Genomic DNA, 57,671 nt, shown 5'->3' with positions numbered 1-57,671 from the left:
AGGAGGATCGGCCTTAATTCACCTATTGAGTTTGGTGCTCGCTTGAGTGGAAAAATCAACAAGGACTGGAGAATCGGAGCGATGAATATGCAGACAGGAGGAGTAGATTCCGAAGGTTTGCCATCCCAGAATTTCACCGTGATGGCTTTGCAACGCCAAGTAGGCGCCCGCTCCAATATTACAGGAATTGTAATCAATAAACAGTCACTCAATTACAATCCAAATCCTGAATCTGAGCATCCCATTTACAGTCAGTATAATCGAAACCTTGGTCTTGAATATAATCTCGCCTCTTCCAATAACCTGTGGACGGGAAAGGCCATGCTGCTAAAAAGTTTTGGGCCGGATGGAAGTCAGGATGGATTTGTTCATGCAGCAAACTTGAGGTATGCTTCCGGAAATCTTACCTGGAATTGGCAGCATGAGTATGTATCGGAAAACTATACGGCTGAAGTAGGTTTTGTCCCCAGAAACGGATTTTACAAAATCTCACCCACACTGGGCTATCGCTGGTTTCCCAAAAGCGAAAAAATCCTAAGTCATGGACCGGATGTAGGGACGACTTTTTTCTTTAACACCAAAGGGGAACAAACGGATAATACCACTTTTGCTGCCTACAATGTCAAATGGCGAAGTCAAAGTACGTTTATGCTGTGGGCGGGCTATGATTTTGTAAAACTGCAGCGGCCCTTTGACCCTACCAATTTTTCTGGGCAAACACTCCCGGCAGGAACCAATCATACTTGGCGAGCTTGGGGGACAGAGTATGCGTCCAAGCCACAGAGTTTATTTACCTATAGTTTTTCCACCCGAATGGGAGGCTATTATGCCGATGGCAATCGCTACAATGTCAGCACGGAGATGGGGTATCGCTTTCAGCCCTTTGTGAGCATCGCGATGAATACCAATTACAATCGGATCATTTTGCCTGAGCCCTGGGGAACCACCAACTTTTGGCTGATCGGTCCACGAGTGGATGTGACCATGACCAATACGTTATTTTTCACGGCATTTGTCCAGTACAATGAACAGATCGAAAATATCAATTTGAATACCCGGTTTCAGTGGCGATTCCAGCCGGCTTCGGATCTCTTTATTGTGTACACGGATAATTACCTTCCTGCTCCTTTTTACACCAAAAACCGATCAATCGTGCTGAAATTCACCTATTGGTGGAATGTCTGATAGCCATAAAAAAAAGCTCCCAGCGTAATTCTGAGAGCCTTTGTCAATTTTAAAAGGATTATTCATTCACAGGGAGTAGCTTTACCAAAAGTCCAGTCCCTTCGGTGATCGCATAGAGGTATCCATCAGGGCTTTCGGAAACTGTTCTTACCCGTCCGATGTCTTGAAACATTACTTCCTGAGAAAGCGCCTCTGTTCCTTCCATATCCACCCGGTTGATGTGCATTTTGGCCAATGCTCCGATCAAAATATCACCTTTCCAAGCGGGATATTTATCCGAAGTCACCAAGGTCATTCCGCAAGTTGCAATTGAGGGGACATAGTAAGTCACAGGTTGCTCCATTCCTTCTTTTTCAGTAATTTCAGTAATCGGCGTGCCATCGTAATTAATGCCGTAAGTGATCACCGGCCAACCGTAGTTTTTCCCTTTTTGGATCAGGTTGAGCTCATCACCTCCTTGTGGTCCGTGCTCTACTTCCCAAATTCGATCATTGGCTTTGTCGTAAACCAGTCCTTGTGGATTTCTGTTTCCATAAGTCCAAATGGAGCCAACAGCGCCTTCTTCATCTACAAATGGATTATCCGCAGGAATACTTCCGTCGTCATGGATTCGGTGGATTTTACCGTGTGCATTGGTCAGATCTTGTGCGTTTTCAGGCTTATTTCCTTTGTCTCCGTTGGAGAAATAAAGGTATCCCTCATTGTCAAATACGATTCTGCTCCCGAAGTGTCGTCCACCTTCCCATTCGGGCATGGCAGTGATCAGTTCTTCCTGTTCTATGGCATTGATTCCGTCAAGCTTAAATCGCATAATCGTCAAGGCTCCTTTATTATCTGGAAAAGGCTTGGCGTAAGCGAGGTAAATCCAGCCATTTTCATCGTATTTTGGATGAATAGCGACATCGAGCAGTCCAGCTTGATTGACTTCATGAACCTCCGGAAGTCCTTGGATTTTTTGTCCGGTAAAGGCATCATCTTCGAAAATTAAGATTTCTCCTTTTCGTTCAGTGATCAGCATTTTTCCGTCAGGGAGCCAAGTCATACCCCATGGACTTTCAAAATCCGAATACAGGGTATCAAGCTTGATCAGCATTTCATCTGTTTGTGTCGCAAATGTTGCATCCACGGTTTCCTCTTGCTCTTCCAAGACCGCTTGATCGACCTCTTTGGACTCACAAGAGAAAAGCAAAGCTGCTCCAACTACTCCCGAGAGTAATGGATAATAGGGGGATAGTTTCATAGATTCAGTATTTAAGCTCACAAGATAATACATCCTCATGGAAAGCTCAATGGGAATCCTTTCAGAGGTTCCAAGCGGAGATGGATTGATTGGATTTTGCGATCAACCTGAGTACCTCATCGACCATGGTATCAGAGCCGATGAAAAGTGGAGTCCGCTGATGAAGGGAAGTGGGTTGAATCTCTAAAATCCGCTGAAAACCATCCGAAGCTTTGGCCCCAGCCTGCTCAGCAATAAATGCCAAAGCATTGGCTTCATACAAAAGCCTGAGTTTGCCACTCGGGTTTTTTTGGGTTCCCGGATAAAGGTAAATCCCTCCTTTAAGTAGATTTCGATGAAAATCAGCGACCAAGGATCCAATATATCGGGCAGAGTAGTAGCGTTCTTTGCAGGTTTGAATGTATTTCTTAATCTCAGAGAACCACTGTTTTTCCAGGCCCTCATTAATGGAATAGATTTTTCCATCTTTCGGAGCCTGGATATCTGGGTGTGAAAGGAAAAATTCTCCCAAAGACGCCTCATAAGTGAAGCCGTTTACGCCAAATCCGGTGGTATACACGAGCATGGTAGAGGAGCCATACAGCACATATCCCGCGGCTACCTGTTCACTGCCCGGCTGCATGATATCCTCTTCTTGGATAGGAGAACCAATGGGTGTTTTTCTGCGGTAAATTGAAAAAATCGTCCCGATACTGATATTGACGTCAATATTTGAACTACCATCCAACGGATCGATGGCTACGACATATTTCCCGGAATTGTTTTGAAGATCAATCACCGCGTCTTCTTCTTCCGAAACAATGGCGCAAACTTCGCCACCCTTGCTCAAAGCGCGCATAAATCGGATGTTTGCAATAACATCAAGTTTTTGCTGCTCTTCGCCTTGTACATTGATTTGGCCAAAAGCTCCGCCGATATTAGCCAATCCGGCCCGATTCGTTTCGCGATTGACTATCTTGGCGGCCAAAGCGATATCCCGCAAAAGCTGGGAGAGTTCGCCGGAGGCAAAAGGGAAATCGCTTTGTTTGAGTTTGATAAATCGATCCAGGGTGACCCCGACCGAGTAAGCCATTCCGCTTTGATCCGGCTGATAAGGTAGAATTTTCATAAATTAGAAAAGTGCAATTATTGGGTTTATATCTTCCGAAAATTAGGAAATATTTCTTATGGCAAAAATAGCGGTTTACAAATTTGGCGGGGCTTCGGTCAAAGATTCTGATTCTATCAAAAACTTAGCTGATATTTTTCGTAATCGATTGCGGAAAAATCTTGTAATTGTGGTTTCAGCCATGGGTAAAACCACAAATTCACTGGAGGAAATTATTGATCTCCGATTAAAATCTGAAGATTGGTATTCGAAAAGTGCAATTTTAGAAACCTTTCACTTGAAAGTCTGTGAAGAATTGTTTGAGCAGGATCATCCGGTTTTTTCTAGAATTAAAAATTGGTTTATCCAATTGAAATTAGCCGTCGAACGGCCTTTAACCAAAGAAAATTACGATGAGTTTTATGATCAAGTCGTGTCTTTTGGAGAGTTGGTTGCCACAACCATTGTAATGGAGTACTTATGCGCTCAGGGATTGATTGTGCTTTGGCAGGATGCTCGGGAACTGATTCGGACCAATTCAGATTTCCGCTTTGCCCAGGTGGATTGGGGGTGGACCAGAGTTGCTTGTCAATCGCAGCTTTTGCCCAAATTGGACCAATTTCCAGTCTTGACACAGGGGTTTATCGGTGCTGATGCTAAAGGACGGACGACAACATTGGGGAGGGAGGGATCAGATTTTACTGCGGCGATTTTAGCAGCTTGTTTGGATGCTGAAAGCGTGACGATATGGAAGGATGTACCCGGGGTTTTGAATGCGGACCCCAAGCGATTTCCGGCTGCTCGCCTTTTTGATGAACTCGACTACAAGCAAGCCGCCCAAATGACTTTTTATGGAGCCTCTGTCATTCATCCCAAAACGATCAAACCATTGGCAAATAAGTCGATTCCGCTTTTTGTGAAGTCTTTTTTGAACCCGGAAGCAAAAGGAACGAAGATCTACGGCTCCGGAAAGCCAAATCCCACTCCTACCTTGATTGTCAAAGACAGGCAGATTTTGGTGACTTTTCAGGTAACTGATTTTTCATTTGTGGAAGAACAGCATATTCATCAAGTTTATCGGGAACTGGATTTGCTCAAATTGCGAGTAAATTTGCTTCAAACGTCCGCGATTGGGATTTCGATCGTGATCGATTATCAGCTTTTCAAGCTGGAAAAATTAGTTGAAAAGTTGGCGTCCATTTTTAAAGTCAGGTATAACGAAAATTTGCAGCTGTTGACTATTTTAAATCCCGAGGAGGAAATGATTCGGGGTTTTTCGGCAAGCTATACGATCCTATTGGAGCAGCGCACCCGGACAACTTTTCAATTGGTGGGAAAGCCGATTTAGGCTGATTTTTTTTATAAAAATGAGTACATTTCATTTTTAACCCGATAAACCTATGAAAACCAGAAGATCATTTCTCCAAAAAGCCGGCGTTTCTGCCTTGGCGCTCAGTTTACCCACTATTCCTAGGGTTAGCTTTTCCAAAACACAGTCAAACCCCATTTTTTATCAAAATGAAAAACCGCTCCGCGTAGCGATTATGGGATTAGGTAGCTACGGAACCCGTGTGGCCAAAGCGATGAAAGATTGCAAGCGGGCAAAATTGGTCGGTTTGGTCAGTGGGACTCCATCAAAAATTGAGTCTTGGAAAAGGGAATATAATATCGAGGATAAAAACTGCTACAACTACGAGAATTTTGACCAAATTAAAGATAATCCAGATATCGATGCAGTTTATGTGATTACGCCGAATGGATTGCACAAGGAACATAGTATTCGAGCTGCAAGGGCAGGGAAACATGTCATCTGTGAAAAACCCATGGCAACCACTGCTGCCGATGCTGCAGAGATGATCCGCGTTTGTGATGAAATGGGTGTGAAGCTATTGATTGGGTACCGGATGCACTTCGAAGCCAATACGCTAGACGTGGTGCGAAAGCGGAAAGCTGGCGATTTTGGACAGATCAAATTTTTTCAAGGATTGAGCGGATTTATCATCGGTGATCCTACACAGTGGAGGCTAGATCCGGTGCTTTCTGGAGGTGGGGCGATGATGGATATTGGAATTTATTCCATCAATGGGGCACGGTACATGATCGGTTCGGAACCGCTTTGGGTGACTGCTCAGGAAGTTAAAACCGACCCGGTCAAGTTCAAGGAAGGGATTGATGAGACGATCACCTTTCAGATGGGATTTCCGGATGAAGTGGTCGCATCTTGCCTTTCGACTTATAGTATGAATTACTTGGATAAATTTTATCTCAACGGGATCAAGGGGTTTGCTGAAATGCAACCTTCGACCGGCTATGGCCCGATTGAGGGGCGTACGCATGAAGGACCATTGAACCATCCCCACGTCACCCATCAAACCACTCAAATGGATGAGATGGCAGCGATGATTCTGGATGGAAAAGAAGCCGAAATTCCGGTGGATGGATGGGAAGGTCTCAAGGATATGCGGATCATCGAAGCGATATTTGAAGCTGTTAAGACTGGAGAAAAAGTGGTCTTAGTTTGATTCATCCAAAAGCAACTGCACAAAAATCAAATCCAGCCATTTATCAAACTTTTGACCGATTTCTTGGAACCTACCTACTTCGCGGAAGCCAAGTTTTCGGTGGAATTCCAAGCTGCCCATGTTGGAGGAGTCGATTCCTCCAACCATCGAATGATAACCTGCCGCTCTGGCAATGCCGATGAGTTGATTCATAAGCTTTCTGCCTAGACCTTTTCCTCGGGAATCTGGTCCGATATATACCGAGTGCTCGACCGTAAACCGATATCCGTATTTGGGCCGGAAAGTTCCATAAAAGGCAAACCCTTCGACTTTGCCGTTGATTTCTGCCACTAAAATGGGAAAACCTGCATTCGCTTTTTGGTGAAACCAGTTTTGCTGTTCTTCCAAAGTCTTGGGAACGATGTCATAATTGACCGTAGTCTGAAGGATCTCATAATTGTTGATTTCCAAAATCACGGGAACATCTTCCACTTTTGCAGCTCTGATTACAATAGACATCGTTAGTTTTCAAATCGTTTGACAATCCGCTCGATTCCGTGCAAATAAGCACTCCCAAAGAGATTGAGGTGGACTAAAAGCGGGTATAAATTGTAAATGCCCATCCGAGATTCAAATTCAGGCTCCAAAGGTAATACCGATTCATACGCATCGTAAAATTCCTGATCAAAGCCACCAAATAAACGACTAAAGGCCAAATCCATTTCCCGATGGCCAAAATAAACTGCTGGATCAATCAGAGCCGGCTGGCCTTCCGGATTGCAAATGACATTTCCAGACCAGAGATCTCCATGAAGTAAGGCAGGTTGCTCTTTTGGGAAAATCCCCTGCAATTTGGGATAGATTTCCTGAAATCGCTTCAGAAAATCCAAGGGGATTAGTCGATCAAAATAGGCTTTCCCGATTAAGGGTTCCAACCGAAACTCAATAAAAAAATCAAGCCAATTGTCGGTGGATAAATTTCGCTGATGAAGGGAGGCAATAAAGTTGTCTTCTTCCAAGCCAAAGTTTTGTGCTTGAGTCAGGTGAAGGTGGGCCAGACCGATTCCCAGATTTTCCCAGTAATTGGGATTCTGGCGGCGAGATTGGATGAATTCCATCAAAAGATAATTGTAATCACCGACCCGGCCAAATCCGAAAACCTGTGGAACTTGAAGGAAGGTATTTGCCCGAAGTAAATCCAAGCCTTCCGCTTCCTTTTTCAGGATGTCTCGCTCATGTTCAAAATTAATTTTAAGAAAAAATGAATCTGATGGGGTGTCTAGTCTGATTCCTTGGTTGTGATTGCCAGAGGCGATAAGGCTTGCGTTTTTTAGGAAAGAGTCCGCTCCGAGATTTTCAAAAAGTATTTGCTCATAAAGGTCATTTTGATCATGCATACAGCTGATGTCTCTCTTGGATGGTTGTCAGAAAGTGGTCCACTGCCTCATTTAGTATGTGGTAAATTTCTTCAAATGCGTCCTCGCCTCCATAATAAGGATCGGGAACCGAAAGCCCCTTTCCGTTAGGTGCAAAATTCCGGATTAAATGAATTTCCTTTTCCTCAAATCCATACTTGGATTTCATTGCATTCAGATTTCGCAGATTATTTTCATCCATGGCCAGGATGTAATCAAAATCGCGGAAATCCGTACGGTTGACTTGTCTGCCGCGGTGGTTGACCGGGATATTATACTTTTTTGCACAATTGATCGTGCGTTCGTCGGGCAATTCCCCGATGTGAAAATCAGAAGTCCCTGCGCTGTCGGATTTAAAGCGATCCTCGATGCCGGCAACTTTAATTTTATGGTCAAAAATTGCCTCTGCCAAAGGGGAACGACAAATATTGCCAAGACAAACGAATAATACTTTAATCATGCGAAAATACTAATTTGAGACCATGCTTTGATTTCGGCAACTTTGAATGTAGGAATTTTTGAGTGGAAAAGCACAAAGGTATCTTGAATTTTCTCAAAAAATGGAGTCAATATTCAATTCTTTCCTTTGCCCGAAATTTGGGTTGATTATGAAAAGTAAAGCTTAATTTTGGGCATGAATTGGATGTACAACTTTTCGATGAAACTGGCCGCGCTATTTTTGCCATTGGCCGCGCTTTTTTCTTCGAAAATCCGGATTTTTTGGCAGGGGAGAAAAGACGTAATCCAAGCTGTGAGGAATTTTCGAACTTTTAATCCGGGAAATCTCATTTGGTTTCATGTAGCCTCTTTGGGGGAATTTGAGCAAGCAAAACCACTGATCAAAGCTCTTAAAAAGCGAAATCCAACTCATAAAATTGCAGTTAGTTTTTTCAGCCCTTCAGGTTTTGAACCGACTAAAAACAAACCTCAAAAAGAAGTTGATTTTATTTGCTACTTACCTCTTGATACTCCTCAAAATGCCCGGGATTTTGTTGGTCACTTAAATCCAAGCTATGTTTTTTTCGTCAAATATGACCTTTGGAATAATTTTTTGAAGGAGATAAAAAATCACAATATCCCTCTGTTTCTAATTTCGGCAGCCTTTCGGCAAGATCAGGTTTATTTTAGCAGACAGGGTTTTTTTAGAAACCAAATTTTCTTTTTTGACCATATTTTTACCCAAAATCAGAAAAGCCAAAAATTGCTAGACGGGATTGGTTTTCATGCTCATACCCTAGCTGGCGATACCCGATTTGATCGGGTGTTGCAAACTGCTCAATCGGCTCAGGAATTTCCCGAAATATATGCTTGGACTGGAGGAAAGCCTATTTTTGTTTTGGGGTCTGTTTGGCAGGAGGATATGGATATTTTAATCCCGCTGATTAATAAAGATAAAAAGTACAAATGGATCATTGCGCCGCATAGTATGGATCTAAAACCCATGAAGCTTTGGCAAAGTCAGATAGAACGAACTTGTACTTTTTACTCCAACAGAAAGGGGAATCAGCCCAGTGAAATTTTGTTTATAGATAATGTGGGAATGTTGTCTTCGCTTTATCAATTTGCCAGACTTGCTTATGTGGGTGGGGGATTTGGAAAAGGACTTCACAATATATTGGAGCCTTTGGGATTTGGAGTTCCGGTTTTGTTTGGGAAGCTTCAAAACGATAGAAAGTTTCCGGAGGCAAAAATCAGTCAGAAAAAAGGATGTGGTTTTTGCGTAAAAACTATGGAGGAGTTGATTGATACGGTGGAATTGCTTGAAGATAGAGGAAGGTATGAACTTGCGGTCAAAGCAGCCCAAACTTGGGTAGCCGAAAATGTGGGTGCAACCGACCGGATTTTGAATGTTCTCAAAAAATCGATGAGAAAAGCATGAAAGGAAGAGTAATCAAATCTACCGGGAGTTGGTATACCGTAAAAACCGATAATGTCGAGGTAAAAGCTCGATTAAAAGGGAAATTTAAGCAAGATGAGCTCAAGCTGACCAACCCGATTGCCGTAGGGGACTGGGTGGAGCTAGTCATGGAAGAAGGTCAGGAGACAGCGGTGATTCAGCAGATTCATCCGCGGGAGAATTATGTAATCCGAAAATCCACGCGGAAGCAACACTTTTCTCACATCATTGCGAGCAATCTGGATCAGGCGATTTTGGTCATCACGATGAAAAGTCCACGAACTTCCTTGGGTTTTATTGATCGCTTTTTGGTAAGCACGGAAAGTTTTCGAATTCCGGCGATTTTGGTCGTCAATAAGGTGGATCTGATCAGTAAAGACAGGGATCAGGAATGGCTTCAGGATGTCCATGAGATTTATGAGCCTTTGGGCTATCCGGTTTTGGAAATTTCAGCGATACATGACCAAGATCTCAGGGAAAAATTTCTCCCTTTGATTCAGGGTAAATCCAGTTTGATAGCTGGACACTCAGGCGTGGGAAAGTCCACCCTACTCAACAAACTTGCACTGGGTGCTAGTCAGCAAACTAAGGAAGTTTCTAATTTTAGTAGCAAGGGCGTGCATACGACTACTTTTGCCGAATTATTTGAACTCCCGGGAGGAGGGGATTTGATTGATACGCCGGGAATCAAGGAATTTGGGATTTTGGATGTGGAGGAGTATGAACTTTCGCATTATTTTCCCGAAATGCGCAAATACCTCGGTCAGTGCAAATACAACAATTGCCGCCATATCAATGAGCCGGGATGTGTGATTTTGGAAAAGCTGGAAGAAGGCTACATTCACCCCTATCGCTATGAGAGCTATTTGAATATCCTTTCTGAGGAAGATTCCCATCGTTGATAAAAATTTTGAAAGCAGGGTAATTTGGCCTATTTTTCATTTTTCAAACCAATCTTATGAGCGAAGTACTCCATCACGAGCAAATCCAGAAAAAGATCACCCGAATGGCTTTCGAAATCTATGAGCGGAATCTCTATTCCTCAGGATTGATTTTTGCCGGCATATCAGGAATGGGGCAGCAACTTTCCCAACTACTTGCTGAAGAGCTAAGGAAAATTTCTGACTTGAAAATCGAAGAAATCGAAGTTAAACTGGATAAAAGTAATGTGGCAAATTCTGCTATTGAATTGTCTAAAGAGCTGGATTTGAAAGGGAAAAACCTCATTTTGGTCGATGATGTGTTGAATACCGGGAAAACGATCGTCTATGCGATGAAACCTTTTCTGGAAGAAGAGCTCAGTAAAATGGAATTGGCCGTCTTGGTCAACCGTGCTCATGGACTTTTTCCGATTCGGCCGGATTACACGGGATATGAGCTCTCAACCACACTTAATGAGCATATCAAAGTTGACCTTTCGGGATATCGCTATTCAGTTCACCTTCATTAAAAATCATGTCAGTTCACTCCTCAGCTTCTATTAAACGGATCACCACGCACATTCTCCAGGAAATGAAAGACCGTGGGGAAAAAATATCCATGCTCACTGCCTATGACTTTTCCATGGCTAAAATCGTTGATGCCGCAGGTATTGATATCATTTTGGTGGGAGATTCCGCTTCCAACGTCATGGCAGGACACGAAACTACCTTGCCCATTACCTTGGATCAGATGATTTATCATGCCTCTGCGGTGGTCCGAGCAGTAAAGCGTGCCTTTGTGGTGGTGGATATCCCTTTTGGAAATTATCAAGGGAATAGCTCCGAGGCTTTGCGATCGGCGATTCGAATCATGAAGGAATCCGGAGCCCATGCCGTCAAAGTAGAAGGAGGATCAGAGATTAAAGAATCCGTCAGCCGGATTTTAACTGCAGGCGTGCCAGTCATGGGACATTTGGGATTGACTCCACAGTCCATTTACAAGTTTGGAACCTATACTGTCCGCGCAAAAGAAGAAGCTGAAGCACAGAAACTTCTGGAAGATGCCCAAATGCTTGAAGCCTGTGGTTGCTTTGCGATCGTGTTGGAGAAAATTCCAGCGTCTCTCGCCAAAAAAGTGGCCCAACAGGTCAAAATTCCGGTGATCGGGATTGGTGCAGGCGCAGAGGTGGATGGTCAGGTTTTAGTGATGCATGATATGCTGGGGATTACCCAGGAATTCAAGCCTCGATTTCTCAGACAGTATGCCGATCTGCAGCAGACGATGACAGATGCCTTTAAAAACTACATTAAAGATGTTAAAAGTCGGGATTTTCCGAATGAATCAGAGAGTTATTGATTATGAAAATATTCCAAAAAAGAGGCTGATTCAATTTGAATTAGCCTCTTTTTACTTTAGACTTTCTCGACTTCTTTCACTTTTTCTTTCACCCGCAAGACAAAATCGCTCAGGACGTTCATGTAATTGATAAAGGCGTCGTATGGGGTGTCGTAGGGGCTGAAGTATTCGTGCACTGAACCATCGGAAAAGAACTTGGTACACATGTAATAAAAGTGATCCGAGGTCTGCAAATATTTCCAGTCGCGCTGGATATCCGGATCCTTGATTTTTTTGACTTGATCTTCCAATTCATAAAGTCGGTCAAATGCTTCATCCTGCAAATCATTTCCCAGCCAAGCCGTCAAATCCCGTTCTTCGTCCGCCCAGGAAATTGGGGTTGGTACATGGATAGCTCCTACTGGGGAAACTAGGGAAATCACCTCAGATGGAGTAGAGAAGCTAAAGTCTGAATGCTTAAATACCGATTCGGGTAACGCTCGCATAAACTCAAAGATTCCGGTTTCGGCCCACTGATGCTCACCAAAGGTTTCATAATCCATGAATAGATTCAAACTTTGTTCTTCCCTTGGAATAGCATTGATCCAATTGATGAATTTTTCTGTGGTAAGGGGGTAGTCTTCCCAAGTTTTGTTGCTGAATCGAAAAGCGATGTCATCGGAAAGTCTGAAGTTTTTAAGCAGGACTTTCAATTTCGGATTAATGGAATTGTGATAGACATAATTGGGGCTTTTCCAACCCAAAATATGTTTAGCTCCCTCGGTTAAAATCGCCTCATAGCCCATATCCGCGACCATTTCTCCGATTTTATCCGAATAGATCAACTCTGTGTTTCGAAAGACTTTTGGCCTATAGCCATTAAACAGTCTGCTGATTTTTTCCTGATGCTTTTGGACCATATCGCTAAACTCTGCCTTGCTTTTCAGCGAGGCAAGGGCATGGCCGTAGGTTTCATTGAGCAATTCTACCTTTCCGGTCGCAACCAGTCGCTGAAAACTTTCCAATACATCCGGAGCATAGGCTTCCAGTTGATCCATAAAAGTCCCCGAAAGCGAAAAGGTGACTTTGAACTTTCCTTGATACCGTTGGATCAATTCCAGCAAAAGGGCATTCATGGGAAGATAGCATTTCTGGGCTACTTTTCTGATGATCGTTCGGTTACTGAAATCATCCCAGTAATAATGATCTTCCCCAATGTCAAAAAAGCGATAAGGTTTGATTCGGTAGGGTTGATGAACCTGAAAGTAAAAGCAGATCGTTCTCATGGTCTAGTGGATAAAGTTTTTTCATAAACAGTGATTAGTTTGGCAGCCACATGCTCCCATTTTAATCGTTTTAATTCTTGGCTTCCCAGTTCTTTAAACATCTGGGAGATTCCCTTGTAATGAAGCAGAGCAAAAATGGCATCTGCCATCGCGTCAATGTCCCAAAAGTCCACCTTGATGGCGTTGATCAAAACTTCGGCAACCCCTGACTGCTTGGAAATGATGACCGGGGTATTGTGTCTTACCGCTTCCAGAGGTGAAATCCCAAATGGCTCGGAAACTGAAGGCATCACATACACATCGGAAATCGCATACATGTGGTCTACATCGTCCCCTTTTAAGAATCCGGTAAAATGAAAGCGCGAAGCCATTCTGAGTTCAGCCACTCGGTCAATCATTCGATTGAGCAAATCTCCTGAGCCTGCCATGACAAAGCGGACATTGGGATCTCGGTCTAAAACTTTCTTAGCCGCTTCGACAAAATATTCTGGACCTTTTTGGAAGGTAATTCTACCCAAGAAAGTCACAATTTTTTCAGGGACCTTTTTTTCGTATTTGGACTTGATGATGCTGGCATCCAAAACAGCATTGTGAAGCACACTGACTTTTTCTGCTGGAACACCATATTTTCTGACGATGGTATTTTTGGTCAATTGGCTGACGGCCAACACATGATCTGCGGCGTGCATTCCTGCCCGTTCAATGTCGTAAACAGGCTTGTTGACCGATTCTCCGGATCGATCGTATTCGGTAGCATGGACATGGGCGATGAGGGGCTTTCCACTGATTTCTTTTGCAGCTATACCTGCAGGAAATGAGAGCCAGTCATGCGCATGAATGATGTCAAAATCACTTCGATCACGAGCGATTTGGGCTCCAGTTAAGGCATACCTACTCACCTCTTCGAGGAGGTTTTTTCCATATTTGCCACTGAATTCATATTTGGTCGAGAAGATGGATTCATCTACATCCGTCCGATCGTGAATCGCATAGTCCGTAAATTTTTGATATTCCTCCGGTCCCAGATAGGGCACCAAAAAGCTGCTTACTTCCAGGTAGGTGAGGTTTTTCCAGATTTTTTTGAATTTCCGCTCGCGGTAATCGATGCTGATATCACTGGCATTGACAAAATCTGCCAAGGGCTCTTCATCTCCCCATAATTTGGGGACTACAAAAATGACGTCCTGATTATGATGGGCCATTCCCTTGACCAAACCATAGCAGGCCGTGCCTAAACCACCTGAAATATGTGGGGGAAATTCCCACCCAAACATTAATACTTTCATAAAAAACTATTTAATTCTGTTGACCAACTCCATCATGCGCAATAGTTCTGCAATACTCCAAGCTTGAGAAACCGCACCTTTGGGTCGGTGAGGAGGATCTCCATCGTAAATTTCAGCGACGGTTCCTACGCCATACTGAGTCATCACCCCATCAAAACCCTGAATGATTTTATGGATAAAATTCAGCGAAGATTTTCCGTGCAATTTTATGTATGCCTCCACAAAATGACCCATGGGCCAGACCCAAACGGTACCATTGTGATAGGCTTGATCCCGGCTGATCTGATCTCCGAAATAATAGCCTTTGTAGGCCGGATCATCCGGTGCTAAAGTCCGCAATCCACGTGTGGTCAGGAGATTGGATTTGGCTAATTCCAAAATTTGATCACATTGAGATTCGGTGAGCATGATGTAGGGGAGCGAAGTAGCAAAAACCATATTGGGCCGGATCATCCAGTCCTGCTCTCCATCATTGACTACGTCGGCCAAATATCCTTTTTCCTCATCCCAGAAGGTCTCTAAAAAACTCGTCTTGACTTTTTCGGCTAGATTTTGAGTTTCCTGATCCCCAGTTAATTCATGATAAAAGCAAAGGGCATTATACCAAAGCGCTTGAATTTCAACTGGACATCCGATTCGGGGAGTGACCGGCCCGTCAGGTGTGACCGCATCCATCCAAGTCAACGCCAAATCCTCCTGTCCACCATAAATCAGCCCATTTTCCATCATATGGATGTTGAAATCCGTGCCGGCTTTATAGCCCTCAATTATTCCTTTAAGCTTGTCTAGATAGCGTTTTTTGACTGTCTTAACATCTCCCGTGTAGGTGATGTATTTTTGCAGGGACCAGAAAAACCAAAGTGGGGCATCCATGGAGTTCATATTGGCATAGTCTCCGCTTCCCACATTGGGAAAAAGTGGCCCTTGCAAATCCCGGGACATGGTGTCCATAATCTCCAAAAAGGTCTCATTGTCCCCTCTGGCTAAGGTTAAACCGGGAGCAGCAATAAATGTGTCTCTCCCCCACCAGCCAAACCAAGGATATCCGGCAATAATTCGAGTATCTCCGTCTCGTTTGCGGATAAATTGGGTGGCCGAATTTCTTAGGCAATTTTCAAAATTACTTCGGGGAATTCTTCGGGCAATTTCTTTTTCAAAGGCGCGCTGTCGAGTACTGGGATCGGCTTCAGTCAGCCCCGCAGAGAAAATAACCGACTCTCCTTTTTCGATATCAAATTCAAAATAGCCGGGCACATACAAATCCTCCTGATAATCATACCCCCGTTCTCGTTCGAGAATATACTCTACATTGTTGTACCAATTTGGTTCGAATTTGAATTTGTTTTTCTTTGAAAGTTGTAAAAATAACGGATCATAAACCGGGTAAAGTCTAAACTGGACTCCGTTGGGTACTTTTTCAAAATCTTTATTGATGTCTGAGTTTTCTTTGCAAAGGGTATGGTATCCGCGAAATGCCAAGAAGGGCTGAATTCGAATCTTGGTAGGAGAGTGTGCTTCCAAAAGTGTATATCGGATCATTACCCGATCGCGATTGGTGTCCAGAATGATTTCCTTCTGAAGGACCACCCCTCCGACTCGATAGGTAAGCTTAGGAATGGGTTCGGAGTCAAAATCTTCCAAATATTTATGCCCCCGTGGAGAATAGTTGCCTGGATATTTGCTGATGCCTAAGTTAAAGCTAGCCCCATGCTGAATGACTGTCTCATGGACCGTCGATAAAAAGACATGGTTTTGAGAATCGATTTGTGGCTGAGGAGCCACGAGCAAACCATGGTATTTTCGGGTATTGCAACCGATGATGGTGGTACTGGTGTAGGCACCGGATCGGTTGGTACGGATAATTTCCCGATCTAACGAATAGTTCAGGTTGACAAGCTGCGTTTTGTCAAAATGGATGTAACTCATAGGGTAAAAATTGTATTCCGTTAAAATAGAATATTGAACTGATAGAAAAAATCAAAAGGCAAAAAATAAAGGTTATGTTTCCATAACCTTTCGAATTTGTACAGATTTTAAGAATGAATGGCTTCTTTTTGGATTTCTTCAAAAATCCGAAGAGACTCTTCAAACTTAACCATGTAGCTTTTCACCTGATGGATATTCACCGGCTTGACCACAGGGAATTTTGGTGAGGATTTGAACAAAGTAAACATCACAAGTTGGTTTAGTTTGGTCTGAATTTGTCAAATGTTGTGCCAAGCACATCGTTATTTAAAGCAAAAACCCCTCAATTGGAGGGGTTTGGGGTGAAAGACCGGGTTCGAACCGGCGACCTCTGGTGCCACAAACCAGCGCTCTAACCAGCTGAGCTACAATCACCATTTATTCTTCATGAGAACGCATTTCTCATTCGGTTGGCAAAGGTAAGTAGAATGAAATTTAACTCCAAGATTGCTCCTTAAATATTTGTAAGAAATGTGAGCCGTTCTCCTTTTTTGGTTTCGTCAAACTGTCCGTTTTCATACGCTAAGTGTCCAGACACGATCGTATGGGTGATTTTGGATTGAAATTGATGTCCTTCGAAGGGAGACCAACCACACTTGGTCAAAATATTTTCCTTACTTACCGTCCATGGATCATTCAAATCCACGAGTACCAGATCCGCAAAGTAGCCTTCTCGGATAAATCCTCGATCTTCCATTCGGAATAATTTGGCCACGTTGTGCGACATTTTGTCAGCAATGCGTTCCAGACTGATTTTGCCTTGGTGATAAAAATCCAGCATTGCCACTAAGCTGTGCTGAATCAATGGTCCTCCCGATGGAGCTTTGGTGTAAACTTGATCTTTTTCTTCTAAGGTATGTGGGGCATGATCGGTGGCAATCACATCGATCCGGTCATCAAGCATGGCTTGGAATATCTGATCCCGATCCTGTGCAGTTTTGACCGCCGGATTCCATTTGATTAGCGTACCTTTCGTTTGGTAATCTTCCTCTGAAAACCACATGTGGTGAATACAGGCTTCGGCAGTGATTTTCTTTTCCTCCAAAGGAATGCTGTTGTCAAAAAGACTTAATTCTTTGGCTGTACTGATATGGAGAATGTGTAGCCGGGTACCGTATTTTTTGGCCATGGCCACCGCTCGACTTGAGGCATCATAACAAGCTTCTTCAGATCGGATTTTAGGATGAAATTTTACCGGAATATCCTCCCCGTATTTGGTTAGGTATTCTTCTAAATTCGCAGCGATGATGTGATCGTTTTCCGAGTGGATGGCCAAAAGTCCTTTGTAATGCTTAAAGATTCCTTCCAGCGATTCGATATTGTCCACGACCATATTTCCTGTGGAGGAACCTTGGAATACTTTCAATCCGCAAATGTTTCTCAAATCCAGTTTGAGGATTTCTTCTAAGTTGTCATTGGTGCCTCCGAAGAAAAAGGAATAGTTAGCCAGAGAAACTTCTTTTGCGCGAGCATATTTTTCTTCCAAAAGCGGAATCGTCACCGCCTGGGGAACCGTATTGGGCATTTCCATGTAGGAAGTCACTCCTCCCGCAACCCCGGCTTTGGCCTCGGTGTAGATTTCTCCTTTGTGCGTGAGCCCGGGTTCTCTGAAATGTACCTGATCATCGATTACGCCTGGAAAAAGGTAGTTTCCTTCGGCTTTGATGTGTTTATCGGCAGATTCTTCCGCTAAGTTTTCTCCGATTTTGGTGATCCTTCCGTTTTGCACCAAAACATCCCCCCGAAAGATCCGGCCTTCATTGACTATATTTGCATCGGTGATCAGTATACTTTTCATCTTTTCTCAGTAATATTTCCTCAAAAATACGGAATCATGGCCAATCAGGCAGAAGGTTTTGACGCTTTTAAATTAAATAAGCAACTGCTCAATGCGATTGCAGAGGCAGGCTATCAGCATCCGACTGGAGTGCAGGAAAAGGCCATCCCCCTGGCTTTGGCAGGCCATGACGTATTGGGAATCGCTCAGACGGGCACTGGGAAAACCGCTGCTTATGTGTTACCGATTTTGATGAAGGTGAAATACGCGCAAGGAACTTGGCCACGGGCTTTGGTGCTGGCGCCTACCCGCGAACTGGTGATGCAGATTGAGGAGGTTTTTCATCAGTTGGGAAAATATACCGACTTGAGGATCGTATCACTCTATGGCGGGATAGGCCCCAAAACTCAGATCGAACAGGTGACAGCCGGGGTGGACATTATCATTTCTACACCTGGGCGTTTTCTGGATTTGTATAAAAAAGGGGTGATTTTAACCAAGGAACTGAAAACCATGGTGCTCGACGAAGCGGACAAAATGATGGATATGGGGTTTATGCCTCAAATCCGATCTGTATTGGAAGTGATTCCGGTCAAGCGCCAAAACTTGCTTTTTTCTGCCACATTTGCCCCTCGGGTGGATGGTTTGGCGGCTGAGTTTTTGGAGTTTCCCGAGCGGGTGGAAGTGACACCTTCTGCGACTACCGCGGAAACCATTGCCCAAGTCAAGTATTTTGTGCCCAACATGCGGACAAAAATCAACTTGCTGGAACATCTACTCGAAAATGAAGAGATTAACCGGGCGATTATTTTTACCCGAAGCCGGAAAAATGCCGAGGAGGTTTCCAATTTTCTTATGAGAAAAAAAGTAGGGGAAGTGCGGGTGATTCACGCCAACAAAGGTCAAAATACCCGGATCAATTCCATGGAGGATTTTAAGGCAGGGGAAGTACGGATTTTGGTGGCCACCGATGTGGCTTCCCGTGGATTGGATGTGACGATGGTTTCCCATGTGATCAATTTTGACGTGCCGCTTATTTATGAGGATTATGTTCACCGGATCGGCCGAACGGGTCGGGCAGAGCATGAGGGAAAGGCGATTACCTTTATCAATCCTGCTGAAGTATGGCATTTTGAAAAAATCGAAGCCTTGATTCGAATGGATGTTCCTGAGTTGGGGATTCCCCAGCCGGTGACGATTACCGAGACGCCTTTCGGCGAAAAGCAGATTTATGCCCGTGAATTGGATAAATTGAAACAAAAGGAGAATCCGGACTACAAAGGAGCTTTTCATGAGAAGAAAGCGAAACCCAAGCGAAATATCGGGAAAGGTGAAAAAGTCAAAGCCAAGAAATCAGGCACCAAGAAAAACCGGAATCAGTTGAAGACGAAGAATCGAAAGAATTAATTAAAAAATATTTATAGCTGATAATCAGAAGGTTGAAATAACTAATATTTTTTTTCTTCTTTGAAATCATTTCCAAGTTTAGGAATTATATTTTAGTTTAAGTGATTAAAGATCAAGGGATTGGCCAATCATCGATTTTTCCCGGATTCAAAGCGGGTTCGGAAATCAATGTTTAACCTTAATAAAAAAATGAAAAAGACAATTTCAAAACTTGGAATTTTAGGATTGAGCCTTTTCGGTGCATTTTTTATGAATGTGTCAGAGATTGAAGCCCAAGTCATTGGAGGTGAAGAAGATGGCTGTCCAATGGTAATGATGGGAATGGAATTTCCTTGTAAAAGGATTTGGTGTTCTACCACTATGTCTATGTCTGGATGTGGGGGTGGTTATTCGACAAGCCAAGATTGCGATTCATGGGCGAATTGTTGATTATCCAGAAGCTAGAATCAAATAAATTAAATAATTAATTTAACAAGAAGCCGTCAGATTTGAATGACGGCTTCTTAATTAATGAAAATTATGAAAATTAACATTGGATTTTTTTTCTTTATAATTTTGGTTTCATGTTCAAAATCAAAAAACCATGGTAAGATTACTTTTGATAAAGATGAAATTAAGATTTCAATTACCTCAGAATACTTAAATTCCTATCAAGTACAATCGTCCTTTTCAAATGAAAAGAGTCTAATTCTAATAGGCTATAACGACAAAAGGCATAGCTTGGATTTTTTTAATCTGGGTCACGGAGAAGTTATGAAATCAAAAAAATTAGATTATGAGGGCCCAAATGGAATTGGAAAAATTGAGTCCCTCTATGCCCATTCTTCAGATTCCATTTTCGTCTATGAATTAGGTAAACTTCATCTATTGAATAGTGATTTGAGTATAAGTCAATCCTGGGATTTATTTCAGATTTATGGGGATTTGAATTTAGGGATTCCACAGTGTAATTTTTACTTCAAGTTATACTATGAAAGCAATCATAAATCCGTTTACTTTTTCATGAATCAAATGGGAGTGAGCCCTTTGGAAATAGCTAAGCTTCCGTTGATGACTTCTCTGAATTTGGAGACTAATGAAGTAAATGTACTACCCATTTATCATTCAGAATATTTTAAATCTGTTTCGGGCCAGGTAGGGTTTATGACCTATTTGGGCTTTTACGGGAAGCTTGACAATCAATTGATTTACAATTATCAGTATGAGTCTACGATGAATGGATTTCATTTGGATGAGGAAAAATTGCATGAAACTTTAAAGTCCAAGCTGCAGGTCGTGCCCAGTATTCCTCAAACCAACGATCCTCAAGCCTATGATCAGCATGCCATTGAAAACCCACATTATTTATCCCCAATCCCAGATCCTTGGAGAAACTTGATTTACAGTATTGTTTGGGATGGTCCAAGCGATGCTAATTCTTACAAAACCTATTTGGATAAAAGCCAAGTTCTGAGAGTCTTTAATAAAGATTTGGAGTTAATTCAAACTGTTCCTCTTCCTGATCGTACTTATCAAATTAACAATTGGTTTGTCAATGAAAATGGACTTTATCTCAATAAAGCTCACCCAGGTGATACTTTGTTGAAGGAGGATAATCTAGTTTTTGATGTCTATAAGTTCCAAGTTGATTCATAATGAACGTTTTAGGATTTTTATTGGGGGCACTATTTTTTCAATCTCAATGGATTAAGGTTCCATTAGATCATCAAAATCCTGAGTCCAGAAAGATTTCAATTGAATACATGTTAACTCGGCCTTTTGACCCTGATAAGAAGACCATCATTACTCATGATGATCCCTTTGATTACTATTTCGGGTTAGGAGACTTATTGCACTTACCATCTGAGGATTTTAATGTCATAAGAATTCATGGAAGATACTTTTCCTCGGATTTACAAGATTTTTTTGATGAGAATCCAGCAATCACTCTTGAAAATAATTACCGTTGGTTGAGTCGTTACCAGGTCATTCAGGATTTAGAATGGATACGAAAAGAGATTTTAGGAGAAAATCCTGCAATTCTATTGGGATTTGGAAGCAGTGCTGGACTTATTCATTATTATCTACATGAATACCCTAGCCATGTAGAAAAGGTGGTGAGTTTGAATCCTTTTTTGTTAGATATCCCAAAGAATTTAAGGTTTTGGAATTTGTTAGGAGGCTTTGAAGAATTAATAGATAACCAATCTTCTGAACTGGTTTTAAAATTCTCAACTAAATCTTCTGAGCCTTATTTTTTTCTTGATAAATCTATAAGAGATAGTTTGTTCTTAAAAAAATTCAATGAATTTAATCAAGATCAGAATTTGAATGAGCCAATTTTCAACTCTTTAGGATTTACTGTGAGGGCATTTGAGCATTTCATAGATATGGATAAAAAAAATCTTGGCCCATTAGGTGAATTTTTAAGTCAGACTTCATTAGAGTTGATGGAAGCCAGTTCCTTTGAAAAATCTAAAATTGAAGGAACAAACTATGATATGGGTAAAATGTATTCTTCAAAAATTATCATTATTGGAGGTGTTTATAATCTACTTCTCGATCCGAAATCTTTTGATATCATTGGAGAGTTTTATCCTAATTCCAATGTTTTTTTACTGAAGGACGGGTTTGGTTTTACGGAAACGCAAGGCGCTGGTATTTGGAAAGAATTGCTAATAACATTTTGTTCTGAAAATGTCCAGGATCAAGTTCAATTGTATCGTAGACTTCAACAATTGGATCTACTTTTTCAAGAGAAAAATTATAATTCGATTCGAGTAGGAAAATAAAAAAAAGGCCCTGAATGTTCAGAGCCTTTATTCTTTCATGTCTTATCGTTCTCCTCGGGTATTGGTTCCATTCACCCGGGTTCTGTTTTCTCGGTTGGCCAGATCCCATGCCGTATGGAAAATCAAATGTGCCCGCTTGGTCATCAGCGGAAACTCGATCTTGTCCACGGTATCGGTCACTTGATGGTAATCGTCATGCACCCCATTAAAGAAGAAAATGACAGGAATATTAAATTTTGCAAAATTGTAATGATCTGAACGGTAATAAAATCGATTCGGATCATCTTCTGCATCGTAGCGATAGTCCAAAATCAAATCCGTGTAGGTGATGTTGTTGTACTCATTGATTTTTTTCAAATCTGTCGATAGCATCTCCGAACCGATCACGTAAACATAGTCTTTGTTTTCTGCCTCTTGGTATTCGTAGTCAATCCGTCCTACCATGTCGATGTTGATGTTGTTCACCGTATTGGCAATGGGGAATATGGGATTTTCGGAATAGTGCTGAGAGCCCAAAAGTCCTTTTTCTTCACCGGTTACGTTTAGGAACAAAATAGATCGTCGAGGTCGATTTCCCTCCTTAGCCGCAGTGGCAAACGCTTCAGCAATTTCCATCACAGAGACTGTCCCAGAGCCATCATCATCGGCGCCGTTGAACACCTCACCGGTAGAGCTCACACCGACGTGATCGTAGTGCGAAGAAATGACCAAAACTTCGTCTTTTTTATCTGTTCCTTCCAGATAGCCCAGCACATTGTAAGCTTCAAGTTCAGTTTTTGATTTCACTACCTGATAGGTTGCTTTTTGAGGTTGGATGGACTCAGGGTTAGATTTAGCTGCTTCTTTTAGCTCTTCCACTGAGGTACCGAAAAGTTCGCCCATTTTATCAGAACTCACCATAAAAATGGGTCTTTGGCTAGTTGGGCTATCGAAACCTACACGACCACGACCCGAAAGGGTTTTGTATCGATTGGCAATCCGGTCAAAATTAGCCTGTCCTTCCATGCTGACAATCACTACCCCAGCTGCTCCGGCATCCATGACCGCATTCAGGAGATTATTGCTGCGTTCGCCCACCGCCCAAATACCGACGAGTTTGTCAGTCACATCTACTTTGGCTAGGTTTTCGTCGTTGACTAGTCCTAAAAACACCAAGTCGGTTTTGGCTTTCTTTTTCATGTCTCCGTCCCCGGTAAAGACAAAGTCTTCATTCTGCACCAGTTTGTTTCTGCCGATTTGCAGACTCACTTCCTCAAATTTAGAGCTAACCAAAGGGACCTGCTGAAAGTAGCTCCCATCTACCGGGCCAGTAAGTCCCAGTTCTTTGTAAAAATCTGCTAAATAATTCGCAGCAATCAATCCCTCTGGGGAACCGGTATCCCGGCCTTTCATTTCATCAGAGGCCAAGAACGTAAGATGCTCTTCCAAGTCCTCTGCTGTGATCGTGTTGGCGTATTTTACCTGCACTGGATTCTGTGCAAGCGTACCGAAGGAAAGCCCCAACGCCATCGCTCCAGTCAATACAAATCGTTTTTTCATAGGTTAAATTTTATTTTGATCGCTAAGCTATACATTTTTTCATCCCAGCCATAAACCGTTTACAGGAAAGGAGTGTTGAGAGGTTGAAATTGTAGGGGTTAAGGGAAAATTATCTTTCAATTAATTGTACCTTTGCCGCCAGAAATCACTAGGATTCTTAACCCAAATAGTCATTACCGCTTCCAAACAAATCGTATGAAGATTAACCTTTCGAATGCTGTCAAATTTGAGAGCAGACACAACGGCCCGACTGAGGCAGAGATTGCAGAGATGTTGGAGAAAATCGGCGCCAGTTCATTGGATGAATTAATCAACCAGACCGTCCCCGAATCCATACAATTAACTCGACCCTTGGACCTTCCCAAGGCCCAACTGGAGTCTGAGTTTATCAGCAGTTTTAAAAAACTGGCTGCTAAAAATAAAGTATTTAAATCATTCATCGGGCAGGGTTATTATGATACGATTGTACCGGGGGTGATTTTGAGAAATGTACTGGAAAATCCAGGCTGGTATACCGCCTATACTCCCTATCAGGCAGAGATTGCTCAGGGAAGATTGGAAGCGCTGATCAATTTCCAGACGGTGGTCATGGAATTGACTGGAATGGAGCTGGCCAATGCTTCATTGCTGGATGAGGGAACTGCTGCCGCGGAAGCGATGACCATGCTTCATGCGGTCAAACCAAGAGAGAAAAAGAATGCCAATAAATTTTTTGTAGATCACAAGATTTTCCCTCAAACCAAAGCCTTGCTGGAAACCAGAGCTGAGCCAGTGGGTATCGAATTGGTCTTTGGTTCAATCGCTGAGCTGGATGTTACTGACCCTGAACTTTACGGTATTTTGTTCCAATACCCAGATGCAGATGGTGCGGTAAGAGATTATTCAGCTATCGTGGCTGCGGCCAAAGAAAATAAGGTACTGACGGCTTTTGCTTCAGATCTCTTGGCATTGACACTTTTAACTCCTCCAGGAGAAATGGGAGCAGATGTAGTTGTCGGTTCTGCACAGCGATTTGGTGTGCCCATGGGATATGGTGGACCACATGCCGGTTTCTTTGCGACCAAAGAAGATTTCAAAAGACAAATTCCGGGAAGAATCATCGGAGTATCCATCGACCGAGCTGGAAACAAAGCCTACAGAATGGCCCTCCAAACCCGGGAGCAGCACATCAAGCGTGAAAAGGCCACTTCCAACATTTGTACTGCACAGGTATTGCTTGCGGTGATGTCCTCTTTCTATGCAGTCTATCACGGTCCCAAAGGCTTGAAGGATATCGCGTTGAGAACCCATGGCCTAGCTAAGTTGACTGCACAAGCACTCAAAAAAGTAGGTTTGGAAGTTGCAGAGCAGGATTTCTTCGATACCATTCAGATCAAAATGAATGAGGTGTCTCGGGAGCGAATCCGAGGATTAGCTTTGGGAGCGGAGATGAATTTCCGCTATGAGAGTGAGTCAGTTTTTATCACCTTCGACGAAACCAAAACCTTGGCTGACGTGGAGCAGATTGTATCGATTTTTGCAACTGAGGAGGGAAAACACACCCTCAATCTCGATGAATTGGTCCAAAATCTGGAGCTTTCATTTCCAGAATCTTTGGCTCGAACCTCCGACTATTTGACCCATCCGGTATTCAACAGCTACCATTCCGAGCATGAGATGCTTCGCTACATCAAGCGATTGGAAAACAAGGACCTTTCCTTGGTCCATTCCATGATTTCCTTGGGTAGCTGTACCATGAAATTGAACGCCACTGCCGAAATGATTCCGGTGACTTGGCCTGAATTTGGACAGATTCACCCTTTTGCTCCGATGGATCAGGCCTTGGGGTATCAGGAATTGTTCACGAACCTGAGAACCTGGTTGACTGAAATTACCGGTTTTGCTGACACTTCCTTACAGCCTAATTCAGGTGCGCAGGGAGAATACGCAGGATTGATGGTGATTCGAGCATATCACATTAACCGTGGGGAAGGACATCGAAATGTAGCTTTGATTCCCACTTCCGCTCATGGAACCAACCCTGCATCCGCTGTGATGGCAGGAATGAAAGTGGTTTTGGTCAAGTGTGACGAAAAAGGGAATATTGATGTGGCTGATTTGAAAGAAAAAGCTGAGGCAAATTCAGAAAATCTTTCTGCTTTGATGGTTACTTACCCATCCACGCATGGGGTATTTGAGGAGGCTATTCAGGAGATCTGTGAAATCATTCATCAGCACGGAGGTCAGGTCTACATGGATGGCGCCAACATGAATGCACAGGTAGGCTTGACTTCTCCAGGAAGAATCGGAGCGGATGTTTGCCACTTGAATTTGCATAAGACCTTCTGCATCCCTCACGGGGGAGGCGGACCGGGCATGGGACCGATTTGCGTAGCCGCTCATTTGGCACCTTTCCTCCCTGGCAATCCTTTGGTAAAAACTGGAGGAACACAGGCTGTCTCTTCAATCTCGTCTGCACCTTATGGCAGTGCGAGTATTTTGCCTATTTCCTATGCTTATATTGCGATGATGGGCGGTGACGGCTTAACCAATGCTACCAAAATGGCGATTTTGAATGCCAACTACATCAAAGAGCGCCTGGAAGGTCATTATCCTATCCTATATACCGGTACCAAAGGACGTGCAGCGCACGAAATGATTGTGGATTGCCGAGAATTCAAATCGGTAGGCGTGGAAGTAGAAGACATTGCCAAGCGATTGATGGATTATGGATTCCATGCGCCGACCGTATCCTTCCCTGTGGCCGGTACGATGATGATCGAGCCTACTGAATCGGAAACTAAGGCGGAATTGGATCGATTCTGTGATGCGATGATTTCAATTCGTGAGGAGATTCGTGAAGTCGAAAACGGGGTCGCAGATAAGGAAAACAATGTGCTGAAAAATGCGCCGCATACTGCGCAGATGGTTTTGATCGGAGAATGGGATTTGCCCTATTCTAGAGAAAAAGCCGTCTATCCATTGAGCACGGTGAAAGAGAATAAATTCTGGCCCACCGTAAGAAGAATTGATTCCGCTTACGGAGACCGAAATTTGGTTTGTAGCTGTATTCCAGTAGAGGAATATGCCAATCAAGAGGAAATGGCTTAATCGGAATGAAATCAAAAAAAAAGAGGTTAGTGGAAACGCTAACCTCTTTTTTTACGCAATCCCAAATTGCCTAAAATGATGGCTAAAATGTTTTTGGTGGAATTTTTCCCACTCCTCATGAGTCAAATATCCAAATCGGGGATGAATGGATTTGAAATCGGGTTTTTTCTCAAAAACCTCTTCGTATTCTTGAATGCTTTGAACTAGCTTTTCTTTGGCAGTATCCAAATCAGGAAATCGTAATTCGGTCAATTCCCCCTTGGAGTTGGGGGCTTGAACGCCTCTTGGGAATTCCATATCCGTATATATCAAGGCTTGCTTTTGCATCAGCTGCTTTTCATTCGGTTCAAATTCTGGAAGCTTGATCCTACCGCTCGATAGTTTCATGGTCACGGTCAGATGCTCCACCATGTGTTGAGGAGTCATGATGCCGAATTGGGCGGGAGTATCGGGATTTAAATGATTAAGTTGGGATTCAATCAACGAACTATCCATATCCATATCTTTAAAAGCTGAAGCTCTAAGATACAATTTTTGTTAAGAGCCATTGTAATTTCGATGTGCGGGCTGTTGAGGATTTTTTCTTTCCTTCCACTTATTTAATCCTTTTTCGATTTAGCCACCTATCGAACGAAATAAAAAAAGCATCTGAGAGACCCAGACGCTTTTTCCAATTGACGAACTCTAAAATTTAACTTCCGCACATTTCGCAGTCATCTGGATTGTCCAGAGAGCATTGCACGGCTTCTTGTTTGGTTGATTTTGCAGCAGCTTCTTCAGCCTTCGCTTTTTTATCTTGTGGTTCAAAACCGGTCTTGTCCAGCGTAAACTTGATCGCAGCAGCTGCAGCTTGAGATCTGAGGTAATACATGCCGGTTTTCAAGCCTTTTTTCCAAGCATAGAAGTGCATGGAAGTCAACTTGCCAAAATTTGGATCCTGAAGGAAGACATTCATACTTTGGGACTGGCAGATGTAGGCACCACGATCGGCCGCCATGTCGATGATGATTTTTTGAGAAATTTCCCAAACAGTCTTATACAGGTCTTTGATATTTTGAGGGATTCCCGGGATATTTTGAACCGATCCATTGGTAGAGATTAAGCGGTTACGCATGGTGTCATTCCACAATCCGAGTTTAATCAAATCCCGCATCAAGTGCTTATTGACGACGATGAATTCCCCTGAAAGTGTTCTTCGGGTATAAATATTGGAAGTGTAAGGCTCAAAGCATTCGTTGTTCCCTAGGATCTGAGAAGTAGAAGCGGTTGGCATGGGAGCGACTAGAAGCGAGTTTCTTAAGCCGTGCTTTTTCACTTGTTCCTTTAATTCTGACCAGTTCCATCTTCCAGACTTTGGAGTTACCCCCCACATATCAAATTGGAATTCGCCTTTGGATGCAGGCGATCCTTCATAGGTTTCGTAAGTACCTTCTACTTTGGCTAATTCCATGGAAGTCTCCATCGCTGCGTAATAGATGGTTTCGAAGATATCCTCGTTCAATCCTTTTGCTTCAGGAGAATCAAATGGCATACGAAGCAAAATAAAGGCATCTGCCAGTCCCTGTACACCAAGTCCGATTGGACGGTGACGGAAATTGGATCGACGCGCTTCCTCTACCGGATAGTAGTTGACATCAATGACTTTGTTAAGGTTTCGAGTGGCTACCTTGGTGATTTCATAGAGTTTCTGGTGGTCAAAGAACAATTTGCCATCGGGACCGGCAGTGACAAATTTTGGCAAGGCCAACGAGGCAAGGTTACACACGGCTACTTCATCTGGAGCAGTGTACTCGATGATTTCGGTACACAAATTGGAGGACTTAATCGTTCCCAAATTCTTCTGATTGGACTTTCCATTTGCGGCATCTTTATAGAGCATATAGGGAGTTCCCGTCTCGATTTGAGATTCCAACACTTCAAACCAGAGCTCCTGTGCTTTGATGGTCTCTCGAGCTTTTCCTTCCCGCTCGTATTTTTCGTATAACCTTTCGAATTCCTCTCCATGGCAATCTGAAAGACCAGGACATTCATTCGGGCAGAAAAGTGACCAAGTTTCGTTTTGCTCCACTCGCTTCATAAACAAATCCGGGATCCAGAGGGCGTAAAACAAATCTCTGGCGCGCATTTCTTCTTTTCCGTGGTTTCGCTTTAGCTCCAAGAAGTCCTTGATATCTGCATGCCAAGGCTCCAAATAGATCGCAAATGATCCTTTTCTTTTCCCACCGCCTTGATCCACGTAGCGAGCGGTCATATCAAAGTTTCTCAGCATCGGCACAATTCCGTTGGATACGCCATTGGTACCTTTGATGTAAGAACCTTTGGCTCGTACATGATGGATCGATAGTCCGATTCCGCCTGCTGACTGGGAGATTTTTGCACATTGCTTAAGCGTGTCATAAATCCCGTCAATGCTGTCATCTTTCATGGTCAAAAGGAAGCAGGATGAAAGCTGTGGTTTTGGAGTACCGGCATTGAAAAGCGTAGGGGTAGCATGCGTAAACCACTTTTCAGAAAGCAAATTATAGGTTTCAATTACTGAATCGATGTCCTCCTTGTGAATGCCTACAGCTACCCGCATCAGCATGTGCTGAGGACGCTCCACTACTTTGCCATCCAAACGGATCAAGTAGGATCGCTCCAACGTTTTGTAACCAAAGTAATCGTAACCAAAATCTCGTTTGTAATCAATTGCTGCATCAAGTTTGGCAGCGTTCTTTTTGATGATGCCATAGACTTCAGGATCTATCAACGCTGCATTTCCACCTGTAATAGGGTTGACATAGGTGTACAACCGCTTCATCGTATTTGAAAAAGACTGGCTAGTAGTTTTATGCAGGTTAGAGATCGCAATTCGCGCGGCAAGGATGGCATAATCGGGATGCTTCACCGTAAGGGATGCGCAAACTTCCGCTGCCAAATTATCCAGCTCTGAAGTAGTCACTCCATCGTATAGTCCGTCGATTACTTTTTTGGCAACCTCAATCGGTTGGATGAATTTGGGATCAAGTTCATAGCAAAGGTTTTCGATCCGGGTTGTGATTTTATCAAACCTGACCGATTCGCGTCTTCCGTCTCTTTTTATTACTAGCATAGCTTAACGAATTTGGATGGTTGTGGGAATTATTATTAAAAGTCTTCTCCCAAAGAGAAGCGCTGGGAATCTGTGGCAGGCTCGGTGGATTTCATCACACCGGCTTTTTGGTAATCACCGACTCGTTTTTCGAAGAAGTTGGTCTTTCCCTGAAGCGAAATCATATCCATAAAGTCAAATGGATTGGTACTGTTCCAGATTTTTTCGCAATCGAGCTCTACCAAAAGGCGATCGGCTACAAACTCAATGTATTGACACATCAGATCGGCATTCATTCCAATTAATCGAACCGGAAGTGCATCGGTAACAAATTCTTTTTCGATCTCCACCGCATCCCTGATGATAGCAGTGACAGTTTCCTTTGGAAGGGGGTTGACCACGTGCTTGGTGTAAAGATGACAGGCAAAGTCGCAGTGCAGCCCCTCGTCACGAGAGATTAGCTCATTGGAGAATGTCAGCCCTGGCATCAAGCCTCGTTTTTTCAACCAGAAAATGGAACAGAATGAACCGGAAAAGAAGATTCCTTCTACCGCTGCAAAGGCGATGAGGCGTTCTTGGAAGGAACCGTTGTCTATCCAACGAAGAGCCCAATCGGCTTTTTTCTTTACACAATCTATATGCTCGATGGCATTGAGTAATTTGTCTCGCTCAACAGCATCTTTGATGTAGGTGTCAATTAAAAGACTATAAGTCTCGGAATGGATGTTTTCCATGGCGATCTGGAATCCATAGAAAAACTTTGCTTCTGTGTATTGTACTTCAGATACAAAATGCTCGGCAAGATTTTCATTGACGATTCCGTCACTGGCTGCAAAAAAAGCAAGGACGTGGGAAATAAAATGCCGCTCCCCGTCATTCAAATTTTTCCAATCTCTCATATCCTGACCAAGGTCAATCTCCTCAGCAGTCCAAAAACTAGCTTCCGCTTTTTTATAAAACTGCCAGATGTCATTGTGCTGAATAGGGAATAAAACAAAGCGATTCTTGTTCTCTACTAAAATGGGTTCTTCTTGCATCGTTCTCTTTGGTTTATTTGGTTTCTTTTTAATAAGGTTGTTTTCAGGCACCTAGCTTCACATAAAACTGGCTGGGGATAGCAAAGGCTGCCTTATTCAGAACAGCCTATGAACAAATATGTGAACCAAATTCCAGAAAAAAAACCCTGGAAGCACGAAAAACGTTCATTTTTTGAACAAAGGTCAAAAATGTATAAAATATTTATAATCAATAAAATAACAGTATTGGTATAAATCAATAAATTAGCTGAAACAGTCATTTTAGGCAGGGTAAACTTTTTTGAGAAAAGTTGAAAAAACTTTTTTTACCAAAATTCAAGCTCTTTTTTGAACCTGAGTCAAAAAAGTTTGAGTCCTTTTTTTTGAAATAAACGACTGAAAATCAGCTATGAAATACAGTGCTATCCCAGATTACGCCTGTTGATCAATCGATTAAAATCTCAACTAATCTTGAGTAGATCCAGCTTTAGTGGGAGTAATTTTCCCTTGAAAGAACCTGAGATAGAGTTAAAAATTTAAGACTGTCTCGAGCGAATTTTCCAAAATAGCGTTGAATTTTTAAATTGTGGGATGCCAAAAACAGGTAAAGGGTTGAAATATGACCACTTAAGCCTATGATAATTTTGGCACTCTGTTTTTTTCTTCTAAATCTCTTCCTTATATTTGCACTCCGATTTTGACAAAGAATCTATAAAAAAACACATGTACGCAATTGTAAACATCGCTGGAAAGCAGTTCAAAGTAACAAAAGATCAGTTCGTCTATGCCCCAAAGCTGGACTTGGAAACTGGCGCTTCCGTGGAATTTGACCAAGTACTATTAGCTGAGGCTGATGGGAATGTGTCTGTAGGTGCACCTGTGCTCGAAGGTGCAAAGGTATCCGGCAAGGTGCTGGATCATTTAAAAGGTGACAAAGTGATTATTTTCAAAAAGAAGCGAAGAAAAGGCTACAAGAAGAAAAATGGTCACCGACAAGATTTCACTAAAGTATTGATTGAAAATATTTCACTGTAAGTTTTCATTCTGAAAACCATAAACGAATAAAACCATGGCACACAAAAAAGGTGTAGGTAGCTCCAAAAACGGTAGAGAGTCACATTCCAAAAGATTGGGAGTGAAGAAATTTGGCGGTGAGCAAGTGATCGCCGGAAATATTATAGTAAGACAAAGAGGCACTAAGCACCATGCAGGTAACAATGTAGGGGTGGGTAAAGATCATACGTTATTTGCTTTATCTGACGGAGTAGTGACCTTCAAGAAGAGATTTGATGGGAAGTCATATGTGAGTGTTTTGCCTGCTGAGGCATAAACTTTACCTATAAAATAGTAGAGGGCGTTCGAAAGATCGCCCTTTTTTTTTGCGAAAAACCTAGGAGTTTTTACCTCAAATGTAATTTCGATTTTTATTCTGTGCGATTTGAATCATATTGACCTTTATACCTTCCAAATATTCCCACTAGCCATGAAATTGCATTTACCCCTTCTCTTCTTTCTGTTTTGTTTTGATACTTTTGCCCAGGAAAAACCACTACAACTCGAAGACTACTCCCGCTGGTCTAGAATCAGCTCACCGGAAGTGTCTCCCAATGGAGATTGGTTTGCTTATGCTTTACGCCCAAATGGTGGAGATGATACGCTTCATATTTTATCAGTTAAAAATCAACAAGTCGAAACCATCCCAAATGGCTTTTCCCCTACTTTTTCTGCTGAGGGTAATTATGTCGCCTACTTAACCAAGCCAGGGGAAGAAGAAGCTGATAAATTGAGAAAAGCCAAAAAGTCGGTCCCTCAATCGGCAACAGTAAAATCGCTCAGCGGAGATCATCAGTATGTCATCGAAAATGCGGATAGATTGGCGTTTTCCAATGATGGGGCCTACTGGGCTGTGCTCAAGGAGAAGGTAGAAGGAGCCAAAGGGGCGGATTTGATTCTATACAATTTAGCAAAAAAGCAGGCCATGTCAATTGGGAATGTATCCGATTTTGCATTTAACCAGAAGAGCTCTCATTTGGCTTATACTGTCGATGCCGCTGACCAGGCAGGTAATGGTCTTTACCTTTTGGCTTTAAGTACCAAAAATACTACTCTGCTAGATGGAGACAAATCAACTTATCAACAGCTTACCTGGGATGATGCTCAGGCAAAAAAAGAGGAGCGGAACGCAAAAGGAAATCAAGTAGCTGTGCTCAAGGGGAATCAGGTGGATTCACTCTGGCAACAGCCCAATGAATTAGTGGTTTTTTATGACCTTAATCGAGAACCTAAGCAAGCGAATCTTTCCGGCAAATCAGCTGGTTTTCCGGTTGATTTTGTGATCAGTGACAAAGGAGATTTGAGTTTTTCTGATGACGGGAGATCGATATTTTTTGGGATCAAAGAACAGGAAGAGAAAATCAAAATGAGTAAGGATACCCTTGCCAATGTAGATGTCTGGCATTGGAAGGATCCCTTTATTCAATCGGTCCAGATTGTTCGTGCAAATCGGGATAAGAATTTTACTTACACGTCAGCCTTTCATTTTCAGGATGGAAGTTTTAAGCAACTGGCCGATGAAAACATGCGGACGATACTAGACTCCAAGCATCCAAACTATAGATTGGGGCGAGATGAAACTCCCTATCTCAATGATGTAAACTGGGGGATTTCTCCTGCCGATCTTTATCGTGTAGATATCAAAACAGCAGCGAAAAAGGTTATTGCAGACCAAGTCAATCGGACTTTGGGATATTCTCCTGACGGGAGATATTATTTGTACCAAAAAGACACATCGCTGATTGTTTATGATTTTGACAGAGATCAAACTACCAACATCTCCTCCAAGGCCCCAGTAGTCTTTATGAATTTGGAGCATCCTTATCCCCATGAAAAGCCGCCATTTGGTGTGGCAGGTTGGACCAAAGATGGTAGCTATGTGATTGTCAATCATAAATATGATCTTTGGATGCTGGCCTTGGATGGATCTGAAGCCACAAATCTTACTAAAATCGGAGATCAAGAAGAAATCAGATTTCGATGGGTCAATCTTGACCGGGAAGAAGAATGGATTGATACCGAAGAACCAATTCTGTTATCGGCCTACGGGGAATGGACCAAAAAGGAGGGATTTTATGAAGTAGAACTTGGGAAAAATCCTACTCCATTGGCCTATGAGGACATGAGCTTTGGAAATCCCATGAAAGCAGAAAATTCTAGTCAGGTATTTTTCACCAAACAGACCTTTGAGGAATTTCCAGATTACTATGTGTCCGCTTCTGATTTTAAAAATCACATCAAACTCACTGATGCCAATCCGCAGCAGTCCGAATATGCCTGGGGGAAGCGAAAGTTAGTAGCGTTTACGGATAGCCGGGGCAATAAATTGCAGGGGACGATGACTCTTCCTGCAGGATATGAAGAAGGAAAAGCCTACCCGACTTTATTTTACTTTTATGAGAAAATGTCTGAACGGCATCATCACTATTCCATGCCGGTGTATGACGACAGGCCACATTTCTCGACCTATGCAAGTAACGGATACCTGATTTTCATGCCTGATATTGTCTTCGAAGAAGGAAAGCCGGGAACGAGTTCCTTGGATGTGATCACCTCGGCAGCCCAAGAACTGATCAAACTGGGCTATGCGGATGAGGAGCGAATTGGCTTGCAAGGTCATAGCTGGGGAGGATATCAAACTTCGTTTATTTTGACTCAAACTGATATGTTCCGCTGCATCGTGACCGGGGCACCTCCCACTAATTTGGAGAGCTTTTACAACAATATCTATGGAAGCTCGGGTACCGTTCACCATGGGATCATGGAGATTGGACAGGTTAGAATGGGACGGGGAGTCACGCCTTGGACACACCGGGAGATTTATCAGCGCGAAAACCCCATGCACCATGTGCCGAATATCAAGACACCATTTATGATTCTTCACGGCACCAAAGACGGGGCGGTGGATTGGTCTCAGGGCTTGGAGTTTTTCAACGCCGCCAGAAGAAATGGGAAAGAAGTTATTTTTCTTTCCTACCCCAACGAAGGCCATCACCTTGGCAATGAGGCCAATCAAAAAGATTTTCAGAAAAGAATGAAGGCCTATTTCGATCATTATTTGATGGATAAGCCTGCTCCCGACTGGATGGTAAAGGGAGTTCCTCATTTGGAAAAACTGTATGAAAAAGCGGATTGATTTTTATCAAGCAAAAATCCAAAGCGATTTTCAGCTGAATAGTTAGGCTGAATTAAAAAGTAATGAGTAATTTCTAATTCAATCAACCACCAATTATACGATGAGAAAATTAGTACTTCTCGGAATAATTCCAATGCTGTTAGTTGCCTTGGTTATTCCAAAAGCCAAAGCTCAAAGCGTACCCGATCCGGAAGTTTATAAAGCGTTAGAATGGAGGCTGGTCGGCCCCTTTCGCGGCGGGCGATCCGATGGTGTCACCGGGGTAGCAGGCTCTGATCATTCCTATTACTTCGCTTCCACTGGAGGAGGCGTTTGGAAAACTGTAGATTCGGGCCAAACCTGGAAATCCGTCTCTGATGGATTTTTTGGAGGATCAATAGGTGCGGTGGCCGTTTCCGAAAGTGATACTGCTGTGGTCTATGCAGGTGGAGGGGAAAAAACCGTAAGGGGAAATGTTTCCTTTGGCTATGGAGTCTGGAAATCTGCAGATGCCGGTAAAACCTGGGAAAGGGCTGGACTGGACAAAAGCCGTTTTGTCTCTCGTCTTCGGATTCATCCCGAAGATCCCAATACAGTTTATGCGGCTGTTTTGGGGGATATTTTTAAGCCAGACCAAACCCGCGGGGTATACAAAACCACCGATGGAGGCAAAAATTGGGAACAAGTACTTTTCGTGGATGATCAATCCGGGGCAGTGGATTTGATCTTGGATCCAACCAATCCGGATGTGCTTTATGCGACCACTTGGGAGCTGAAGCGAACACCGTATTCCTTGGAAAGTGGTGGTCCAGGTTCCAAAATGTTTAAATCTACCGATGGAGGAGAGAACTGGGAAGATTTGACCGAAAAGGAAGGGTTTCCACAAGGACTTTTGGGCATCATGGGGATAACCGTTTCCCCGGTAAATTCTGATAGACTTTATGCCATCATTGAAAATGAAAATGGAGGTGTATTCACCTCAAAAAATGGGGGTGAAACTTGGGAGAAAACCAATGAGGATCGGAGTCTCCGTCAGCGTGCTTGGTATTACACAAGAATCTATGCCGATACCCAAGATGAGGAGACCGTTTATGTGCTCAATGTAAGTTATCACAAGTCCACCGATGGCGGTAAAACATTTAAGGGGGCCAACGCCCCCCATGGAGATCACCATGACTTGTGGATTGATCCTCAAAACAATCAGCGAATGATTATCGCGGATGATGGCGGTGCTCAAATTTCTGAAGATGGAGGAAAGAATTGGTCGTCGATGATGAATCAACCTACCGCTCAATTTTATCGGGTGACGACGGATAATTCTTTTCCCTATCGAATCTATGGAGCACAACAGGATAACTCTACGATGAGAATTCGTCATCGAATTGATGGAAGGGGAGGGATCAGTGAAAGCGATTGGGAACCTACAGCAGGAGGGGAGAGTGGCTGGATAGCTCCTGACCCAACTGATAATGATATTGTATACGGTGGATCATATGGTGGCTACCTCACCCGAGTGGATCATAAGAATGATATTACGCGATCAGTAAATGTTTGGCCAAATAATCCCATGGGCCATGGCGCTGAAGATATGAAATACCGCTTCCAGTGGAATTTCCCAATCTTCTTTTCTCCGCACAATCCAAAAATGCTCTATACGACATCCAATCGCTTCCACCGATCAACCAATGAGGGTCAGAGTTGGGAAGTATTCTCTCCGGATCTGACCAGAAATGACCAAAGTAAACTTGGCCCATCCGGCGGACCGATCACCAAGGACAATACCTCAGTGGAATATTATGCCACGATTTTTACCGCTGCTGAATCTCCAGTCAAAGCCGGTGTCATTTGGGCGGGTTCCGATGACGGTTTGGTACACGTGACCCTTAACAATGGTGTCAGTTGGCAAAATGTTACCCCCACGGAAATGCCTGAATGGCTACAGATTAACAGTATTGAAGCAAGCCCATTTGATCCGGCTGAGGCATATTTTGCCGCTACCGGATACAAAAGCGGGAATTATGAACCCTATCTCTACAAGACCAAAGATTACGGAAAAACTTGGACCAAAATCACCAATGGTATTGATTCCGAGCACTTCACTCGGGTGGTTAGGGCTGATCCTGAGAAACGGGGAATGCTTTATGCTGGAACGGAAACAGGAATGTATTATTCTAAGGATGATGGGGCTTCTTGGCATTCGCTTCAGATGAATTTACCGATTGTGCCAATTACAGATTTGACAATTAAGGAGAATAACCTCATCGCGGCAACTCAGGGGAGATCATTTTGGATTATTGATGATTTAACGGTGCTTCATCAGGCCGAACCTGGAATGGAGGACAAGGGGCTTCACTTATTTAAGCCTCAGGATTCTTACCGAATCGATGGAATTAGAAGAAAGTCCCTGACCCAGGGAACGAATAGACCGGGTGGTGTTTTAGTGTATTATTTTATTAAAGAAGAGCCTAAAGAAGAAATGAAGATTGAGTTTTTGGATGATCAAGACCGAATTCTCAGAACCTTCTCCACGGCAGGCTATAATGGGGATACGCTAAAAGTAAAGAAGGGAAGTAATGAATTTAATTGGAACCTGCGAGTGGAAGATGCCGAAGGGTTTGATGGATTGATCATGTGGGCAGCTAATTTGAGAGGACCCAAAGTAGTTCCGGGAACCTACCAAGTGAGAATGACGCTGGATGGCGAAACGCAGGTTCAAGAGTTCAAGGTTTTGGCTGATCCGCGATATCCATCGACTCAAGCGGACTTGGAGGAGCAGTTTGAATTTTTGATGAATGTGAACAGAAAGCTGACTGAAACTCATCAAACGATTAAGTTGATTCGCCAGTATCGGGCGGAGTTGGATAGCTTAAAGAAGAAGACCAAAGCAATTGAAAAAGTCCAAGCTGAAATGAAGGCTATCGAGGAGACGCTTTATCAGACCAAAAATCGAAGTGGCCAGGATCCGCTTAACTTCCCCATTCGACTCAATAATAAATTGGCTCACTTAAATTCTGTAGTAGGAAATGGGGACTTCAAACCCACTGATCAGGCTGAGGAAGTCAGGACTGAATTAACAGAACTCATCGACGTTCAATTGGCAAAATTTAAAAAGCTGGAGCAAGAAGAAATATCAAAACTGCTCAATATCGAAGAATTGAAAACGAAACTGGATATTAAAAAATAAAAGAATTAGGCCTCTGGGATAACCGGAGGCCTTTTTTTAGCTCTTGAATAATTGGTAAAGTGGTAAACGGGTGGGAGTTTTTTGGGTTAAAACAATCTAAAATCCTTAATCTGCTCGATAAAAACCCCTCCACTTTCTGGGGAGATGACTAGGATAAAAATGATCCCAAACAAAGCGCCGTATAGATGAGCATCATGATTAATTCCATCGTTGTCTTGCCTTCCTTTGGTGTAAGAATAAATTAAAAAGAGCGCACCAAGAATAAATCCAGGCAGGCATATAATCCCAAAAAGACAAATATCAGCCAAGGGCATAATGATGATGCTAGAAAAAACGGTAGCGGCTGTGCCACCTGATGCCCCTAAAGCCCGATAGTAGCTATTGTCCTGATTTTTAAGGTAAGTGGGAATATCGGCGATAATAATTCCCAGAAGGTAAAAGACGATAAAAACCAATCCACCGGTGAGTACTCCAAAATGATACGCTAAAAATTGCTCAACTACTTTACCGAAGAAGTAAAAAGTAAACATGTTGAAAAGCAAGTGGATGTAATCTTTGTGGATCAACCCAGAAAGTATAAACCGGTCCCATTGATTTCTTCGTTTGATTTGATAGGGTGTAAACATCCAGCGTTCGATAAAACGCGAATTGTTAAAACCGATTAAACTGGTGATCACGGTTAGGATGATCACCAGGGTAGTGATGGAAAGAGTCATGCTTATTTTTCTCTATGGACGAGATCTTGAGTGATCGAAAGTAAAGTCTCGTGATAATCAAGGTTTTTGAAGGAAATGGACTCAAATTGATGAAATCCCTTGCTGAAATAGAAGTTCATTTTCTCTTCAGTGAGTTTCCGGATTCCGAGCTTTTCATACAAAGCGGTGACGGCATTGACCTTTTCGGTTTTGTCAAACTCCTTTAACGAAAGCCAAAAATTTAATTTCTCGAGATCCTCTCCTTTGGCAGCTTCGAGCGCTTTGATCAGTAGGAAAGTCTTTTTGTTGGAAATGATATCTCCACCAACCTGTTTTCCGAATTTGGACTGATCGGCAAAGACATCGAGTAGGTCATCCTTGAGCTGAAAACCGATCCCGATATTGACACCAAATTCATACAAAAGCTGACTGTCTCGGGAAGTGGCTCCAGCCAGAATAGCTCCCAATTGGAGCGCATGACCAAGAAGAACGGCTGTTTTGAGCCGGATCATGTTAATGTACTCACTTTCTTTAACGGCGGCCAAACTTTCAAAATTCATATCCAATTGCTGACCTTCGCAGACTTCAGCTGCGGTTTGATTAAAGCGGCGGATAATCTCGGGAAGGTATGTGGGATCCGATTTCAGCAATAAATCATAGGCCCTGACCAGCATGACATCTCCTGAAAGAATGGCCACATTGGGATTCCATTTTTCATGCACCGTCGCTTTGCCTCTACGGAGAGGAGCCTCATCCATGATGTCATCGTGCATCAGGGTGAAATTGTGAAATACCTCAATTGCCGCTGCAGGGCCTAGGATTTTTTCAGGTTCATTTTGATACAGACCATAGGATAGCAAAGCCAAAAGGGGACGAATTCGTTTTCCTCCAAGGCTGAGAATGTATCTGATGGGTTGATAAAGTTCTTTGGGTGAATCTCCAAAATTTTCTTCCGCCAGGAAGTTTTCTAGTTTAGTTAAAAGCTCGTGAGCCGGACTTTTTTTCGTCATTGTCTGCAAATTCCAAATCGATTGTTCTTCGGTCAATATCGGTGTTAACTACCCTGACCATCACTTTGTCTCCCAAAGTGATCATTTTTTTTGATCGGGATCCAATCAAGCGCATATTTTTCTCATCAAATTCGTAGTAATCGTCCGTCATATCCTGTACTCTGATCATTCCCTCGCATTTAGTTTCGGTGATCTCGACAAAGACTCCCCATTCGGTGACTCCAGAGACGATTCCTTCGTAATCTTTTACTTCTGCCAAGGCCATGTATTCAACCTGTTTGTATTTGATAGAGGCTCTTTCAGCATCTGCGGCACGCTTTTCTCGCTCGGATGAATGCACGCATTTTTGTTCCCAGGACTCTGGATCAGGGGATTTCCCTCCTTCAAGATAATGCTCCAGTAAGCGATGCACCATCATATCAGGATACCGTCTAATCGGGGAGGTAAAGTGGGTATAATGCGCAAAAGCCAACCCAAAGTGGCCTTTAGGTTCGGTCGTATATTTTGCCTTGGCCATACTTCGAATAGCGAGCTGCTCGAGGACATTTTGTTCTGGTTTCCCCTGGATCTCATCCATAAGTTTATTTAACCCTGCAGAAATCTTACTTTCCCCGATTTCAATTTGGTGGCCAAAGCGCTTGGCGAAATTAGAAAAGGTTTCGAGTTTTTCAGGATCTGGGGAGTCGTGCGTACGGTAAACAAAGGTGTCTGCTCCGCTTCTTTTTTTGAAAATAAATTCAGCTACGTACTTATTGGCCAAAAGCATAAACTCCTCGATCATCTTGTGGATGTCTTTTCGCTCTTTGATCATCAGACCTAAGGGTGTCCCTTTTTCATCGAGTTTGAACTTGACTTCTACGGTTTCAAAATTCACCGCTCCGTGATCAAACCGTTTTTTTCGAATCTTTTTTGCCAAGTCATTTAAGGTAGTGAGCTCCTTAAAAAAGTCTCCGGATTGCTTGTCGATATTATCTTGAGCCTCTTCGTAAGCAAATCTCCGATCAGAATGAATGATTGTCCTTCCAATCCAGTGGTTGTGGATTTTGGCTTGATCGTCAATTTCAAAAACACAGGCAAAGGTTAGTTTATCTTCCTTTGGGCGTAGGGAGCAAAGACCATTACTCAACCGCTCGGGTAGCATGGGGATTGTCCGATCCACCAAATACACTGAGGTTGCTCGATTGTACGCTTCTTTCTCCAGTTCGGTTTTAGGCTTGACGTAGTGAGTGACATCAGCGATGTGGACGCCCACTTCAAGGTTGCCATTTTCGAGTTTCCGAAAGGAAATCGCATCATCAAAGTCCTTAGCATCTACCGGGTCGATCGTGAAGGTGGTGACCTCACGAAAATCTCTGCGAGCCTGAATTTCTTTCTTCGAGATTTCCTCTGAAATAGCATTTGCTTCCTGATCGGGTTGCTCAGGATATTCGAATGGTAGCCCAAATTCGGCCATGATGGAGTGAATTTCCACTTCGTGAAGTCCAGCTTTTCCCAATACTCGAGTAACTTTCCCCGTGGGGTTTTTATCCCCTTCTCGCCATTCGGTGAGTTTGACAATAACTTTTTCGTTGTGCTCAGCTCCCATCAGGTCCCCTCGATGCACAAAGATGTCTTTATGCATTTTTTTGAAATCAGGCACCACGAAAGCAAATCTCGGAGAGATTTCTACCCGACCGACAAATTCATCCCGATCACGCTGGAGGATTTCGAGGACTTTTCCTTCGAGGCGTCCTGTCCGTCCTTTCTGAGGGTAGACCATAATGCGTACGCGGTCTCCGTCTAGGGCCTGCTTCAGATCGCTTTCCTTGACCAAAATATCCCCCTCTGTAGCTTTTGGATCATCTGGTATGACATAGGCAAATCGGGGATTCACATTATCTATGGTTCCAGTGATGAATCCGGGCTCTTGGTTTGAGGAAAAATAATTTCGTGGAGTTTTAGAAATCGATCCGTTTTCAGCCAATTGATGCAAGGTAGGTTCTACGGCTCCCTTGGTCAAAGAATCTCTGATTTCTAGCTTTTTGATAATATGTTTGGCATTGAATTCTTGACCATAGTTATTGTTCAAAAATTGTAAGACTCGACGAGCAAGTGATGCTGCATCAGTTTGTTTATTGCCTTTTGGGCGGTTGGATTTTTTCCGGTTGGATTTTCTTCCCATAATTTGGGTGGTTGAGTGGTTTAAGGTAAAAAGATTGTGGTCTGTACCCTTTATTTTTTATGTTCTTTTTTTAATTCTTCAAGGTGGATGACTTCAATTTCCATTTCGTCAAGCTGTGGATGCATAGCCAAATAAACTCGGGCGGTAACTTCTACATCACCGATACAATATTTTTTGATTTTTTCTAGGTCATTTTCCAAATGAAAAGTAGCATTGACCTGACTGCCATCTAACTCATCCTTGGATGATGGAATCCCAAAAACTGAGGCAAGTAATTCGAGTCGGGTAAAATGCTTGTAATCCCCAAATTTCCATAACTCTAGGGTGTCCAGATGTCGGACTTCCCAAGGTTTTTTCCCCGCAAATTGAAGGGGTTCAGGCAGGGGAACTCCGTGAATTAACATCCGACGACAGAGGTAGGGAAAATCAAACGCTTTCCCATTATGGGCACAAAGTATCCATTTATTCTTACTTAATAAGTCAGAAAAGTCCAACAAAAGTTCCCGCTCGTCTGCGGCTGAGAAAACTTTGGAGCGGAAGATCAACTTTTTATCTTTCTTTTTCCATTGAAAGTAGCCCACTCCAATACAAATAACCTGTCCAAATTCCGCATGGATTCCTGCTTGATCAAAGTAAAGCGAACCTGGTTCAATTTTACCTTCTGCTTGGGTTTTGATCAGCCGTTCTTTTTTGATCCATTCATCCCGAAGTCGCTCATTGAGTTCCTCAAACTTTGGCGTCAAAGAAGCCGTTTCGATATCCAAAAAGAGAATGTCTCCAAGTTGCTCAAAAAAGTCATTCATGGTTTTTTGTTAACTATGTAAGACCCCTTCGAGTCCTAGTTCGGGGATGACTTGTCGCAGTGAGGGGTCAAAACTGCCAGGAGTAAAGATAAACTTTTTGTCAAAAATCTGATCCATAATGTAGTAACTCACCCAAAACTCATTGTTCAAGGTGAAAACGGCTGGGTCTATGGGTTCTACTTTGGCTACGCACTGGGGACCGAGCTCCTCGATCAGATGTCGAAGGGTGGAGGTTTTTCGTTTTTCTCCGTTGATTTCCCCGTAGCCACGAGAGGTAATCATGACGGTTTTCAGCTCGATTAGGTTGAGGTTGATGAGGTATACTGCCCATTGAGAATCCGAGCCCACATCTTCTTTGGCAATCGCTAATTTCACTCCTGTGACAGGGGAAAAGTCAATGTCTTTTTTCATTCGCTTACCGTTGTTTTTCAATAGTCATATGGAGCCTTGCAGCACTTTTTTTCTTGCCAGTGTGTAACTTTTCAGTTTTGGTCGAATGGATGGATCAACTCCTTTGAGTTGACTCAATAAATTCCATTTCAAACAGTCTGCCCAGGTGATTTTTTAACCGGGATTTGGCAGTCGCTTCATCCACAGGATGGCCAAGTTCCAGATGAAGGGAAGTGACGGCTTTGTCGTCGATGCCGCAGGGGATGATGTGTCCAAAATAGCCGATATCTGCATTGAGATTAAAAGCAAAACCGTGCATGGTCACCCATCGGCTGGATTTGACGCCCATTGCGCAGATTTTTCGTGGATTTTCCTGCTTGATAGGATCCAGCCAAACTCCTGTCAATCCGTCAATTCGACCAGCTTCTACCCCATAATCCGCTAAAGTCAGTATAATGGCTTCCTCGAGCAGGCGAAGGTATTTGTGAATATCAGTGAAGAAATTATCCAAATCCAAAATCGGATAGCCGACTAGCTGTCCGGGTCCGTGATAGGTGATGTCTCCTCCACGGTTGATTTTGTAATAGGTAGCCTGGTGGGTTTTTAGCCCGGCTTCATCGAGCAATAGATTCTCTTCTTTTCCGCTTTTGCCCAAAGTATATACATGGGGATGCTCTACAAATAATAAGTAATTTGGAGTGGGGACTTGTTCCTCTGGCGGCAGTTTTCGATTCTCAATCTTAAGGTTGACGGTCTCGCTAAAGAGGTTTTCCTGGTAATCCCAAGCCTGTTGATAATCCATTTGGCCCAAATCTCGGAATTCTACTTTCTTATTGATAATTTCATTCATCTGCAGCACATCAGGTGATTTGATATCAACTCCTGACTTGTTGAATTCGTTCTTCTATTTTTCAAAAATAAACATTATTCCTCGACGGCAGAGCATAATGAGATGGGTAAAAAAGTGGAATAAAAGGCAGTGAAATAGATGTAGGGAGAAAGGTAAGGATTAATCCAGACAAATTTCTGAACAAAACAGGGCGAAATTGACTTGTTCGTGAAGTATCCTGGTCTGCTTTTTTGTAAAAAAGAAATAGCCACGGGGAACTGGGTTTATTGGGGTATTGGAATTTACGGCTTCTTGAAACTAGATGCTTACCCTCAAAACAGTTTAGGTCAATCTTTCTCAAATAGAATGGTAATTGTAACTCGATTTGATAATCTGGATAGGTACCGCAAACGAAACGCTACAATGATTTTCCCATCTGTTGAAAAAACCTTTATTGATTTTGCGCCCTAGGGCTTCGGTAAATCAAATTACCTTCCTTATCCCATTCTGCTCGAATGTAGGGTTTGAAATCATCATCAAATGGTTCTTCTTGGTATTGAATTTCACGTTTTCGTATAGCTCTGGTATTGGCCGTATCCCAGTATTCGGTCCATAATCCTACCTTTTCCCCGTATTGAAATTCACCGGTAACCGCTACCTGTCGATCTTCGTAAAAGTGAAAAAAATTACCTTCCTCTAATCCATATTGTACCGGAATGATTTTTTCAATGGTTTTGGAAGATCGATCGTAATAGGTTACTCGAGATTCCCGTGGCCAGCCTTCCTGGTAGTGATTTTTATCCTGCAGGACATTTTGGGTATCAAAAAGCATCCACGTACTATGTTTGGTGCCGTAGTAAAACATTCCGCTTTCCACCACTACTTCATTGACCTGTCGCTCATAAGGCCCATGTAAGAGGTATCCAGCTCCTGAAGTATATCCTGAGGAACGGATACTTCGCTCCTCCTGATCAAACCAATACACATCTCGGATGTAGGGATCAGGCTGCCGATTAGCGTCCGTAAAGTTAAAAATATGATAAATCTCCTGTCCTCGGATATTTTCCCGGATAAACCCCTTTCTGGTTTTGATTCCAAACCAGATATTTTTTTTCGCTTTTTTCTTTTTTGCCTTTTTCTCCTCGTTCTCTTTTGAATCATCAAAGAGCAACAAGGGCATCGTGGTAGGCAGCAGACTTTTGTCCACCATACCCGAGGAATCTGGATCGGTCTTTTCTTGGGTATTTTTTTCCTGTTTTTGAGCAAGACTAAAACCCGTGGAGATTAGAAGAAAAAGGAAGAGTAATCGAACTCGCTTCATGTATGTGAAAAACGAAATTTTTTACCGTGTATTTTATTCAAAAATAACATTTCATCATCAATTCTCCCGCTTTGTTTAAAATTTATAATCTTCTGCCTATTTTTGAGGAATTTGTAATAAACTCCCTATAATAATGAATTCTATTCTATCAGATCGCATCTTGAATATGGAAGAATCAGCTACCCTGGCCATGGCAAAAAAGGCAAGGGAACTGAAAACTCAAGGTATTGACATCATTGGACTGAGCCTTGGCGAGCCGGATTTCAAAACACCCAAACACATTCAAGAAGCTGCAAAGTCGGCTATCGACGAGGAAAAGTACTTTTCATATCCTCCCGTAGCCGGATATCAGGATCTGAGAGAAGCAATCGCAAAAAAGCTCAGAGAAGAAAATACTATTTCTGAGGCGAAAGCCGAAAACATCGTGGTTTCAACTGGTGCCAAACATTCTATTGCCAATACCTTCATGTGCCTGATTAATGAGGGCGACGAAGTGGTGATTTTTTCACCGTATTGGGTAAGCTATGCCGAGATCATCAAGTTGGCGGGCGGTGTTCCTGTATTGATTGAAGGAACCTTGGAGAATAATTTCAAAGCAACTGCTCAGCAACTAGAAGAAGCAATTACTGATAAAACCAAAGCGGTGATTTATTCTTCTCCTTGCAATCCAACCGGCTCGGTTTTCAGCCAGTCCGAATTGGAGGCGATTGCCGAGGTTGTAAAAAAGAAAGCGGGACTGATAGTCATAGCAGATGAAATCTACGAGTTGATCAACTTTACGGGAAAGAACTTCAGCATCGCGTCCTTACCTGGAATGTTTGAGCGGACGGTAACTGTTAATGGATTTTCTAAAGGCTATGCGATGACAGGATGGAGAGTAGGCTACATCTGCGCCCCTGTTGAAATCGCCAAGGCAGTGGAAAAAATCCAAGGCCAATTTACTTCTGGTGGAACAGGAATTGCTCAGCGAGCGGCTTTGGCGGCCATTTCCGGAGATCAAACTCCATCAAAAGAAATGGCTGAAGCTTACCTGAAAAGAAGAAAGATCGTATTGGATCTATTGCAGGAAATCCCAGGCATAAAAACCCATATTCCCGAGGGAGCTTTTTATTTCTTTCCTGACGTGACCGCGTATTTTGGGAAATCTGCCCATGGTCACACGATTAACAATGCGGATGACCTTTGCCTGTATTTATTGGATGTGGCTCATGTGTCCCTGGTGACCGGAGCGGCTTTTGGTGCAGATAATTGTGTTCGTTTGAGTTACGCGGCTTCGGAGGACGATTTGAAAGAAGCCATGAAGCGATTGAAAAAGGCCCTAGGCGAATTGGTTTAACTTATTTCAACCCCGGTTAACGCTGGGGTTGTTTTTTTGCTAAAAGAGAATGGCGTAATATTGGATAAAGTTTTAGAATATGGCCCATGCCTTAGTCATTACTCCTGTAAAAAATTCGATCGAAACTACCTTGGATACAGCTCGGGCAATCGCTCAATCTGACCTCTCGGTGAAGCACATTATTTTTAATGATTTCAGCACGGAGGAAACCAAGCGAGAGCTGGAAAATAACAAAGCTGAAATTGGTTATGAATTAATTCATCTGGAGGACCTGACTGATCATCCGTCGCCAAATTATAAAATGGTCTTGCAGTATTCGCAGAAAAAGGCCTTGGAAATGAATCTCCCCCTTCTGGTGATTGAGTCTGATGTAGTGATCAAATCCAATACCATCAGCCAATTATTGAATCATCAGAAATCGCATGCTCATTCCGGATTGACTGGTGCGGTGACAGTGGATGAGAAAGGAGCGGTGAATTTTCCCTATCTTAAATTTAAAGGAAGAAAAGAATCCGAAATCAATACGAAGCGAAGCCTTAGTTTTTGTTGTACGCTTTTTTCACTTGATTTTCTTAAAGCCTATGATTTTATGGGTCTTGATGATGCCAAAGACTGGTATGATACCTTTATTTCGACCCAATCCTTAGCATGTGGATTTGAAAATTTTGTTCTCATGGAGGCTCCGGTTTGGCATCGTCCCCATGGAAGCCGCCCTTGGAAACAGCTCAAATATAAAAATCCGCTGAAATATTATTTCCTTAAGTTTTGGAAAGGATGGGATAAAATCTAGATGGATTTTTGAAAAAAGGGCTCAAACTCCGGTGATGGATTTAGCATGGCTAAGGTATCACGACCAATTTCTTTTAGCCAGTAACCCTGTTCGTTCAGCATTTGATAGCACTTGGAAAGTTCCTCAGGCGAATAACTTACCTTTTCAAAAATAATTGCGCCAGGTTTGGAGTTTGGAATGTCAAAAATGGAAATTACTTCCAAATCGAAACCTTCTGCATCAATCTGTAACAGGTCTATTTTGTCAATGGCATATTTTTTCATAAGCATTTTTGGACTGATCACATCGACTAATTCAAATCCGATCCGTTCTGAAGGTTCCGAGGGGATCTTAATTCCGAATTTTTCACAGTTTTTTTTCACAATTCCATTTTCAAACAATTCTTCGATCTTTTCTTTGGAAAATGAAGCCAAACCCGTTGCCCATCGCATCTCACTAAATCCGATTTTAAATAACTTTTGCTGGCCATCTTCCTTCCCTATCGCTGCACAGATGGGATGAAGTCCTTTGTTTTTCCGGTAGATTTTTTTTAAAAACTGATGATAAACTGCGGGCTGAGGTTCCAGTAAAACACCCTTCCAACGGTCTCTTTTGATGAATTTATGGATAGGATCATTAGTGATTCCATCATTTGCACCAATTTGGATGACAGTGAAATTGTCCTTTTTGGATTTCGAATATGCTGAAAGAAAAGCAGAGAGGCTTCCGCTTTTAGGCTTATAAAAGTGTCTGTAATAGGCCATAAAAAGCGGATTTTCATTGGCGCTGAGCGATATCCGGAGATTCTTGTAGAAGGTCTTAAATTTAGATTTTAGGGTCATAGTTGAGATTTGGCTGACACCATTAAGTAATCGGCTGAGTGCTATTTAATGAGTAATCGTAAGATTTTGAGGAGTTTGTTGTAGGGCTTAGACCAAGTTCGCTGAATTCGAAGTGGGCCGGACAGTTCACGGTTAAAAAAATCAATATGTTTTCGATTAAGGTAGGCGATTCGCTCTTTTTTCTTTTGGCTGGTTCCGGTCCGTTTTCTCTTGCTATTGGGTGTAAGTCTGTAGAAAAATCCAACAAAAGGAAGCTGAACCACCTCGCCTTCATTTTTGAGCATTTTGATCCAAAATTCCCAATCTTCCCTTCCCATGGTCATATCTTCAGAAAATCCACCACAAGCTTCCCAGTCTTTTTTCCTGAATAGTGCAGCCACATAAATCATGTTGTCTTTGGCCAAAGCGTATCGGCTAAACGCTTTGAGGTTCCAGGCTTGAGTGCCCGAGCTGTCAAATTTTACCGCTTTGGCATAAACGACCTTGACAGATGAATTTGATTGGAGGACCTCGACCGCTTTTTCGATGTATCGATTCGAAATCAAATCATCTCCGTCGAGCGGTAAAATGAATTGTCCGTTTGCCTGTTGAATTCCATGATTTCTGGCAACTGCTACTCCGGCATTTTTCTGATTCAAGACAGTGATTTCAGGAAATTGAGAAGCTAATTCCTTCGCAATTTGGAGACTGTGGTCAGTAGATCCATCATTGACAATTATCAGTTCAATAGGATCATACGTTGATTTTAAAACCGACTGAACAGTTTCTCTCAAATAGTCTGCCTGATTGTAACAGGGGATTACGACAGAAACTAAAACGGGCTGAGAAGTCATGGCATACAAACTAACGCAAAGAAAAGGATTTGTAAAATACGTATTCTTCTTTGGGGTGATATTTAAAGAGAAGGGGTAATTGAACTTAAAAGGAGTCAAATAAATGGTCCTTTCCAAATATTTCTTTTTTTTAGCAAAAAAACACAATTATTAATTTGGAAAATTAAATACTCTTCGTAATTTCATCACGGTGATTAAACAACTTTTGTCAACTTCTTTTTAAAATTCAGAGGTCACGATCTCTCAATTTTCGAACTCAATTAGTTTTAGAAAAGAATCCGGGCTACGGTCCGGATTTTTTTATTCCAAAAAAATCTTCCATTTTCCTTGATGAGTTTCTCTAAAAAGGCCCACCTTCTCTTTATTTTCCTTTTCGGCCTAACCAGCAGTTTCTGTTTTGCCCAATTCGATAGTTTATACCTTGAGAAACCTAGTGATCAGTTAATTATGAGGGTTTACCTCTCAAGGAAATACACTGATTTTGCACTGAAAGATCCTCAGACTCAGCTCCGTTTTTTACCCAATTCAGGAAAGAATTTGGGGATTGGAGCAACCTATAAAACCCTGACGCTTAACTTGGCTTTTCCAGTTGGTTTTTTAAATCCAAATCGTCGAGATGATTTTCCAAAATATTTCGACTTACAGGTGCATCTTTATCCCCAAAAGTGGATCATCGATTTGTTTGGGCAGTTTTATAATGGCTATTCAATCAGGGATTATTTTGGAAGTGGTCTGGATTATGTGCGAGCAGATATGAAAATGCGGAAAATAGGAGCCAATGTGAATTACCTATTCAATGGAGAACAGATTTCGTTGGTTGCATCCATGCAACAAAGTGAAATTCAAAAGCGCTCTGCGATTTCACCAATGGTAGGTTTTGAGGCATATCGAATAACAGTGCAAGCAGACTCTTTGATTTTTCCCTCCGAAGTTGGTGCCAATTCTAATTTTCAGCGAGGTGATTTTATCCAGATTGGTCCAAATGCTGGGATGGTGGGGACCTTGGTATTGGGGCAGGGATTTTTTGTGACCGCCGCGCTGAGTGCAGATTTGGGCTTAGGTTACCGACGTTTGGAGCGACAGACAGAAAGTCGAGTTTGGGAGTTTAATCCCACCTATTTTGCCCGGGGCTTTGCAGGATATAACGGCCAACATTTCTCGATAAACCTCAATTATGTATATAAGCGTCTGTCCCTTGCAGGAACGACAAACTTTGATCAATCGGTTAATACAGGTAATTACCGGGTGAATTTGGTTTATAAATTCCCGCTCAAAAAGGAAGTGGCTAAATTCCTCTCTCGAATCTCCCCTTCACAAATTTTCGGGAAATAATATGGGGGGATTTTCGCTGTGGAAGCGGAGAAATATCCTTAGTTTTGAATAGTATTAAAGGTGAAAATGTTATGAAAGATCAATTTGGAATCCGGGAATCGCTGAAAAGACTTGGTGTTCAGTCAAAGAATACAGGGACTTCCACTGGAATCAATTGGATAGAATCAGAGGGTGATTATATCGAGTCATTCTCTCCAGCAGACGGTGAACTGATCGGTCAGGTCCAGTTGACTAATGAAGAAGCCTATGAAAAAGTAATTACGACTGCTCAAATCGCTTTTGAAAAGTGGAGATTGGTGCCTGCACCCCGGAGGGGAGAAATTGTCAGAGAGATAGGTAATGCCCTCCGGGAGGTAAAAGCTGATTTAGGCAAGTTAGTTTCATACGAAATGGGAAAATCCTATCAAGAAGGACTGGGGGAAGTTCAGGAAATGATCGATATCTGTGATTTTGCAGTTGGACTTTCGCGGCAGCTATATGGACTTACTATGCATTCGGAGCGACCGGGGCATCGCATGTATGAACAGTGGCATCCACTCGGCATCGTCGGGATTATTTCAGCTTTTAATTTCCCGGTGGCAGTTTGGTCGTGGAATACGGCATTGGCTTGGGTTTGTGGAGATGTGACGGTGTGGAAACCATCCGAAAAGGCGCCACTTTCTGGCATTGCTTGCCAAAAAATAGTGGGTGAGATTTTCAGAAAACACGAAATGCCGGAGGGTATTTCATCGCTGATCATCGGGGATTATCGAGTGGGAGAATTGCTTTCTCATGATCCTCGAATTCCCTTGGTTTCGGCAACAGGTTCTACCCGAATGGGAAAAGCGGTTGGAAGAGCTGTTGGAGAAAGACTGGGTCGTTCACTTTTGGAATTGGGAGGAAACAATGCCATTATTATTTCCGAGCATGCCGACATGGAAATTGCTATTCGGGGCGCACTCTTTGGAGCGGTGGGAACAGCCGGACAACGCTGTACCAGTACGCGTCGATTAATCATTCACGAATCTGTTTTTGAGGAGGTAAAGAGCCGTTTGGCTGCTGCTTATAACAAATTGACTATCGGTAATCCATTAGACGAACGCAATCACGTGGGGCCTTTGATCGATCAGGAGGCAGTCAGTATGTATCAAGTTGCTCTTCAAAAAGTAATAAAGGAGGGTGGAAAAGTAGTGGTCGAAGGAGGTGTACTTTCAGGTAAGGGCTACGAATCGGGTTGCTATGTCAAGCCTGCAATTTTCGAGGCAGAAAATCATTATGAGATCGTGCAGCAAGAAACCTTTGCTCCAATTTTATATTTGATTAAATATAAAACAATGGCCGAGGCAATTGCGATTCAGAATGGAGTTCCGCAGGGACTCTCCTCATCAATTATGACCATGAATATGCGTGAGGCAGAAACCTTTTTATCCTCCGAGGGTTCGGATTGTGGTATCGCAAATGTCAATATCGGGACCTCTGGAGCAGAAATCGGAGGAGCTTTTGGAGGGGAGAAGGAAACTGGGGGAGGAAGAGAATCCGGTTCGGATGCATGGAAAGCCTATATGCGTCGTCAGACTAATACGATCAATTATTCCACGGCTTTGCCATTAGCACAGGGAATTAAGTTTGATATTTGATTCGAACATAAAGAGAGGCTGTCAAATTGAATTGACAGCCTCTTTAAAATTTAGATGGTTTTTTGACGATTGTGAACGCCTTCCTGGAATTCTTCAATCATTTTTTTATTAAATGCTTCCAAATCATTAGGGTCTCTGCTTGTGACCAAACCTTGATCGGTAACAACTTCGCGATTTTCCCATCTGACACCTGCATTTTTTAGATCGGTTTTAATACTGGGAAAACTTGTCATTCTCCGTCCCTGCAACGCGCCTGTTTCAATTAAAACTTGTGGCCCATGGCAAATACTGGCAATGGGTTTTCCGGCATCAAAAAACTGATTTATAAATCCAATTGCCTCATCATTTCTTCTGAGTTTGTCTGGATTTAATACTCCTCCGGGAATCAATAAGCCATCGTAATCATTTGGATCGGCATCGGTTACTAATTTATTGACATCCATTTCCAAATTCCAATTTCCATTCTTCCAGCTTTTGATTTTGGATTGAGGAGAAATAAGATCCACCTGAAATCCAGCGTCCCCCAACGCTTTTTTAGGGCTGGTTAGTTCTATTTCTTCAAACCCGGTTTCAGTTAAAAGTGCAATATTTTCAGTTGAGTTATTCATCGTAAAAGAGTTATTAGTTTAAAATTAATTATTTCTCAAAGCTTCAATCAATTCATTTTTTGTCATTTTACTTCTTCCCGCAATCCCTACCTCTTTCACTTTTTGATATAGATCTTTCTTAGTTCGTGCTTCGTAGGCACGACTATTGAAATCCATATCCTGTTTAGCTGTATTTGCAATACGAGCGGCTTTCTGTTTGCTCATGCCTTGGTCTCGAAGGGCTTCGTATTGTTTTTCATTTTTAATTTGAGGAGTTGAATTTTTGGGAGTCATGAAAACAAGATATTGATGAAGTTCTTATTTATATAACTATTAAGTAAAGAATTTGTTTCAAAAAGGACGGGTTTCTTCAAATTTGCGAGGGTTGTACTTCTTGGATACCTCCTTTTTAGAGGAATCGTTATTTTTGAAATAAAATATTCTGACTCATTTTCAATCAATTAACTATTTTAGGTTTTGAAATGCTTGGGTATTTGAAAATAGAAATTACCTTTGCATTCCCATTTGAAAGAAATGAGAAACAGGGGAGCTTAGCTCAGTTGGTTCAGAGCATCTGCCTTACAAGCAGAGGGTCGGGGGTTCGAATCCCTCAGCTCCCACCACCAAAAAATTGGAAGTTTAGCTCAGCTGGTTCAGAGCATCTGCCTTACAAGCAGAGGGTCGGGGGTTCGAATCCCTCAACTTCCACTATGGCCTCAGAATTTCTGAGGCTTTTTTATTTTGGGGCAAGGCAACCTCTGGGTACAAAAAAATATTCCCAAAAGCTAGATTGCAGTTTGGGGAAAAGGTGAAGGGTAAGGAAGGCTTTTTTATTCAAAATTGAGCATAAATCCCATTCGAAACCACCTTCCAGGCATTTGCACGGTTCCCGATTCAATGTAATCTGTGTCACTTATATTCGAGACTTCGGCGAATAGGCCCAGTTTGCCACTTCGATTGTAATCCATCCGTGAGTCAAGTAGAAAATAAGGGGAGAGGCTGAATCGCTCCACATAGCGAATTTTGGTGTTCCATTCCAGTTTTTGGCCAATTCCAAGTAGAGCCCCAGTAACAAACTGATGTTTCAATGCTGCCAATGCGTATCGGGTTTCAGTGCCGGGTCGTTCGACTAGATTTGCATCGATGTAGTTGTAGGAAACTAGCAATTCTTTCAAGCGGAAAATGCCATTTCCGGAACTCACTCGATAGGTCAAGGCAGCTTCAATTCCATTAAAATTGACCTCATTGAAATTTTGAGGCTGCCATGGCGTGTTTTCATCAGGCCTAGTCCATTCGATCAAGTCATCAGTGCTTCGAAGAAAATAAACTAGCTCTGCAAAAAATCCGTTTGTTACCCATTTGGTTCCGATCTCAAAATTTTGAGCTTGTTCAGGCTGTAATTCCGCATTTCCAATATTGGTTGGCCCGACATAGAAAAGATCTGTATAGGTAGGAATTCGAAAGCTTTTTCCATAGCCCGAATAAAATCGTAGGGATTCTGTGGCTTGGTATCCAATTTCTGCACCTGGGAAATGCTTCCATCCAAATTCATTGAAGTAATTACTGTAAACTCCTGCACGGAAATCTGTTTTTTCGCCCAAATTAATCAGCTGCTCCAAAAATACACCTGCCAAAGTCCGGTCATGATTTCCCAAGTTATTGCTTTCGATTTGTTCTTTCCGATACTCCAGACCAAATCCGGTCGTGCCCAACCTGCTTTCGAAACTGCCATTAGTTTCCATAGCATAGGTGTTGGACGTATGAAAATTTTGGTAAAAGCTTGGTTCGTTTCGTCTCAAGCGATACTCATCTGCATTTTTTCGCCAGTAAGCACGCGTATTGATTCGCCATTTGGTAGTGCTGAAGGTATGGCTCAAGGCCCCCAGGCTGGTTTGAAGACTTTCCCACTGATCAGGAAAAGTACTGGTATAAAACCCATTGGCACCAAAACTCCGATCGCTGTAGGCGATCATTCCTCTAAGTTCATGTGATTCATTCAGTGCCAGGCCCCCTTCATAAAAGAAATTGCTGACTTGATAATCCGAATTATACCAATGCCCGGCAGATTCATCGAAGGAGACCGAAAGGTTTTGTCTGTAATTACCACTGGGTAGCGATCCAGAAAATGCTAATCCTCTCATGGTGAAATCCCCGCCATAGCCTTGGAGTCTGAGACTTCTGGTATTGGAAAGTTCGGTGATGACGTTGACCGCTCCGGCGTAGGCATTTTGTCCAAAAATTCTTGAGCCTGGCCCTTTGAGAATTTCTACCCGGTCAATATTGACCATGGGGACGGGTATATTCATCAGATGGTGGCCGGTTTGAGGATCAGTGAGTTTGATCCCATTGAGAAGCATGAGGGTTTGGTTAAATGACCCGCCTCGAATACCGATATCGGCCTGGACTCCGGTAACTCCCCGCTGTCTTACATCCACCCCGGGTACGAATGCCAAAATCTCTTGAAGACTTCTGGCAGGAGTGGTTTCGAGTTGTGGTTTGGTAATCACAGAAATATTTCTGCTTTGCTTTGAAAAGGGAATCTGGATCCGGTTTTCTTGAATGACAATCTCCTGTAAATCCAAGGAATCAGGCTCTGTCTGAGCCGTTAAATCACTCCAATAGCCTCCAAGGAAAATAGCGAGTAATAATTTTTTCATCGGGTAATTTGCGTAATAGTTTGGCCAAAGTTCTTTCCAAAATTCTCCAAATCCAAGATTGAGTCTTTTCTAAAAAATCGTTAAGCTTTTCTGGTTTACCAAAAATAGGATGGCAGTGTGAGTTTGCCTTTGTATTTTCAAGCCTAAAAATAAATGTGATATGATAAAAAGAATGTTTTCCGGACTAATTCTGTCCGCTCTTTTTCTTGGCAGTCCATCGATTGCTCAGCAAGGATTAGAAAATAATCAATCGGATTTTGGGGAATTCATGAATCGAAAGGGGACTTTTACCCGTACCGCATCAGGCAAGCCCAGTGAAAATTATTGGCAAAATGCGGCTGATTATCAAATTGAGGTGACTTTGAATGATGAGGCCCATACACTGACCGGGAAAGTGACCATCGAATACACCAATAACAGTCCGGAGGAGTTAGATTTTGTTTGGCTTCAACTCGAGCAAAATCGATTCACACCTGATTCCCGTGGTACACTGACCACTCCAATTCAGGGGAACCGTTACAATGGGGACACCGATGGAGGATATGACATCTCAGGAGTTCAGGCGACAGTTGGAAAAAGAGGAAGTGTTTCCACAAAGCACTTGATAGAGGATACCCGAATGCAAGTATGGTTTAATGAACCCATTCCTGCCAAAGGAGGGACCGCTACCATTTCGATGAATTTTTCTTTTAAAGTCCCAATTAAAGGAATGGATCGTATGGGAAGACTTCAGGTAGAAGATGGATGGATTTATGCCTTTGCGCAGTGGTATCCTAAGGTAGCTGTGTTCGATGACATCGAGGGGTGGAATGTGGAGCCGTACTTGGGAGCGGGTGAGTTCTACTTGGAATATGGGGATTTTGATTATAAAGTTACTGTACCTTATGATCACATTGTAGTGGGTTCTGGCAAGCTCATGAATCCAAAGGAAGTCCTTTCAACGGAACTCCAAAATCGGTATGAAAGAGCACAACAAAGTGATGAGACGGTATATTTGATCACTCCTGATGAAATTAAAAATACGCAAATCACCCGGCCAAAGCAGGAGGGGACGGTTACTTGGCATTTCCAGATTGAGAATGCCCGTGACATCGCTTTTGCCAGCTCTGAATCTTTTATCTGGGATGCAGCAAAAATCAATTTGCCGAGCGGAAAAACGATTTTAGCTCAGTCTGTTTATCCTAAAGAATCGAATGGACAGGAAGCCTGGTCTCGTTCTACAGAATATTCCAAAGCTTCAATCGAACATTATTCAGAAAAATGGTACGAGTATCCCTATGAGGCGGCAACCAACGTGGCTGCCGATATCGGGGGAATGGAGTATCCTGGGTTGAACTTCTGTCGCTACACTTCCAAGGGTGAGGGACTCTGGGGTGTGACTGACCATGAGTTTGGACACAATTGGTTCCCGATGATTGTCGGTAGCAATGAGCGTCGTTATGCTTGGATGGATGAGGGCTTTAATACCTTCATCAATCATTACAGCACACTCGAATTCAATGATGGGGAATATGGATCCAATCTGGACCAAACCCGACGTTACAATACCTATTTTCTCAATGAAAATCGGGAGGGGATTGATACCTATCCTGATGTAGCCAACACTTCGAATTTGGGAATGGTAGCTTACATGAAGCCGGCAATTGGCTTGATTATGCTTCGAGAATACGTGTTGGGGCCCGAGCGATTTGATCATGCTTTCACCTCCTATATTGAAACTTGGGCATACAAGCATCCTCAGCCGTCTGATTTCTTCAATCATATGGAAAATGTTGCTGGAGAAAACTTGTCCTGGTTTTGGCAAGGCTGGTTTTATGGCAATGGAAACATTGACCTGGGTATAAGTACAGTGGTTCCTTATTCCGGAAATTACTTGGCGGTGTTGACCAACAGAGGTGATATTCCGATGCCTGTATTACTGGAAATTGAATTTGAGGATGGATCCAAAGAGCGTCAAATGCTGCCTGTGGAGATCTGGCAACGTGGCGATAATTGGAATCATTTGATCCGAACTGATAAGCGAGTGGTAAAAGTCACTCTTGATCCTGAGAAAATTCTTCCTGATGTGAATTTGGGAAATGACAGCTGGCCTCAGCCCCTGTATGAGGATTGATTCGAAAAAGTGAATGAAATAGGGAGCAATCAAATCTATTTCAATAAAAAATAAACGCCCGGAGAAAATTTTTTCGGGCGTTTTCGATGTGTGCCGTGCATGGCAATCGACTAGGTGGTGTAAGTCCACTGTGGGGGTATGTAATCGCCAACCACTAGCTTAAGGCAAGGGTGTCCATTGTGAGATGGAATCTGAAGGAAGCCGGCGGCAAAACGCTGCCCCGAGGAACACGAACCT

The 57,671-nt window shown here is 42.7% G+C and carries 47 protein-coding genes and 3 tRNA genes (1 of these 50 cut by a window edge); 23 read left to right on the top strand and 27 right to left on the bottom strand.

The annotated features are described in order from the left end of the window. Positions 1–1,185: the 3' portion of a DUF5916 domain-containing protein gene (locus tag Q0L00_RS12625; protein ID WP_297337243.1), read on the top strand. The gene continues 996 nt to the left of window position 1, outside the view; 1,185 of the gene's 2,181 nt are visible here — the last part of the coding sequence; its start codon lies beyond the left edge, outside the window; it ends in the stop codon at positions 1,183–1,185. 58 nt (positions 1,186–1,243) lie between these two features. On the opposite strand, the gene Q0L00_RS12620 is transcribed toward Q0L00_RS12625, so the two are convergent. Both Q0L00_RS12620 and fbp read right to left on the bottom strand, forming a co-directional pair. Next, positions 1,244–2,425, bottom strand: a complete 1,182-nt coding sequence (locus tag Q0L00_RS12620; protein WP_297337242.1) for a PQQ-dependent sugar dehydrogenase — start codon at positions 2,423–2,425, stop codon at positions 1,244–1,246. A gap of 61 nt (positions 2,426–2,486) precedes the next feature. Next, positions 2,487–3,533 carry a class 1 fructose-bisphosphatase gene (gene fbp, locus Q0L00_RS12615; RefSeq protein WP_297337241.1) on the bottom strand — a complete coding sequence of 349 codons (1,047 nt, stop codon included), beginning with the start codon at positions 3,531–3,533 and terminating at the stop codon, positions 2,487–2,489. 58 nt (positions 3,534–3,591) lie between these two features. Here fbp and Q0L00_RS12610 point away from each other — a divergent pair, with 58 nt between their 5' ends. Next, complete coding sequence (locus Q0L00_RS12610) at positions 3,592–4,860, top strand: aspartate kinase (protein WP_297337240.1); 1,269 nt, start codon at positions 3,592–3,594, stop codon at positions 4,858–4,860. A gap of 52 nt (positions 4,861–4,912) precedes the next feature. Then, positions 4,913–6,034, top strand: a complete 1,122-nt coding sequence (locus Q0L00_RS12605; RefSeq protein WP_297337239.1) for a Gfo/Idh/MocA family oxidoreductase — start codon at positions 4,913–4,915, stop codon at positions 6,032–6,034. On the opposite strand, the gene Q0L00_RS12600 is transcribed toward Q0L00_RS12605, so the two are convergent. From Q0L00_RS12600 to Q0L00_RS12590, 3 genes are read right to left on the bottom strand one after another with little or no spacing between them, the layout of a single operon-like run. After that, positions 6,026–6,532, bottom strand: a complete 507-nt coding sequence (locus tag Q0L00_RS12600) for a GNAT family N-acetyltransferase (protein ID WP_297337238.1) — start codon at positions 6,530–6,532, stop codon at positions 6,026–6,028. The two genes, Q0L00_RS12605 and Q0L00_RS12600, sit on opposite strands and share 9 nt — an antisense overlap. Before the next feature lie 2 nt (positions 6,533–6,534). Continuing rightward, positions 6,535–7,410, bottom strand: coding sequence for a fructosamine kinase family protein (locus Q0L00_RS12595; RefSeq protein ID WP_297337237.1), 876 nt, complete (start codon positions 7,408–7,410; stop codon positions 6,535–6,537). Continuing rightward, on the bottom strand, positions 7,403–7,888 hold the full coding sequence (locus Q0L00_RS12590; protein ID WP_297337236.1) for a low molecular weight protein-tyrosine-phosphatase: 486 nt from the start codon (positions 7,886–7,888) through the stop codon (positions 7,403–7,405). Before Q0L00_RS12590 ends, Q0L00_RS12595 begins: the two co-directional genes overlap by 8 nt. A 174-nt stretch (positions 7,889–8,062) precedes the next feature. Between Q0L00_RS12590 and Q0L00_RS12585 the strand changes: the two genes are divergently transcribed. From Q0L00_RS12585 to panB, 4 genes are read left to right on the top strand one after another with little or no spacing between them, the layout of a single operon-like run. Beyond that, positions 8,063–9,307 carry a glycosyltransferase N-terminal domain-containing protein gene (locus Q0L00_RS12585; RefSeq protein ID WP_297337235.1) on the top strand — a complete coding sequence of 415 codons (1,245 nt, stop codon included), beginning with the start codon at positions 8,063–8,065 and terminating at the stop codon, positions 9,305–9,307. Then, positions 9,304–10,227: a ribosome small subunit-dependent GTPase A gene (gene rsgA, locus Q0L00_RS12580; protein ID WP_297337234.1), complete on the top strand. Its 924-nt coding sequence runs from the start codon at positions 9,304–9,306 to the stop codon at positions 10,225–10,227. The genes Q0L00_RS12585 and rsgA overlap by 4 nt, the downstream gene beginning before the upstream one ends. A gap of 56 nt (positions 10,228–10,283) precedes the next feature. Next, positions 10,284–10,775 carry a phosphoribosyltransferase family protein gene (locus tag Q0L00_RS12575; RefSeq protein ID WP_297337233.1) on the top strand — a complete coding sequence of 164 codons (492 nt, stop codon included), beginning with the start codon at positions 10,284–10,286 and terminating at the stop codon, positions 10,773–10,775. Positions 10,776–10,780: 5 nt separating this feature from the next. Further along, positions 10,781–11,602, top strand: a complete 822-nt coding sequence (gene panB, locus Q0L00_RS12570) for a 3-methyl-2-oxobutanoate hydroxymethyltransferase (RefSeq protein ID WP_297337232.1) — start codon at positions 10,781–10,783, stop codon at positions 11,600–11,602. A gap of 56 nt (positions 11,603–11,658) precedes the next feature. Here the strand turns inward: panB and Q0L00_RS12565 are convergent, their stop codons facing one another. The 6 genes from Q0L00_RS12565 to Q0L00_RS12540 form a co-directional block, all read right to left on the bottom strand. Next, positions 11,659–12,867: a glycoside hydrolase family 57 protein gene (locus Q0L00_RS12565; protein ID WP_297337231.1), complete on the bottom strand. Its 1,209-nt coding sequence runs from the start codon at positions 12,865–12,867 to the stop codon at positions 11,659–11,661. Beyond that, positions 12,864–14,153 (bottom strand): glycosyltransferase family 4 protein, encoded by a 1,290-nt coding sequence (locus Q0L00_RS12560; protein ID WP_297337230.1) that lies wholly within the window; start codon positions 14,151–14,153, stop codon positions 12,864–12,866. Before Q0L00_RS12560 ends, Q0L00_RS12565 begins: the two co-directional genes overlap by 4 nt. Positions 14,154–14,159: 6 nt before the next feature. Beyond that, on the bottom strand, positions 14,160–16,079 hold the full coding sequence (locus Q0L00_RS12555; protein ID WP_297337229.1) for an amylo-alpha-1,6-glucosidase: 1,920 nt from the start codon (positions 16,077–16,079) through the stop codon (positions 14,160–14,162). 107 nt (positions 16,080–16,186) lie between these two features. After that, positions 16,187–16,327 (bottom strand): hypothetical protein, encoded by a 141-nt coding sequence (locus Q0L00_RS12550; RefSeq protein WP_177188473.1) that lies wholly within the window; start codon positions 16,325–16,327, stop codon positions 16,187–16,189. An 89-nt stretch (positions 16,328–16,416) separates the two neighbouring features. Next, positions 16,417–16,493, bottom strand: a tRNA-His gene (locus Q0L00_RS12545). 79 nt (positions 16,494–16,572) lie between these two features. Then, on the bottom strand, positions 16,573–17,916 hold the full coding sequence (locus Q0L00_RS12540; protein WP_297337228.1) for a dihydroorotase: 1,344 nt from the start codon (positions 17,914–17,916) through the stop codon (positions 16,573–16,575). Positions 17,917–17,952: 36 nt separating this feature from the next. Here Q0L00_RS12540 and Q0L00_RS12535 point away from each other — a divergent pair, with 36 nt between their 5' ends. The 4 genes from Q0L00_RS12535 (at position 17,953) to Q0L00_RS12520 (ending at position 22,073) form a co-directional block, all read left to right on the top strand. After that, the gene (locus tag Q0L00_RS12535) at positions 17,953–19,302 is read left to right on the top strand and encodes a DEAD/DEAH box helicase (protein ID WP_297337227.1); all 1,350 of its coding nucleotides are present in this window, start codon (positions 17,953–17,955) and stop codon (positions 19,300–19,302) included. Positions 19,303–19,491: 189 nt separating this feature from the next. After that, complete coding sequence (locus Q0L00_RS12530) at positions 19,492–19,731, top strand: hypothetical protein (RefSeq protein WP_297337226.1); 240 nt, start codon at positions 19,492–19,494, stop codon at positions 19,729–19,731. A gap of 81 nt (positions 19,732–19,812) precedes the next feature. Continuing rightward, entirely contained in the window at positions 19,813–20,937 is a 1,125-nt protein-coding gene (locus tag Q0L00_RS12525; protein ID WP_363318545.1) for a DUF4221 family protein, read from the top strand. Further along, the gene (locus tag Q0L00_RS12520) at positions 20,937–22,073 is read left to right on the top strand and encodes a hypothetical protein (protein WP_297337224.1); all 1,137 of its coding nucleotides are present in this window, start codon (positions 20,937–20,939) and stop codon (positions 22,071–22,073) included. Before Q0L00_RS12525 ends, Q0L00_RS12520 begins: the two co-directional genes overlap by 1 nt. A gap of 42 nt (positions 22,074–22,115) precedes the next feature. Here Q0L00_RS12520 and Q0L00_RS12515 read toward each other — a convergent pair whose 3' ends face one another. Next, complete coding sequence (locus tag Q0L00_RS12515; RefSeq protein ID WP_297337223.1) at positions 22,116–23,612, bottom strand: M28 family peptidase; 1,497 nt, start codon at positions 23,610–23,612, stop codon at positions 22,116–22,118. A 195-nt stretch (positions 23,613–23,807) separates the two neighbouring features. On the opposite strand from Q0L00_RS12515, the gene gcvP reads away from it, so the two are divergent. After that, positions 23,808–26,702, top strand: coding sequence for an aminomethyl-transferring glycine dehydrogenase (gene gcvP, locus Q0L00_RS12510; protein WP_297337222.1), 2,895 nt, complete (start codon positions 23,808–23,810; stop codon positions 26,700–26,702). A 51-nt stretch (positions 26,703–26,753) separates the two neighbouring features. Here the strand turns inward: gcvP and Q0L00_RS12505 are convergent, their stop codons facing one another. The 3 genes from Q0L00_RS12505 to Q0L00_RS12495 form a co-directional block, all read right to left on the bottom strand. Next, positions 26,754–27,233 carry a DUF1569 domain-containing protein gene (locus Q0L00_RS12505; protein ID WP_297337221.1) on the bottom strand — a complete coding sequence of 160 codons (480 nt, stop codon included), beginning with the start codon at positions 27,231–27,233 and terminating at the stop codon, positions 26,754–26,756. A 160-nt stretch (positions 27,234–27,393) separates the two neighbouring features. Further along, positions 27,394–29,793: a ribonucleoside-diphosphate reductase subunit alpha gene (locus Q0L00_RS12500; RefSeq protein ID WP_297337220.1), complete on the bottom strand. Its 2,400-nt coding sequence runs from the start codon at positions 29,791–29,793 to the stop codon at positions 27,394–27,396. Between the two features lie 35 nt (positions 29,794–29,828). Continuing rightward, a complete protein-coding gene (locus tag Q0L00_RS12495) occupies positions 29,829–30,809 on the bottom strand; it encodes a ribonucleoside-diphosphate reductase small subunit (protein WP_297337219.1) in 981 nt (326 codons plus the stop codon). 702 nt (positions 30,810–31,511) lie between these two features. On the opposite strand from Q0L00_RS12495, the gene rplU reads away from it, so the two are divergent. The 4 genes from rplU (at position 31,512) to Q0L00_RS12475 (ending at position 38,140) form a co-directional block, all read left to right on the top strand. Further along, positions 31,512–31,823, top strand: a complete 312-nt coding sequence (gene rplU / locus Q0L00_RS12490; RefSeq protein ID WP_297337218.1) for a 50S ribosomal protein L21 — start codon at positions 31,512–31,514, stop codon at positions 31,821–31,823. 34 nt (positions 31,824–31,857) lie between these two features. Continuing rightward, a complete protein-coding gene (rpmA, locus tag Q0L00_RS12485; protein ID WP_297337217.1) occupies positions 31,858–32,118 on the top strand; it encodes a 50S ribosomal protein L27 in 261 nt (86 codons plus the stop codon). A 153-nt stretch (positions 32,119–32,271) separates the two neighbouring features. Next, complete coding sequence (locus tag Q0L00_RS12480) at positions 32,272–34,977, top strand: prolyl oligopeptidase family serine peptidase (RefSeq protein ID WP_297337216.1); 2,706 nt, start codon at positions 32,272–32,274, stop codon at positions 34,975–34,977. Positions 34,978–35,077: 100 nt separating this feature from the next. Then, positions 35,078–38,140, top strand: coding sequence for a glycosyl hydrolase (locus Q0L00_RS12475; RefSeq protein ID WP_297337215.1), 3,063 nt, complete (start codon positions 35,078–35,080; stop codon positions 38,138–38,140). Between the two features lie 86 nt (positions 38,141–38,226). Here Q0L00_RS12475 and Q0L00_RS12470 read toward each other — a convergent pair whose 3' ends face one another. The 7 genes from Q0L00_RS12470 to Q0L00_RS12440 all read right to left on the bottom strand — a co-directional run bounded on the left by Q0L00_RS12470 (position 38,227) and on the right by Q0L00_RS12440 (position 45,349). Then, on the bottom strand, positions 38,227–38,856 hold the full coding sequence (locus Q0L00_RS12470; protein WP_297337214.1) for a rhomboid family intramembrane serine protease: 630 nt from the start codon (positions 38,854–38,856) through the stop codon (positions 38,227–38,229). 2 nt (positions 38,857–38,858) lie between these two features. Then, a complete protein-coding gene (locus Q0L00_RS12465; RefSeq protein WP_297337213.1) occupies positions 38,859–39,845 on the bottom strand; it encodes a polyprenyl synthetase family protein in 987 nt (328 codons plus the stop codon). Beyond that, complete coding sequence (gene rnr, locus Q0L00_RS12460) at positions 39,808–42,006, bottom strand: ribonuclease R (protein WP_297337212.1); 2,199 nt, start codon at positions 42,004–42,006, stop codon at positions 39,808–39,810. Before rnr ends, Q0L00_RS12465 begins: the two co-directional genes overlap by 38 nt. A gap of 50 nt (positions 42,007–42,056) precedes the next feature. Then, positions 42,057–42,809 carry a 3'-5' exonuclease gene (locus tag Q0L00_RS12455; protein ID WP_297337211.1) on the bottom strand — a complete coding sequence of 251 codons (753 nt, stop codon included), beginning with the start codon at positions 42,807–42,809 and terminating at the stop codon, positions 42,057–42,059. 9 nt (positions 42,810–42,818) lie between these two features. Next, complete coding sequence (locus tag Q0L00_RS12450) at positions 42,819–43,220, bottom strand: hypothetical protein (protein WP_297337210.1); 402 nt, start codon at positions 43,218–43,220, stop codon at positions 42,819–42,821. A 94-nt stretch (positions 43,221–43,314) separates the two neighbouring features. After that, positions 43,315–44,049, bottom strand: coding sequence for a lipoyl(octanoyl) transferase LipB (lipB, locus tag Q0L00_RS12445; protein WP_297337209.1), 735 nt, complete (start codon positions 44,047–44,049; stop codon positions 43,315–43,317). A 430-nt stretch (positions 44,050–44,479) separates the two neighbouring features. Then, complete coding sequence (locus Q0L00_RS12440) at positions 44,480–45,349, bottom strand: hypothetical protein (RefSeq protein ID WP_297337208.1); 870 nt, start codon at positions 45,347–45,349, stop codon at positions 44,480–44,482. A 133-nt stretch (positions 45,350–45,482) separates the two neighbouring features. On the opposite strand from Q0L00_RS12440, the gene Q0L00_RS12435 reads away from it, so the two are divergent. Continuing rightward, the gene (locus Q0L00_RS12435) at positions 45,483–46,685 is read left to right on the top strand and encodes a pyridoxal phosphate-dependent aminotransferase (protein ID WP_297337207.1); all 1,203 of its coding nucleotides are present in this window, start codon (positions 45,483–45,485) and stop codon (positions 46,683–46,685) included. A gap of 79 nt (positions 46,686–46,764) precedes the next feature. Continuing rightward, positions 46,765–47,475, top strand: a complete 711-nt coding sequence (locus Q0L00_RS12430) for a glycosyltransferase (RefSeq protein ID WP_297337206.1) — start codon at positions 46,765–46,767, stop codon at positions 47,473–47,475. Here the strand turns inward: Q0L00_RS12430 and Q0L00_RS12425 are convergent. Continuing rightward, on the bottom strand, positions 47,472–48,296 hold the full coding sequence (locus Q0L00_RS12425; RefSeq protein ID WP_297337205.1) for an FkbM family methyltransferase: 825 nt from the start codon (positions 48,294–48,296) through the stop codon (positions 47,472–47,474). The two genes, Q0L00_RS12430 and Q0L00_RS12425, sit on opposite strands and share 4 nt — an antisense overlap. A 41-nt stretch (positions 48,297–48,337) precedes the next feature. Continuing rightward, entirely contained in the window at positions 48,338–49,129 is a 792-nt protein-coding gene (locus tag Q0L00_RS12420; RefSeq protein WP_297337204.1) for a glycosyltransferase family A protein, read from the bottom strand. A 330-nt stretch (positions 49,130–49,459) separates the two neighbouring features. Here Q0L00_RS12420 and Q0L00_RS12415 point away from each other — a divergent pair, with 330 nt between their 5' ends. After that, complete coding sequence (locus Q0L00_RS12415) at positions 49,460–50,461, top strand: DUF4421 domain-containing protein (RefSeq protein WP_297337203.1); 1,002 nt, start codon at positions 49,460–49,462, stop codon at positions 50,459–50,461. A 71-nt stretch (positions 50,462–50,532) separates the two neighbouring features. Beyond that, a complete protein-coding gene (locus Q0L00_RS12410; protein WP_297337202.1) occupies positions 50,533–52,077 on the top strand; it encodes an aldehyde dehydrogenase family protein in 1,545 nt (514 codons plus the stop codon). Between the two features lie 50 nt (positions 52,078–52,127). On the opposite strand, the gene Q0L00_RS12405 is transcribed toward Q0L00_RS12410, so the two are convergent. Both Q0L00_RS12405 and Q0L00_RS12400 read right to left on the bottom strand, forming a co-directional pair. Further along, positions 52,128–52,685, bottom strand: coding sequence for a type 1 glutamine amidotransferase domain-containing protein (locus Q0L00_RS12405; protein WP_297337201.1), 558 nt, complete (start codon positions 52,683–52,685; stop codon positions 52,128–52,130). 24 nt (positions 52,686–52,709) lie between these two features. Next, complete coding sequence (locus tag Q0L00_RS12400; RefSeq protein ID WP_297337200.1) at positions 52,710–52,958, bottom strand: Rho termination factor; 249 nt, start codon at positions 52,956–52,958, stop codon at positions 52,710–52,712. A gap of 251 nt (positions 52,959–53,209) precedes the next feature. Between Q0L00_RS12400 and Q0L00_RS12395 the strand changes: the two genes are divergently transcribed. Both Q0L00_RS12395 and Q0L00_RS12390 read left to right on the top strand, forming a co-directional pair. After that, positions 53,210–53,287, top strand: a tRNA-Val gene (locus Q0L00_RS12395). Positions 53,288–53,297: 10 nt separating this feature from the next. Beyond that, a tRNA-Val gene (locus tag Q0L00_RS12390) sits at positions 53,298–53,372 on the top strand. Positions 53,373–53,494: 122 nt separating this feature from the next. Here Q0L00_RS12390 and Q0L00_RS12385 read toward each other — a convergent pair. After that, positions 53,495–55,321 (bottom strand): TonB-dependent receptor, encoded by a 1,827-nt coding sequence (locus tag Q0L00_RS12385; protein ID WP_297337199.1) that lies wholly within the window; start codon positions 55,319–55,321, stop codon positions 53,495–53,497. Between the two features lie 160 nt (positions 55,322–55,481). Between Q0L00_RS12385 and Q0L00_RS12380 the strand changes: the two genes are divergently transcribed. Beyond that, positions 55,482–57,434 (top strand): M1 family metallopeptidase, encoded by a 1,953-nt coding sequence (locus tag Q0L00_RS12380; RefSeq protein ID WP_297337198.1) that lies wholly within the window; start codon positions 55,482–55,484, stop codon positions 57,432–57,434. The last annotated feature ends 237 nt before the right edge of the window (positions 57,435–57,671 follow it).

Origin of the sequence: Algoriphagus sp. (genome assembly GCF_024305035.1) — a bacterium.
GTDB lineage: Bacteria > Bacteroidota > Bacteroidia > Cytophagales > Cyclobacteriaceae > Algoriphagus.
Note: the sequence above shows the minus strand (reverse complement) of the source record. Positions and strands in the feature narration are given on the sequence as shown.

Coding starts and splice junctions, on each gene's coding strand:
- Q0L00_RS12620 (WP_297337242.1), bottom strand. CDS start 2,425: ATGAAACTATCCCCCTATTATCCATTACTCTCGGGAGTAGTTGGAGCA.
- fbp (WP_297337241.1), bottom strand. CDS start 3,533: ATGAAAATTCTACCTTATCAGCCGGATCAAAGCGGAATGGCTTACTCG.
- Q0L00_RS12610 (WP_297337240.1), top strand. CDS start 3,592: ATGGCAAAAATAGCGGTTTACAAATTTGGCGGGGCTTCGGTCAAAGAT.
- Q0L00_RS12605 (WP_297337239.1), top strand. CDS start 4,913: ATGAAAACCAGAAGATCATTTCTCCAAAAAGCCGGCGTTTCTGCCTTG.
- Q0L00_RS12600 (WP_297337238.1), bottom strand. CDS start 6,532: ATGTCTATTGTAATCAGAGCTGCAAAAGTGGAAGATGTTCCCGTGATT.
- Q0L00_RS12595 (WP_297337237.1), bottom strand. CDS start 7,410: ATGCATGATCAAAATGACCTTTATGAGCAAATACTTTTTGAAAATCTC.
- Q0L00_RS12590 (WP_297337236.1), bottom strand. CDS start 7,888: ATGATTAAAGTATTATTCGTTTGTCTTGGCAATATTTGTCGTTCCCCT.
- Q0L00_RS12585 (WP_297337235.1), top strand. CDS start 8,063: ATGAATTGGATGTACAACTTTTCGATGAAACTGGCCGCGCTATTTTTG.
- rsgA (WP_297337234.1), top strand. CDS start 9,304: ATGAAAGGAAGAGTAATCAAATCTACCGGGAGTTGGTATACCGTAAAA.
- Q0L00_RS12575 (WP_297337233.1), top strand. CDS start 10,284: ATGAGCGAAGTACTCCATCACGAGCAAATCCAGAAAAAGATCACCCGA.
- panB (WP_297337232.1), top strand. CDS start 10,781: ATGTCAGTTCACTCCTCAGCTTCTATTAAACGGATCACCACGCACATT.
- Q0L00_RS12565 (WP_297337231.1), bottom strand. CDS start 12,867: ATGAGAACGATCTGCTTTTACTTTCAGGTTCATCAACCCTACCGAATC.
- Q0L00_RS12560 (WP_297337230.1), bottom strand. CDS start 14,153: ATGAAAGTATTAATGTTTGGGTGGGAATTTCCCCCACATATTTCAGGT.
- Q0L00_RS12555 (WP_297337229.1), bottom strand. CDS start 16,079: ATGAGTTACATCCATTTTGACAAAACGCAGCTTGTCAACCTGAACTAT.
- Q0L00_RS12550 (WP_177188473.1), bottom strand. CDS start 16,327: ATGTTTACTTTGTTCAAATCCTCACCAAAATTCCCTGTGGTCAAGCCG.
- Q0L00_RS12540 (WP_297337228.1), bottom strand. CDS start 17,916: ATGAAAAGTATACTGATCACCGATGCAAATATAGTCAATGAAGGCCGG.
- Q0L00_RS12535 (WP_297337227.1), top strand. CDS start 17,953: ATGGCCAATCAGGCAGAAGGTTTTGACGCTTTTAAATTAAATAAGCAA.
- Q0L00_RS12530 (WP_297337226.1), top strand. CDS start 19,492: ATGAAAAAGACAATTTCAAAACTTGGAATTTTAGGATTGAGCCTTTTC.
- Q0L00_RS12525 (WP_363318545.1), top strand. CDS start 19,813: ATGAAAATTATGAAAATTAACATTGGATTTTTTTTCTTTATAATTTTG.
- Q0L00_RS12520 (WP_297337224.1), top strand. CDS start 20,937: ATGAACGTTTTAGGATTTTTATTGGGGGCACTATTTTTTCAATCTCAA.
- Q0L00_RS12515 (WP_297337223.1), bottom strand. CDS start 23,612: ATGAAAAAACGATTTGTATTGACTGGAGCGATGGCGTTGGGGCTTTCC.
- gcvP (WP_297337222.1), top strand. CDS start 23,808: ATGAAGATTAACCTTTCGAATGCTGTCAAATTTGAGAGCAGACACAAC.
- Q0L00_RS12500 (WP_297337220.1), bottom strand. CDS start 29,793: ATGCTAGTAATAAAAAGAGACGGAAGACGCGAATCGGTCAGGTTTGAT.
- Q0L00_RS12495 (WP_297337219.1), bottom strand. CDS start 30,809: ATGCAAGAAGAACCCATTTTAGTAGAGAACAAGAATCGCTTTGTTTTA.
- rplU (WP_297337218.1), top strand. CDS start 31,512: ATGTACGCAATTGTAAACATCGCTGGAAAGCAGTTCAAAGTAACAAAA.
- rpmA (WP_297337217.1), top strand. CDS start 31,858: ATGGCACACAAAAAAGGTGTAGGTAGCTCCAAAAACGGTAGAGAGTCA.
- Q0L00_RS12480 (WP_297337216.1), top strand. CDS start 32,272: ATGAAATTGCATTTACCCCTTCTCTTCTTTCTGTTTTGTTTTGATACT.
- Q0L00_RS12475 (WP_297337215.1), top strand. CDS start 35,078: ATGAGAAAATTAGTACTTCTCGGAATAATTCCAATGCTGTTAGTTGCC.
- Q0L00_RS12470 (WP_297337214.1), bottom strand. CDS start 38,856: ATGACTCTTTCCATCACTACCCTGGTGATCATCCTAACCGTGATCACC.
- Q0L00_RS12465 (WP_297337213.1), bottom strand. CDS start 39,845: ATGACGAAAAAAAGTCCGGCTCACGAGCTTTTAACTAAACTAGAAAAC.
- rnr (WP_297337212.1), bottom strand. CDS start 42,006: ATGGGAAGAAAATCCAACCGGAAAAAATCCAACCGCCCAAAAGGCAAT.
- Q0L00_RS12455 (WP_297337211.1), bottom strand. CDS start 42,809: ATGAATGACTTTTTTGAGCAACTTGGAGACATTCTCTTTTTGGATATC.
- Q0L00_RS12450 (WP_297337210.1), bottom strand. CDS start 43,220: ATGAAAAAAGACATTGACTTTTCCCCTGTCACAGGAGTGAAATTAGCG.
- lipB (WP_297337209.1), bottom strand. CDS start 44,049: ATGAATGAAATTATCAATAAGAAAGTAGAATTCCGAGATTTGGGCCAA.
- Q0L00_RS12440 (WP_297337208.1), bottom strand. CDS start 45,349: ATGAAGCGAGTTCGATTACTCTTCCTTTTTCTTCTAATCTCCACGGGT.
- Q0L00_RS12435 (WP_297337207.1), top strand. CDS start 45,483: ATGAATTCTATTCTATCAGATCGCATCTTGAATATGGAAGAATCAGCT.
- Q0L00_RS12430 (WP_297337206.1), top strand. CDS start 46,765: ATGGCCCATGCCTTAGTCATTACTCCTGTAAAAAATTCGATCGAAACT.
- Q0L00_RS12425 (WP_297337205.1), bottom strand. CDS start 48,296: ATGACCCTAAAATCTAAATTTAAGACCTTCTACAAGAATCTCCGGATA.
- Q0L00_RS12420 (WP_297337204.1), bottom strand. CDS start 49,129: ATGACTTCTCAGCCCGTTTTAGTTTCTGTCGTAATCCCCTGTTACAAT.
- Q0L00_RS12415 (WP_297337203.1), top strand. CDS start 49,460: ATGAGTTTCTCTAAAAAGGCCCACCTTCTCTTTATTTTCCTTTTCGGC.
- Q0L00_RS12410 (WP_297337202.1), top strand. CDS start 50,533: ATGAAAGATCAATTTGGAATCCGGGAATCGCTGAAAAGACTTGGTGTT.
- Q0L00_RS12405 (WP_297337201.1), bottom strand. CDS start 52,685: ATGAATAACTCAACTGAAAATATTGCACTTTTAACTGAAACCGGGTTT.
- Q0L00_RS12400 (WP_297337200.1), bottom strand. CDS start 52,958: ATGACTCCCAAAAATTCAACTCCTCAAATTAAAAATGAAAAACAATAC.
- Q0L00_RS12385 (WP_297337199.1), bottom strand. CDS start 55,321: ATGAAAAAATTATTACTCGCTATTTTCCTTGGAGGCTATTGGAGTGAT.
- Q0L00_RS12380 (WP_297337198.1), top strand. CDS start 55,482: ATGATAAAAAGAATGTTTTCCGGACTAATTCTGTCCGCTCTTTTTCTT.